Raw genomic sequence first — 54,923 nt, forward strand, 5'->3', positions numbered from 1 at the left:
ACAACCGCGAATGTTACCATTGTTCGGGGTCGCATCCGTCGCTCTGCCGGACCTTCTCGGACAATCCCAAATTCGCCGCCATGTCCGGCCCCGACGAAGCCAGCGCCGAGATCCTGACCCATTGGAAACGCTGCGAGGCCGCAGGCCTGCCGTCACGCTTTACCCATGCGGATGACATGGGCTGGCGGCTGGCGCGGGTGCCTTTGCTGAACAATGCCGAAAGCTATACAATGTCCACCAAGGCCGCCGTGGCAAAACGGATGGGCACGATGCCCTTCAATGATGCGGGCACGCTCTTGTTCTATCACTACCCCAACACATGGAACCACTTTCTGGGCGATCACGCGATCACCTTCCGCGTCCTGCCGATCTCGGCCACCGAAACCGAGGTGACGACGACCTGGCTGGTCCATAAGGATGCGGTCGAGGGCGAGGATTACGATCTGAAAACCCTGACCGAGGTCTGGCTGAACACCAATGACGAGGATCGCCAGGTCGTCGAGGAAAACCAGAAAGGCATCCTGTCCCCGGCCTATGAACCCGGCCCCTATTCGCCGATCCAGGAAGAAGGCGTGATCCAGTTCGTGGATTGGTATGCCGGTCTGATGACCGGGCGGCTGGCCCCGCAGCCTGCAGTGGCGGCAGAATAGATGTCCGCGCCGACACGGATCAGCACCACCGCCGCATGGCGCGATGATGAATGGCTTGAATGCGTCATGGTCATCCCAGAGGCCCCGGATGTGGTCACCTTTGCCTTTCGCGCACCCTCGGGCGCATGGTTCGATTATGAACCGGGCCAGTTTCTGACGCTGGACCTACCGGTGCCGGGGGGCGCGGTGCAGCGGACCTATACGATATCTTCCAGCCCCTCGCGGCCCTTGTCGATCTCGGTCACGGTCAAGGCGCAGCAGGACAGTATCGGCACGCGCTGGATGCTGGACCATCTGCGTCCGGGGATGAAGATCAAGGCTTATGGCCCTGCAGGCATCTTCAGCTTTCACCGGCATCCGGCAGACAAATACCTGTTCATCTCGGCAGGGTCGGGCATCACGCCGATGATGTCGATGACGACCTGGGCCTGGGACAGCGGCGACATGCCCGATATCGTCTTTGTCCATGCCGCGCGCCGCCCGTCCGATATCATCTTTCGCGAAAGGCTGGATCAATTCGCCAACCGCGTGCCGGGGCTGCAATTGCGGTATACAGTCAAGGACCCCGACCCGTTCCGCGTCTGGCACGGCTATCACGGGCGGCTGAACCAAATCATGCTGGGGCTGATGGCGCCGGATTATCTGGACCGCGAGGTGTTCTGCTGCGGGCCCGAGCCTTTCATGCAGGCGGTGCGCGATATGCTGAATGCGCTTGGCTATGACATGGACCGCTATCATCAGGAAAACTTTCAGGCCCCCGTCGCAAAAGCCGCCGATGCGCCCGAGATCAACGATGTCACGCCCGATGCGGACAGCAATGCGCAGATCACCTTTGCCAGCTCCGGCGTGGTGGCAGCCTGCACCGAAACCGATACCGTCCTTGCCGTGGCGCGTGCCAACGGGCTGAACATCCCGTCAGGCTGCACCTTTGGGCTTTGCGGCACCTGCAAGATCCGCAAAACCGCGGGCGAGGTGCATATGGTCCATAACGGCGGCATCTCGGAGGAGGATATCGCCGCGGGCTATATTCTTGCTTGCTGCTCCAACCCGCTGGGCCGGATCGAAGTCGCCATCTGACTTCTTTTTTCCAAAAATACTCCGGGGTGAGGCCCGGATTTATTCCGGGCCGAGGGGCAGCGCCCCTTTTTGCGGCAAAGCCGCAAAGCGCTCCGCGCGGGGATATTTAGGCTCGGAAGATGGGGGCGGTTATTCCGCCGCCAGCGCCGCTTTCGCCTGCGGGACGTAATTCAGCACCGGTCCCAGCCAGCGTTCGACCTCGGCCGCATCCATGCCCTTGCGCGCGGCATAATCCAGCACCTGATCCTGTTCGACCTTGGCCACACCGAAATAATAGGCGTCAGGATGCCCGATATAAAGCCCCGAAACCGATGAACCCGGCCACATCGCCATGCTTTCGGTCAGTTTCACACCCGTGGTGGCCTGTGCATCCAGCAGCCGGAACAGGGTGGTTTTCTCGGTATGATCGGGCTGAGCGGGATAGCCCGGCGCGGGCCGGATGCCGCGATAAGGCTCGCCGATCAGATCGGCGGGTGCCAGATTTTCATCCGGCGCATAGCCCCAGAGCTCGCGGCGCACCACTTCATGCATCCGCTCGGCAAAGGCTTCGGCGAAACGGTCGGCCAAAGCCTTGACCAGAATGGCGTTGAAATCATCGCCCGCTTTCTCGAACCGTTCGGCAATGGCGATTTCCTCGACCCCCGCCGTCACGACAAAGCCGCCGACGTAATCGGGGGTGCCGGCCGGGGCCACGAAATCCGACAGCGCCACATTGGGCCGCCCGTCGCGTTTGCTGACCTGCTGGCGCAGGGTATGCAGCATGGCCAGTTCGGTCTTGCGCCCATCATCGGTGAACAGGCGGATATCATCGCCCAAAGCATTGGCAGGCCAAAAGCCCACCACCGCGCGCGGGCGGAACCATTTTTCATCGATGATCTGCGCCAGCATCTCTTGCGCATCGGCGAACAGCGCGCGCGCCGCCTGCCCTTGTTTTTCGTCTTGCAGGATCTTGGGATAGATCCCTTTCAATTCCCATGTCTGGAAAAACGGCGTCCAGTCGATATAGCGGGCAAGCTCTGCCAGATCCCAATCCTCATAGACTTTCGTGCCAAGGAAAGAGGGTGCCGTCACGCGGTAATCCTGCCAGTCGATCTGCAACGCATTGGCGCGGGCCGCCGCCAGCGGCAGGCGTTTCTTGGCGCGTTCCGACCGCGCGTGCTGTTCCGCGACCTTTTCATATTCGGCGCGGATCGTGTCGACATAGCCCGCCTTTTGATCCGGCGACAAAAGCGCCGAGACGACACCCACCGCACGGCTGGCATCGGTCACATAGACCGTCTGGCCTGCCGCATAATTGGGGTGAATTTTCACCGCCGTATGCACGCGGCTGGTGGTCGCGCCGCCGATCAGCAGCGGGATATCCAACCCTGCGCGTTCCATCTCAGCCGCCATATGGACCATTTCATCCAGCGAGGGCGTGATCAGGCCCGACAGGCCGATGATATCGACCTTTTCAGCAATGGCCGTTTCAATGATCTTGGCCGCAGGCACCATCACGCCCAGATCAATGATGTCGTAATTGTTGCAGGCCAGCACGACGCCCACGATATTCTTGCCGATATCATGCACATCGCCTTTGACCGTGGCCATCAGCACCTTGCCCGCAGATTCGCGCCCCGTGCCACCGTTCAGGCGCTTTTCTTCTTCCATATAGGGCAGCAGCACGGCGACCGCCTGTTTCATCACGCGGGCGGATTTGACGACCTGCGGCAGGAACATCTTGCCCGCGCCGAACAGATCGCCCACGACATTCATCCCCGCCATCAGCGGGCCTTCGATCACATGCAGCGGGCGGTCGGCTTGCAAACGGGCCTCTTCGGTATCGGCGTCGATGAATTCGGTGATGCCGTTGACCAGCGCATGTTCCAGCCGTTTTTCGACCGACCAGTCGCGCCATTTCAGATCGCGTTCCTTCGCCTCGCGCGCGCCGGTGGATTTGAAACGTTCGGCGATGACCAGCATGTTTTCGGTCGCATCCGGCGTGCGGTTCAGCACCACATCTTCGCAGGCCGCGCGCAGATCAGGGTCGATACTGTCATAAACCGCCAACTGCCCTGCGTTGACGATCCCCATATCCATGCCGACCTGAATCGCATGATAAAGGAACACCGCATGCATCGCCTCGCGCACAGGATCGTTGCCACGGAAGCTGAAGGACAGGTTCGACACACCGCCCGAGACATGCACATGCGGCAGATCGGCGATGATCCGGCGGGTGGCGTTGATGAAATCGACGCCGTAATTGTCGTGTTCCTCGATCCCTGTCGCCACGGCAAAGACATTGGGGTCAAAGATGATATCCTCGGGCGGGAAACCCACCTTTTCGGTCAGCAGGCGATAGGCGCGGGTGCAAATCTCGACCTTGCGATCTTCGGTATCGGCTTGGCCCGCCTCGTCAAAGGCCATGACAACCACCGCAGCCCCGTAAGCACGGCAGAGCCGCGCCTGATGCAGAAACGCCTCTTCGCCTTCTTTCATGCTGATCGAATTGACGATGGCTTTGCCTTGCACGCATTGCAGGCCCGCCTCGATCACCTCCCATTTAGAGCTGTCGATCATCACCGGCACGCGGGCGATATCGGGTTCGGCGGCGATCAGGTTCAGGAATTCGATCATCGCCTGTTTGCTGTCGATCAACCCCTCGTCCATGTTCACATCAATGATCTGCGCGCCGTTTTCGACCTGATCACGGGCGACATCGACGGCCGCCGCATAATCGCGGTTGGTAATCAGCTTGCGGAATTTGGCCGATCCGGTGACATTCGTCCGCTCGCCCACGTTCACAAAGGGAATGTCGGGTGTCAGGGTGAACGGCTCCAGCCCCGACAGGCGCATCAGCGGCGTCTGCGCCGGGATCGCGCGGGGTTTATGGCCCGCCACGGCCGCGGCAATGGCGCGGATATGATCAGGCGTTGATCCGCAGCAACCGCCGACGATATTGACAAGACCGTCCTTGGCAAAGTCAGCGATCTGGCTGGCCATGAATGCGGGGCTTTCGTCATATTCCCCGAATTCATTGGGCAGTCCCGCATTGGGATAGGCGCAGATCAGCCTATCGGCCACGCCGGATAATTCCGCCAGATGGGCGCGCATTTCCGCCGCCCCCAGCGCGCAGTTCAGCCCGATGGTCAAAGGATCGGCATGGCGCACCGCATGCCAGAACGCGGTGGGTGTCTGGCCAGACAGGGTGCGGCCAGAACGGTCTGTGATTGTGCCGGAAATCATCACCGGCAGGCGCAGGCCATTGGCGGCAAAGATTTCTTCGCAAGCGAAAATCGCGGCCTTGGCGTTGAGCGTGTCGAAGATCGTCTCGATCAGGATCAGATCGGCCCCGCCGTCGATCAGCCCGCGCAATTGTTCGGCATAGGCCGCGCGCAGCTGATCAAAGGTCACGGCGCGGTAGCCCGGATTATTCACATCGGGCGACATCGACGCCGTGCGATTGGTCGGCCCCAGCGCACCCGCGACGAACCGCATCCGGCCGTCCTGCGCCGTGGCACGGTCCAGCGCCTGCCGGACCAGCCGCGCGCCGTGAAAGTTCAGATCATAGACCAGATGTTCCAGCCCATAATCGGCCTGCGCGATGGAGGTCGACGAAAACGTGTTCGTCTCGACGATATCCGCGCCGGCCATCGCATAGGCGTAATGGATATCCTCGATCGCCTGCGGCTGGGTCAGGATCAGCAGATCGTTATTGCCTTGCTGCGGCAGCGGCTTGTCGCCGAAAATCTGCGGATGACAGGCACAGCCCGCGCCATGGGCGGTGAAATCCCCCTCGCCAAAGCCCAGCGCCTGAATCTGCGTCCCCATCGCCCCGTCAAGGATCAGGATACGCTCTGCCGCCGCAGCGGCAATCCGGTCAAAGGCAGGGGATTTGGGCAAGATATGGGTCATAGTGCTCCGATCAAACGACAAAAGGCACCTGACGTGCCTGCCTTTCAGATAGGCTGCTGCGGTTGTGAAAACAAATTCATGTTGGGCAAGACGATTATGAGCTTCATTCATGTTCGGACCTATGCGCCCAGCGCGTCCGGCGCGCGGCGGTCGAATCGCTTTACTTACCCGATTATTTCTGTCAGGAATAAATCACCCAGTCGGAGACGCCAGTTGCCCCCCAGCTGCACCATGATCCGGCAAGGCATATGCCCTTTGGACAGGAATTGCCGATGCCCGATGCCCCCTATGATTTCCTGATCGACCTGATCGCGGCCCAAGATGATTGCGGCACCGATGGGATCGGGATGGAACCACAGCTGGTCGAGTTGCTGCTTGACCGCCAAGCCCAGTCAGTTGCCCAGTCAGCCGCCCAGTCTGCCGCCCAGCAAAGCACCGCCCATGCACGGGGCTGATCCGCGTCGCCCGTTTCGCCCGGTCTATGACCCGCAAGCCGATCACGGCCCCAAACGGGACCCGCGCCCCGGCGAGGTTGCCTTGCAGGACATCGGCCTTGATCCTTTCGCGCGGCTGACGCTGGTCCTGCTGCGGTCGCATTTCCAGACCTTTGCCGTTCCCGAAAGCCAGGGCTGGTTGATCGCGCTGCGCTGTGCCACGGCGCAGGTCGGTCCCGATGCCGCCGGTGCCTTATGCTATGATCTGCTGGGCGTGGTGCAGACCCTGCGGTCCAGCCGGACCACGCCAATCGCGTTCAATGCCGAAAGCTGCCCCTGCTGCCGCGACTGGCTGACGCCTGCGGAACGCCAGATCATGCAGATGATCGCGGCGCTGCGGCATAATCACCAAGGCCGCGCGCGGACCTTGGCGCAATTGCTTTGCGACGGGGCACCGGACAGCCAATTGCTGGCGGTGACGGAAACCTATCTGCGCCGCAACGCCCCGGATTTCGCGCATGGGGCGGCCTATTCACCCGCCTAAGAGCGGTGCCAGATCAATCTCGGTGATCGCCGCCAGCGGACGGTGGACCAGGATGCTCCGCCGGATCAGATCAAATCCGGTGACGCCGATCTGTGTCGCAGGTCCGGGGCAATCAGGGTCCGCACAGGTAATTTCGGTCACATGCACCAGACATTGCCCGCCGCAACGCGCCCGCACCAGCCGCTTGACCCGTTGCAGATGCCACAGCATCACGGCCTTGTCGCGCAAGGCATCGGCAGGGGTGGGCAAAGCTGCAGCGCGGGCAGGCAGGGGCATCTGATCTTGCATCCAGTTTTGTTATAACATAACAATCATAAGATCGCCCCATCCACAAGCCGGACCGCAAGATGACGATGAAAATCCCCGTGACCCTGCTGACCGGTTTTCTGGGTGCTGGCAAAACCACCCTGCTGAACCGTCTGCTGCATGATCCTGCCGCCGGGCGCATCGCCGTGGTGGTCAATGAATTCGGTGCCGCAGGGCTGGACCATGACCTGATCGAATCTGCCGCAGAAGATGTCGTGTTGATGCCCGCTGGCTGCATCTGCTGCACGATCCGGGGCGATTTGTCGAAAACGCTGGCGCGGTTGCTGGTGCGCCGGGCGATGGGCGAATTGCGCTTTGACCGCCTTGTCATCGAAACGACCGGCCTGGCCGATCCCGCCCCGATCCATCACACCTTGCTGGTCGATCCGGTGCTGGCGGCGGATTATCAGCTCGATGGCACCGTGACCGTGGTAGATACTTTGCTGGGCCTGTCCACGCTGGACCGCCACGCCGAGGCGCAGGCGCAGGTCGCCATGGCCGACCGGATCGTGCTGAGCAAAGGCGACCTAGCCGAACCGGCCATGGTCGCGGCCTTGCAAACCCGGCTGGATAGGCTGAACCCCGGCGCAAAGCGGATCATCGCCGACAAAGGTGCGGTCCCCAGCGGGATGCTGTTCGGGCTATGCGCCATGCGCCGCGCGATCACGCAGGATCAGGCGCTGGACTGGCTTGCCGCCCCTGCCCCCGATCCTCTGGCCGGGCTATCGGGGATGGCTTTGCCAACAGCCGCCAAGATTGATCTGGCCGCGCCGTCGCATCATGCCCGCGACGACAGGATCACGACCGCCGCGATCACGCTGGACGCGCCCATCGCGCCGGATTTATTCGACCTCTGGCTTGATACGCTGATCGCGCTGCGCGGCCCCGATATTCTGCGGATGAAGGGGATCGTGCATATTCAGGGCTTGCCCACCCCCTTTGTGTTCCACGGCGTCCAGCATATCTTCGAGCCGCCCGTCGCGCTGGATCACTGGCCTGCGGGTGACCAGACCAGCCGGATCGTCGTGATCGCCCGCGATATCGCGCAGCAGGATCTTGCGGCAAGCCTTGCCATGCTGAACGGCGCGGATGAACGGCAAGACGTCGACGCCAGAGACATTGACGCCAAAGACATTGACGCCTGAGCCATTGACAGGCTGACGGGGCAATCGTATGAAAAAAACTTCTCTTTTTCATACTATGAAGGATCGTCCATGTCTCTGCATTGCGCCCATCTCTGCACGCTTGCTGCTGCCCTGAGCATCGGCACAGCCGCCGCCGCCGAAGCCCCGCTTCAGATTTTCGCCAATGGCGAGGCGCTGGCCCGCGACGGATTTCTGGCGCCAGAGCTGACCCGTGACGGCTGGGAATTGCGGTTCGATCATGTCTTTGTCACGCTCTCGGGCGTCTCTGCGCTGCAAACCGACAGGCCCTATGACGCCCATGCCGGCGGCAAGCCCAGCGCCACCCAGACCGTCATCTTCGATGCGATCGAGCAGATGACAATCGACCTGACCGACACCGATGCAGAGGGCCGCGTGCCGCTGGCGACCACAGCCGCGCCCGAGGGCCATTATACCGCACTGGTCTGGTCCGTGGTGCCCGCCGCATCGGGGGATTGGGCCGGAAAATCCATGGTGCTGATCGGCACGGCGACGCGCGATGGCCAAAGCGTCGATTTCACCCTGACCAGCGATGCCACGCATGATTACATCTGCGGCGAATATGTGGGGGATACGCGCAAGGGATTTGTCACCGCTGGCGGTGATGCAGACCTTGAACTGACCTTTCATCTGGATCATGTCTTCGGACGATATGACAAAGGAGCAGCCGATCACATGAATGTCCATGCGCTGGGGTTCGATGCTTTCGCCACGGGCGGCACCCATGACATGGCCCTGACCGGCCTGCATATCGGCCATGTCGGCGAGGGACATTGTGCTGTCAGCTATCGTTAAACCGCTGATCGCGGCGCTGCTGCTGGCGGGGCCTGCGGCGGCGCATGGCGCGTTTGTCGAGGCGCGCAATGTCGCGGCCGTGGCCGTCGATGCGCGCTATGACACCGGCGAGGTCATGGCCGGGGCGCAGGTCTCGGTCTTTGCCCCCGACAATCCCGCAGAGCCTTGGCTGACGGGGGTGACGGATGCAGACGGCAGGTTCGTCTTTGCGCCCGATAGCGCGCGGCACGGGCAATGGGCGATCCAGGTGCGACAGGCGGGTCATGGCGCGATGGGCTATGTCACGCTCAGCGCGGATGAAAGCGCCACGATCACCGTCACGCCAGCCAGCGCCGCAGGCCTGTCATGGGCGCAGCGCCTGCTGATGACGGCCTGCGTCATTTGGGGCTGTATCGGCACGGCGCTTTATGCCCGGCGCATCCGCCCCGCGAAAGCCGCCTGATGCATATCCCCGATGGGATCCTGCCCCTTGGGCTGACCTTGGGCGGCTGGGCGGTCGCGGCGGGGCTGACGGCGGTCTGCCTGAACCGGATCGCGGCCCAGCCCGACCCGCGCGCGGGCTTGCCACGCGCCTCGATGATGACAGCAGCCTTTTTCGCTGCCTCGCTGATCCATATCCCGGTGCCGCCCAGCAGCGTGCATCTGATGCTGCCGGGGCTGATGGGGGCGATGCTGGGCTGGTATGCGCTGCCCGCGATCCTGATCGGGCTGACATTTCAGGCGGTGATGTTCGGGCATGGCGGGCTGACCACTTTGGGGGTGAATGCGGTGATCCTGGGGCTGCCTGCGCTGCTGGCCTTTGGGGTGACGCGCTTTCTGGGGCAGCTGAGGCAGCGCGCCGCGGCAGCGGTTCTGGGCTTTGCCACCGGCGCGGGGGCGGTTTTGCTGGCGGTTGCGCTTTTCGCCACGCTCCTGCTGGCGGGATTGCCCGCGCATCTGGATGCGGGTGCCGAACGTGCCGCGATCACGGCGCTGGCGCTGGCGCATCTGCCGCTGGCCTTGGCCGAGGGGATGGTCGTCGCCGCCGTGCTGGGCTTTCTGCGCCGCACCAACCCCGAGATGATCATTGCGCGCTGACCCGATCACCGACCCGCGCCTGCGGATCGCAGCACTGCTGGCGCTGGCCTTCAGCTTTTCCGCGCTGCATGGACCCCTTGCGCTGGGGCTGATGGTTGCGGCCACGATGGGCCTTGTCTGGCTGTCCGGCACGCCCGCCCGCCGCTTGCTACGGGCCTTGCGGCTGCCGGGTATTGTGGTGGCGGGGCTGGTCGTGGTCTTGCCCTTTACCAGCGGAGATCAAGTGATCGCGGCCTTTGGCCCTTTTGCGCTGCGCGCCGAGGGATTGGCCGCCGCCACCGGGATCGCGCTGCGCTTTGTGGCCATCTTTACATTGATCGTGGTGTTTGTGGGCGCGCTGCCTTTGGCGCATCTGATCGGGGCGCTGCGCGGTCTGGGGCTGCCCGCTCTCTTGGTGGATATGGCGCTGCTGACCCTGCGCCACATCGAGGATCTGCGCCATGATCTGGCGCGCATGCAGACCGCGATGCGCCTGCGCGGCGGGCATCAATGGATGGGGCGGTTCCGCGCGACAGGCTGGCTGCTGGCAAGCCTTCTGCTGCGCAGCCATGCGCGGTCGGAACGGGTCTATCACGCGATGATCCTGCGCGGCCATGGGGCCAAGGGCGCTGCCCCCTCGGCTGCGGCCCAAGTGGCGCGCAGCGATAAATGGGCGCTGTCGGTCGTCTTTGGCCTTGCGGCCTGCCTGCTTGTGGTGGACCATCTGGCATGACGCTGCCCTTGCTCCAGACCCAAGCGCTCTGCCTGACCCGCCCCAGCGGCGAAAAGGTCTTGCAAGAGGTGTCATTGCAAATCGCCCAAGGCGAACGGATCGGGCTGATCGGCCCGAACGGGGCGGGCAAGACCACGCTGATGCTCTGCCTGACTGGCGTGATCCGCGCCTCTGCGGGCGAGGTCCGGATGGACGGCACCCCCGTCGCGCCCGGCGGGTTTCACCCCGAGATGGGTTTCGTGTTCCAACAGGCCGAGGACCAATTATTCAGCCCCAGCGTCGCCGAGGATGTGGCCTTTGGCGCGCGCAATCTGGGGCTGTCGGGGGCGGCGCTGGACAAGACCGTGGCCGCGGCCCTGACCCGTGTGGGGATCACCGCATTGGCAGACCGGCCGGTGCATCACCTATCGGGCGGCGAAAAGCGGCTGGCCTGTCTGGCGGGGGTGCTGGCCATGTCACCACGGCTGTTGCTGCTGGACGAGCCTTCGGCCGCATTGGACCTGCGCAACCGCAGGCGGTTGATCGAGCTGCTGGGCGGCATGGATCAGGCGATGCTGATCGCCAGCCATGATCTGGAACTGGTGCTGGAATTATGCCCCCGCGTGATCCTGATCGACGATGGCCAGATCATGGCCGATGGGGCGGCGCGCAGCGTGCTTGGCGATGCGGCGCTGATGGCGCGCCACGGCCAAGAGGTGCCACATTCACTGATCCATCACGCGCGGGTCGATCACGCCCACCAAAGGCACGTCGTAGAGATCAAAGCGGATCAACGGACCGGCGCTGATCGTCGCTAGGGCCTGCGCCTGCAACACCGCGCGTTGCGCATCGGACAGCCGCTTTTGCGGCGCGATCAGGCTGCGCACATCATGGCGGCGCGCCAGCGCGACCCGCTCGCTGGCTGCAAGATCGGCCGCGAACAGCGCCTTGGTCACGGCCTGCCGCGCGGCCAGATCGGTGATCAGTGGTTCCGGCCATGGCACCGACAAGACCTTCTGCCCCGTCGCGACAACAGGCCAGGCGCTGGTCAGAAAGGCTGCCACCGGCTGATCATCCGCGATATCGGCGGTCAGCGTCTCGGCGGCCTGATAGAACGTCACCGCGCCCGGCTTTGTGGCCGGTGCCGTGATCCCGATGATATGGGCCACCAGCCCTAGCGTCGTCACATTGGCCGCCGCAATCAAACCAAGCAGCAGCAAACGCCTGCGGTCCGCCCCGATATCGGTCAGGATATAGAATGCCAGACCGATATGCAGCACCAAGACCAAGGGCATCAGGAACCGGCCCGCCAGTTGGAACCCGCCCAGCCCGACCAAATAGATGCAAAAGAAAACGCCAGCCATCAGCAACAAGGCGCGGCTTTCGGGCCTGCGCATCCCCGCCAGCCCAAGGATCGAGGGGACAAATGCCGCAATCAGATAGATCGGGGCATAAAACGCTGGCCCACCTTCCCAGCTGGCATTGCCGGGGCGCAGGATAATCGCGATCGCGTTGAAATGCGGCCAAAGCGCGGACAGGGCAACCGCCAGCAGCAGCGCCGACAGCACGCGCATCCGCGCAGCGACCCGGCCATGCGGCCAGCAAAGCGCAAAGCTGCCCGCCCCGATGAACCCGATCACGGCGCCAAGCTGATGGGTCGTGAACATGAAAGCCGCCAGCACAAACAGCGCGACCACAAAGACAGGCTGCACAAGGCTGCGCACCACCAGCGCCCATAACAAAAAGCTGCACCCAATCATATATGTCGCCGGATAGGCCGCGGCATAGTATAAGGTGAACGGCGAATGAAAGCCGGTGTGCTGGATCGGCAGCACCCATCCCAGCATAAGACACAACAACAGCACCAGCGGCGCCCAAGGCGCAGGATGCAAGGCGCGCGCAAAGACATAGACCCCGATGCCAAACAGCGCCATCGCGCCATATCCCGCCAAAGCCAGCACCTGCCAGACATCCAGCGCCCCGACCCGCGCAAGGCCCGCCCAGGCGACCCAAAGCGGCTGGAAATGACGCGACCCGACCTCAGAGACGATAAACGGATTGCCCGGCGCATCCGGATTGTCGATCAAGGCCTGCAAGGCCGCGGCATGTTGCCAGATGTCACTGCCGGGATGTTCGGCCAACATGCCCCGCGCCGAGAGCCAGGCGCAAAGCCCCAGACCCGCTGTCGCAACAAGCGCATAAACCAGATCGGGGCGTCCGATGCTTTTGGCGTGCTGCGGCTTGGCACGGCGACCACCCAAGGGACCCTGATCAACGGTTGACACAATAACATATCCAACTGGTTACCCCAGTTGCATAGCGGAACCGGACAGCGCGCGAAAAGCGAAATCAACGCGATGGGCAAAATCCATGCGGCGCTGCGCAAAACGGCACCAGCGCCGCAGATGACCGGCCCGCCCCGCGCCCCTGCGCTGCGGCTTTGATCTGGCGCAGCAGGGCGGCGCGGTGGTAAGGCTGACCCGCATAATCGGCAGCGGAACGCGCATCATGATCATCCTGACAATCTGGCCGCTCTTCGCGCTGATCTGCCTTGGCTTTGCGATGGCGCGCGCGGGCTTTCCCGAACCGGGGTTCTGGCCTGCGGCGGAGCGGGTCAATTATTACATCCTGTTTCCCGCCCTGCTGGTCGGCAGCCTGGGCACAGCGCCTTTGGGCGATCCCGCGATCTGGCGGCTGGGCGGGGCCGCTTTTGCGGCAATCGGGCTGGCGGCGCTGGGGCTATACGTCTGGCGGTGGCGGTATCCTTCGCCTGCCGCGCGTTTCGGCCCGAGCTTGCAGGGGGTCGTGCGGATCAACACCTATCTGGGGCTGGCGATCACGGCGAGCCTGGCCGGCGCAGCTGGCATCGAACGCGCGGCCATCGTGCTGGCGGTGATCGTGCCGCTGGTCAATATGCTGTCGATCATGGCGCTGGCCGAACAAAGCGAATCCCGCCAAGTGCTGGCGATCCTGCGCATGATGGCGCGCAACCCGCTGATCCTGGCCTGCGCGCTGGGGATCACATTGGCGCTCAGCGGGATCGGCCTGCCCTTTGGCACCGGGGCGTTCTTTGCGCTGATCGGACAGGGCAGCCTGCCGCTGGGGCTGTTATGCGTCGGGGCGGCGCTGCGTCCGGGGGCGCTGCGGTCGGATATCACCGCCATCGGCGTCAACAGCGCGCTGCGCCTGTTCGCCATGCCGCTTTTGGCGATCGGGATGGCGCAGATCTTTGGGCTGGACGGGATCGAGGCGCTTGTGCTGGTGATCTTTTTCGCCATCCCGACCGCGCCGACATCTTATGTGCTGACCCGGCAATTCGGCGGCGATGCGACCTATATGGCCGGCCTCGTGACAGCGCAGACGCTGGTCTCGGTGCTCAGCATCCCGCTTGTGCTGCTGATCTTCGGGGCAAGCTGACGATTTTGCGCCCGCACGGAACCTAAGCCCCGAACCCGCGTTCTTGTGTCGTATGTTTTGACGCGACAAAGGAGACCATGATGAATTGGGATACAGTCAAAGGCAAATGGAAGCAGATGGGCGGCAGCGCCAAGGAAAAATGGGGCGAGCTGACCGATGATGACCTGCAACAAATCGACGGCCAGCGCGAGCAGCTGGTCGGCAAGCTGCAGGAAAAATACGGCCTGGCCAAGGACGAAGCCGAACGCCAGGTCGATGATTGGGCCAGCAAGACCTGATCTTTGACACAGGCCTTAGATCAGCGGTCGCCATCGGCGGCCGCTTTTCATTTGGCCATAGTGCCAGAGATAAGTGGTGCCCGCGGCCGGACTCGAACCGGCACGGCCTTGCGGCCAAGAGATTTTAAGTCTCCGATGTCTACCATTCCACCACGCGGGCGCGCAGAGCGCATATCGCTTTCCTAAGCAAGCCCGCACCCGGCGGCAAGGCGGATCACAATTCCACCCCCGGCGGTGTCACCAAAAGTGCACGTTCTTCCAGCCAGGGGTTCAACGCCAGCGCCGCGCGCAGCACTGTCTGCGCCTCGGCATCGCGGCCCAGCCCCATCAGCGTCAACGCCTTGCCCGACAAGGCCGCAACATGGCGCGGATTGATCGCAAGGGCCGCATCCAGATCGACCAATGCGGCGGCGAAGTCGCGTTGCAGATAGAAGGCAAAGGCACGCTGGTTATAGCCTTCGGCATAATCGGGGCAATAAGCAACCAGCGCATCAAACCGCGCCACGGCAATCGCGGGCCTGCCGCCCTGCAACAGCGCCATGCCTGCATCCAGCATCGCCTTTGCCGTGGCATCGGGCGCATCGGTCCACAAACGCCACAGGCCTTGCGTCAGTATCGCCGCCTCTGTCGCGGTGCGGGCTGTGCCCAGATCGGCAATGATCCGGCCTTGGGCTGCCGCATGATCAGGGGCCGCAGGGCAAATCTCGGCCACCGCAGGCGTCGCCAGCATGAAAATCAAGGACATCATCCGCATGCATCATGATCTGCACCGGATGCGCGCGAGGTCAAGTCCGCTTAAGCCTCGGGGCCGGGGGCAACGGGGGACAGGCCTTCTTCCTTGACCGTCTGCATCGCCACATAGGTCGAGGTATTGGACACATATGGCAGGGTCGAGATCTTCTCGGCCAGAACAACGCGGTAGCCGGTCATCCCCGCCGTGCGGACCTTCAACAAGTAATCAAAAGCGCCCGCGATCAGGTGGCATTGTTCGACCTCGGGGATGCGCAGCACGGCGGCATTAAAGGCAGCCAGGGATTTTTCGCGGGTGTCGCTCAGGCGGACCTCGACGAATGCCACATGGTCGCGGTCCAGCCGGATCGGATCATAAAGCGCGCGATAGCCGCGGATCACGCCGGTTTCCTCCAGCCGGCGCAGCCGCGCCTGGGTGGGCGATTTCGACAGGCCGATCCGGCGCGCAAGATCGGTGATGCTGATGCGGCCCTCGACGGCCAGCACGTCAAGGATCTTTCGGTCGAATTTATCCAGTTCGCTGTTCTTTTCGGTCATGATAACCCTAACTTTTCATCACTCTGTCCTGCAAAAATCGCATTAGCAGGCAAAACGTCTTTTCACAATCGGCTATGATGGATCATCTGGATAAGGATTCCACCATGCCCCGTGACACTGCCCTGACTTTGCGTGATGCCATTGATGCCGCGATCTACAGCGACGAATCCGCTGCGGTGGCAGGCTTGGTGAAAACCGCCGCCCTCTCTGACAGCGACCGCGCCCGGATCTGCGACCGCGCGGCGGGTCTTGTCACCCAGATCCGCAACAGTGCCGACCCGGGATTGATGGAAGTCTTCCTTGCCGAATATGGCCTGTCCACCGATGAAGGCATCGCGCTGATGTGCCTGGCCGAGGCTTTGCTGCGCGTCCCCGATGCCGACACGATGGATGATCTGATCGAGGACAAGATCGCGCCATCCGATTGGGGCAAGCATCTGGGGCATTCGGCCTCCTCGCTGGTCAATGCCTCGACCTGGGCGCTGATGCTGACAGGCCGCGTGCTGGATGATGAAAAGCCGGGGATCACGCGGCACCTGCGCTCGGCGGTCAAACGGCTGGGCGAGCCGGTGATCCGCACCGCCGTGGCGCGTGCGATGCGCGAAATGGGGCGGCAATTCGTGCTGGGCGAGACGATTCAAAAGGCGATGAAACGGGCCGATGGGATGCAGGCCAAAGGCTTTACCTATAGCTATGACATGCTGGGCGAGGCCGCGCGCACCGAAGCCGACGCCAAACATTACCACCTGGCCTATTCGCGGGCGATTTCGGCGATTGCCGATCATTGCATGCATGGCTCGGTCGCAGAAAACCCCGGCATTTCGGTCAAACTCTCGGCGCTGCACCCACGCTATGAGGTCGCCCAACAAGCGCGGGTGATGGACGAGCTGGTGCCGCGCGTACGCGCCTTGGCACTGCTCGCGAAATCCGCAGGCATGGGGTTCAACATCGACGCAGAAGAAGCCGACAGGCTGGCGCTGTCACTCGACGTGATCCATGCGGTGCTGGCCGATCCGGCGCTGGCCAAATGGGACGGGTTCGGCGTGGTCGTGCAGGCCTATGGGCAACGCGCGCCTTTGGTGATCGACCAGCTCTACCAGATGGCCAATGACCTTGACCGCAAGATCATGGTGCGTCTGGTCAAAGGCGCCTATTGGGACGCGGAAATCAAACGCGCGCAGGTGCAGGGGATCGACGGCTTTCCCGTCTTCACCGCCAAACAACATACCGACATCAGCTATATCGCGAATGCGCGCAAATTGCTGGGCCTGACCGACCGGATCTATCCGCAATTCGCCACCCATAACGCGCATACCGTGGCGGCCGTGCTGGATATGGCGGCCCAGATGGGGCGCGGCAAAGACACATTCGAATTCCAGCGCCTGCATGGCATGGGCGAAACCCTGCATAAAATCGTTCTGGACGCCGAAAAGACGCGCTGCCGGATCTACGCCCCTGTGGGCGCACATGAAGACTTGCTGGCCTATCTTGTCCGGCGGCTGCTGGAAAACGGGGCCAATTCCAGCTTCGTCAACCAGATCGTGGACGAATCCGTGCCCGCCAGCGTCGTCGCCGCCTGCCCTTTCGATGCCGCAGGCCCGCGCCACGACCTGCCGACAGGCCCCGCGCTTTTCGGACCCGCGCGGATCAATTCCAAAGGCTGGGACCTGACACATCAACCCACGCTGGATGCCATCGACAAGGCCCGCGCGCCCCTACGCGACGCCACCTATCTCGCAGGCCCCCTGACATCTTCCGAGCCCAAATATCCCCGCCGGAGGCATGAAAGTTCATCTCCCGTCCTCAACCCGGCACAGCCCGACGATATCGTGGGGCAAGTGACACCCGCCACCCCCGACGACGTGGCCGATGCCTTGGCCGGTGCCGCGGTCTGGACCGCCGACCACAGCACCCGCGCCGATGTGCTGCGCAAAGCCGCCGATGCGCTCGAAGCCGATGCCGATACGCTTTTCGCGATCCTCGCGCGCGAGGCGGGCAAGACCCTGCCCGACGCCGTGGCCGAACTGCGCGAGGCGGTGGATTTCCTGCGCTATTACGCCAATGAGGCCAACGCCCAGCGGCAGGGACGCGGCATCTGGACCTGCATCAGCCCGTGGAACTTTCCGCTGGCGATCTTTCTGGGGCAGATCTCGGCCGCGCTGGCCGCAGGCAATGCGGTCATCGCCAAACCAGCCGAACAAACGCCGCTGGTGGCCTTCCGCGCGGTGCAGATCCTGCATGACGCGGGCGTGCCTGTCAGCGCGCTGCAATTCCTGCCCGGCGGCGGCGCAATCGGCGCAGCCCTGACCGCAGATGCGCGCATCAACGGCGTGGCCTTCACCGGATCGACGGCAACAGCGCTGAAAATCCGCGCCAGCATGGCGCAACATTGCGCGCCCGGCACGCCGCTGATCGCCGAAACCGGCGGGCTGAATGCGATGATCGTGGACAGCACCGCGCTGCCCGAACATGCCGTGCGCGATATCGTGAATGGCGCGTTCCGCTCTGCCGGGCAGCGCTGTTCGGCCCTGCGCTGCCTTTATGTGCAAAGCGATATCGCCGACAAGCTTCTGACCATGCTCAAAGGCGCGATGGAGGAACTGTCGGTCGGCAACCCGTGGCATCTGTCCACCGATCTGGGGCCGGTCATCGATGCCGCCGCCCATAAGACCATCGCCGATCACATCAGCCAGGCCGCCAGCGACGGGCGGATCCTGCACCAGATCAATGCCCCCGCGCAGGGGCATTTCATCGCCCCCACGATGATCCGCGTGCAAGGCATCGCCGAGATGACGCGCGAGATTTTCGGCCCGGTCCTGCATGTGGCCACTTTCGCCGCGCGCGATCTTGACCGGGTGATCGCGGATATCAACGCCACGGGCTATGGGCTGACTTTCGGGCTGCACACACGGATCGACGACCGGGTGCAAACCATCGTCGAACGGATCGAGGCGGGCAATATCTATGTCAACCGCGACCAGATCGGCGCGGTCGTGGGCAGCCAGCCTTTTGGCGGCGAGGGGCTGTCCGGCACCGGGCCAAAGGCCGGCGGGCCGCATTACCTGCCCCGTTTCGCGGCAGCAGACCCCGCGCAAGCGACAGGCAGCTGGGACCATGCGGCCGATCTGGACGCCTTGCAAAAGCGGCTGGCGACAGCCCCCCTGCCCGCAAGCCCCCCAGCCAGCGATCTGCCAGGACCGACCGGCGAATCAAACCGCCACGGGCTGCACCCGCGCGGCGCGATCCTGTGCATGGGCCCGGGACCAGAGGCGGCAGGCGCGCAGGTCGCGGCCATCGCCGCCTTGGGCGGTGTCGGGATCAGCGCGGACGGCGATCTCCCGCCCAAAGCGCTGACCACGCTGGCTCCCTTGTCAGGCGTCATCTGGTGGGGCGATGCCGAGACCGGGCGCGCGCTGGAAACGGCACTTGCGGCACGCGAGGGCAAGATCATCGCCCTGATCACCGGCCAGCCCGACAGCGCCCATGCCTGCCACGAACGGCATGTCTGTATCGATACGACGGCGGCGGGCGGGAATGCCGCATTGCTGGCCGAGGTGGGCGGCCCCGCCCAGACTTGACCCCGGCTGCAAAGGCGGAAAGGGTCGCGGGATGATGTTGCCCATCCGCGACCACAACCCGTCCGAGGCCCGGCCCTACGTCACATTGACCCTGATCGGGGTCAATGTGCTGGTCTATCTATGGGGGCTGGTCATGCTGCAGACCAATCTGCAGCTCGGGCAATTCTATTTCGACTATGCGCTGATCCCGGTGCTGTTATCCGAAGGGCAGAACGGCTCGGCGCTTGTGACCTCGCTCTTCCTGCATGGCGGCTTGATGCATCTTGCAGGCAATATGCTGTTTCTGTGGATCTTCGGCGATAACCTGGAAGAGGAAATGGGCCATCTGCCCTTTCTCGCCTTCTATCTTGTCTGTGGCATCGGCGCGAGCCTTGCGCAATTCATCGGCGATCCTTACTCGCAGGTCCCGATGGTGGGCGCCTCGGGCGCCATCGCGGGGGTGATGGGCGGCTATCTGCTGCTTTTCCCCAAGGCGCGGGTCGATATCTTCATCTTTTTCGTGGTGTTTTTCCGCATTCTGCCGATCCCTGCTTGGATCATGCTGGGCTTGTGGTTCGGCTTGCAAATCTTCGGCGGGCTGGCGGTCGACACCTCAGCGGGCGGTGTCGCCTATTGGGCGCATGCGGGCGGTTTTGCGCTGGGGCTTGCCCTGACCGTACCGGTCTGGCTGCGGCGCGGCGCGCGCGCTTACTGGCGGCGCACCCAAGGCCACCCACCCCATCCCGAGGCGCAATATCGCCGCAGCAGCGTGCCGGTCGTGCGCCGCTAACATCTTCTTTTTTCCAAAAATACTCATCTTATCCCGGATGAAATCCGGGAAGGGGGGCTTTGCCCCCGCGCCCCGGACCAAGTCCGGGGCACTCCCCCAGGATATTTGGGCTCGAAAGATGAGCGGGCTTACGCCTTGCGGATCACCTTGGCGAAAGTCTCAAAGATCGCCTCATTGCCGCAGATCACCTGCCCACTGCCGATGATATCGGCCTCGGCCTGCAAAGGTTCCACGATCCCGCCCGCTTCGCGCACGATCACCAGACCGGCGGCCATGTCCCACGCCTTCAGCCCGCGTTCCCAGAACCCGTCATAGCGCCCCGCCGCCACATAGGCGAGATCAAGCGCTGCCGCCCCAAACCGGCGCACACCGGCGCAGGCGGGCAACAGGCGCGCCAGATCCTGCAGGGTTTCGGGCAGATCGGCACGGCCCGCAAAGGGCAGGCCGGTGGCGAAAATGCTTTCGATCAGCTTGTGACGGCCCGAGACACGCAAGCGGCTTTCGTTCAGCCAGGCGCCGCCGCCTTTTTCGGCATAGAACATCTCGTCCTTGACCGGGTCATAGATCACGCCCGCGACGATCTGGCCTTTGTGTTCCAGCGCGATGCTGACCGCCCAATGCGGCAGGCCGTGCAGGAAATTCGTGGTGCCGTCCAGCGGGTCCACGATCCAGCGGCGGGTCGGGTCCTCGCCTTCGATCTCGCGGCCTTCCTCGCCCAGAAAGCCGTAGGACGGGCGGGCATGCAGCAGGTCTTCGCGGATCATCTGTTCTGCAGCCTTATCGGCGCGGGTGACGAAATCGCCGGGGCCTTTGGTGCTGACCTGCAATTGCTCGACCTCGCCAAAGTCTTTCAGCAAGGCGCGCCCCGCCTTGCGGGCGGTTTTCATCATCACGTTGAGATTTGCGCTGCCAGCCATCTGTCTTGCCTTTGGTTCGGGATCAAGGGCTGCCTATAGGCGGCAATGCGCATGAGGGCAAGGCGTCAGCCGCGTTGCAATTTCACCGCTTCCTGCCGCGCCAGCCGGATCAGATGCGCCATATAAGGACGGCTGGTATCATCGCTGCGGGTCGCGGCATAAAGCCTGCGCGTGATGCCCGCCTTTGTCAGCGGCCGCGTGACGTAATCGGAATTGTAGCGCACCTGCCGGACCACCCAATCGGGCAGCACAGCTACCCCGCGATTGGACGCGACAAGCAGCAGGATCACGGCGGTCAGTTCCACCTGACGCACTGCGGCCGGTTCCACCTTGGCCGGTGTCAGCAGCTGCGAAAAGATATCCAGCCGCGCGCGGTCCACCGGATAGGTGATCAAAATCTGGCCGCGAAAATCCTCGGCCTCGATCACGTCTTTGGCGGCAAGCGGGTGTTGGGCTGCGGCCACGAAGACCGGTTCATAATCGAACAGCGGGGTGAAATCGGTTTCGGGCAAATCCTCGGGGTCGGAAGAGACGACCAGATCGACATCCTCGCGGCGCAGCGCGGGCAGCGCATCGAACGCCAGACCGGGGCGGATATCAACATCGACCTCGGGCCAGGCCTTGCGGAATTGTTCCAGCACCGGAAACAGCCATTCAAAACAGGCATGACATTCGATCGCGATATGCAGCCGGCCGGCCTTGCCAGAGACCAGACCGGAAAATTCCGCCTCCAGGGCGGCGACCTGGGGCAGGATCGCCTCGGCGGCGGCCAGCATCTTCATACCTGCCGCCGACAGGCGCAAAGGCTTGGACCGGCGCACGAATAATTCCACGCCCGCCTGATCCTCGATCCCCTTGATCTGATGCGACAGGGCCGATTGCGTCATGTTCAACTGATCCGCCGCCCGCGCCAGCCCACCGGTGTCATGGATCGCCTTGATCGTGCGCAGATGGCGGAATTCGATGTGCATGTGAATGTCCTTCATGAAGTTAGTGAAGGTTATGAATTTGTCTCAACTTCATAAACGTGACAAAATCGCGAGGCAAGCAAGAGGTAATGTCATGTCCAGCCCGTCCGTTTCTTTTGAATTCTTTCCGCCCAAATCGCTCGAAGGGTCGTTCCGGCTGTGGGATTGCGTCAATGTCTTGGCGCCGCTGGACCCGACCTTTGTGTCGGTGACCTATGGGGCGGGCGGCACGACACGCCAGCTGACCCATGAGGCGGTCAGCACGATCCACCGCACCAGCGGGCTGAATGTTGCCGCACATCTGACCTGTGTCGATGCGACCCGCGCTGAAACGCTTGAAATCGCGCAGAATTATGCCGCAGCGGGCGTGCGCGAAATCGTCGCCCTGCGCGGTGATGCCCCCAAGGGGCAGGCGACATTCACCGCCCATGACGACGGTTTTGCCAGTTCGGTCGAGCTGATCGCCGCCCTTGCCGAGACCGGACAATTCACGATCCGCGTCGGCGCCTATCCTGAAAAGCACCCCGAAGCCGCCGATCAGGCCGCCGATATCGCCTTTCTCAAGCGCAAGATCGATGCCGGTGCGACATCTGCGATCACGCAGTTCTTTTTCGAGGCCGATACTTTTTTCCGGTTCCGCGATGCCTGTGTCAAAGCGGGAATCACCGCACCGATCATTCCGGGCATTCTGCCGATTGAAAACTGGACCGGGACGCAGAAATTCGCAGCGCAATGCGGGACGCATATTCCGCAGGTGATCCGCGATGCGTTCACCAACGCCACCCGCGACGGCACGACCGACCTGCTGGCCACGGCGCTGGCGACCGAGCTTTGCGACGATCTGGTGCGCGGCGGGGTGGATGATCTGCATTTCTATACGCTCAACCGGCCCGAACTGACGCGCGATGTCTGCCATGCGCTGGGGGTCACGCCCAAAGCACGGTTGCAAAACGTCGCCTGACACGGCAGCCTGCGCCGACACTCAAAGGCGCGCCGATGTTCATTGCGAAAACCCCAGCCGATCTGCCCGATCTGGACAGCACCCTGTCCATGTCGGGCCTTGATTTCATGCTTGCCATGCAGCGCGGAGAGATCAGCCGCCCCCCGATTTCGGGCTTGATGAATTACCACCTCCAAGAGGTTGCGGCGGGCCGTGTCACCTTTCGCGGCACGCCGGAATTCCAGCATGCCAATCCGATGGGCGGGGTGCATGGCGGCTGGTATGGCACATTGCTGGATAGTTGCATGGCCTGTGCCGTGATGACGCGGCTGCCCAAAGGGTCGCTTTATACCACGCTGGAATATAAGGTGAACCTGACTCGTGCGATCCCGATCGGGACCGAGATTCTGGCCTCTGGCATCAGCGATCACGCCGGTCGCAGCACCGGGGTGGCGCATGGCGAAATCCGCGGGGCTGCCGATGGCAGGCTTTATGCTACCGGATCAACCACCTGCCTGATCATGCGCCCGTCGCAGGAATGACCGCCGCGGCAGCCGCTGCGCGATACTGTCATGCAACCGTTCCGAAGGGTCGCGCCCGATCACCCGCCTGCGCCGCGCAATGAACAGCCGCGCCCAGCCATGCCAGTTGCCGATGGACGGTGCATCCACATCCTGCGCGAACCTGTCGCGCCAGCCTGCGGGCAAAGGCACGGCGCAAGCCTCTAGCCGGTCGAGCATCCAGACCAGCGGGATATTGGCCAGCGGGCGGGCGGGCGGATAGCCGCGCACCTGACCACCGACATCGGCGTGATTGCCCTTGAACCAGACCTGTTCGACATGCCCCTGCCATCCCGGCGCGCAGGACCACAGGACCGGCGTATAGGCCCGCCGCCGTTCATCGCGGGCCAGCGCATGAAAGCCATGGCGCACATGCGGCGCCAGTTCGGCATTGTGGAAATTGTGGTGTTGCGCCCCCCAGCGCCAGATGACAGGCAGCCGCAGGCCCAGCGCCTTGACCGTGTCCCAGACGGCGACCGCCTCGATCTCGATCTCGGGGTGGCAATGCAGCCGGTGGAATGCCGTGGCATATTGGCTGCGCCCGCCGGTGCGGTAATGGCGGAACGCCTGCGTGACATTGCGCTGGGTCGCGCAATCGGCGCGCAGCAGCCCGACCATCCCGATCACCCCCGCAAGCGAGCGCACAGCAAAAGCGCCGCGCGAATAGCCGATCAGCACGATCCTGTCGCCCGGCCGATAGCGCGATGCGACAACGCCGTAGGCGCGCTGGATCGTGCGGTTGATCCCGCGCCCGGTGATGACATCCCAGGTATTGGACCAATCCCGCCATTGGATTCCCGCCTCGTAATAGACGGTCATATTGGCGCGCTGACTGCCCTCGCGCAGCAGTTTGAAGGCCAGCCCGGCATTGGTTTCCGCCCCCGGTTCCAGCGAAGACATCGTCCCGTCCATGATGATGACATGGATCGCCGGGCCGCGCTGGCGGATCGCGGCCTCTTCGGTGCGCGGCTTGCGCCCGAAAAGGCCAAAGACCCAGTCACGCAGCCGCATCGGCACCCTGTGCTGCACTGATCGCCTGCCAGACGCGATGCGGGGTAAAGGGCATGTCGATCTCGGTCACGCCGACATCCTGCAAGGCGTCGATCACCGCATTGCTGATCGCGGCCAAAGCGCCGACTGTCCCCGCCTCGCCACAGCCTTTCATGCCCATCGGGTTGTAGAGCGAAGGCGTGCATTCCGTGGCAAAGCCGATCATCGGCAGATCATCGGCGCGCGGCATCGCGTAATCCATGAAACTGGCAGATAACAGCTGCCCATCGGCATCGAATACCGCGCGTTCGGTCAAGGCCTGCCCGATCCCCTGGGCGACACCGCCATGGACCTGCCCCTCGGCCAGCATCGGGTTGATCAGATTGCCGAAATCATCGACGACCGTATAGCGGTCGATCGTGACAACCCCGGTGGCGGGGTCGATTTCCACCTCGGCCACATGCGCGCCATTGGGGAAACTGCGGTTGTCCAGCGTGATGGTGGCAGAATGGCGCAACAGATCGTGGCGCCCTGCGGCCCGGGCCATATCTGCGACGTCAAGCATGCTCGGCGTCAGGTTTGACCCATTGATGCGAAATCGTTCATCGTCAAAGCTGATCTGGGCGGCGTCCACCCCCTCGTGATCCGCCAGAAACGCGGTAAAGGCGTCGCGGATCACATCCACCGCCGCCAAAGTCGCGCTGTTCTGCACCGTCACCGACCGCGATCCACCGGTGCCGCCGCCTGTGGCAATACGGTCGCTGTCGCCTTGCACCACGGTGATCCGGTCGGCAGGGATACCGGTCTGATCGGCCAGAAACTGCGCATAGACGGTTTCATGCCCCTGCCCGTTCGACTGCGTGCCGACATAGATCAGCGCGCCATCCGGCGTGAATTCCACGGCGGTGGTTTCATCGGGATCGCCAAGGATGCTTTCGATGTAATAGCACAGCCCCTGCCCGCGCAATTTGCCCTGCGCGGCTGACGCGGCCTTGCGCGCGGCAAAACCGTCACGGTCGGCGTTGCGCCCGGCGGTGTTCAAAACCTGCATGAAATCCCCCACGTCATAGGTCATCCCTGTGACGGTGGTATAGGGAAATTGTTCAGGTTTGATGAAGTTGCGCGCCCGCAAGTCCCAAGGATCAACAGCCAGTTGGCGGGCGGCGGCATCCATGCTGCGTTCCAGCACGAAAATCGCCTCTGGCCGCCCTGCGCCGCGATAGGCATCAACGGGGGTGGTATTGGTATAGATGCCGCGCGTGCGCATAAAGGCCGTTTGCACATCATAGGTGCCCATCAGCACTTTGGCGAAAAGCTCGGTCTGGATCGCTTGGGCGAATTGCGAATTATAGGCACCCATATTGGCGATCGTATCCAGCTGATAGGCGGTGATCCGATAGTCAGCATCAAAGGCAAGTGTCGCCGTCGTCGTCAGATCACGGCCGGCGTTATCGGTCAGCATTGCCTCGGTGCGTTCGGACATCCAGCGCACGGGGCGGCCCAGCACGCGCGCGGCATGGGCGACGCAGAAAGGTTCAGGATAGCGCATCCCCTTCATCCCGAACCCGCCGCCGACATCGGGGGTGGTGACGCGGACATCAGTGTCTTTCAGGCCGAAATGATGGATCAGGTCGCGTTTGGTGGCCCAGACGCCCTGCCCGTTCACGGCGACATGCAACCGGCCATCCGTGACCTCGGCAAAACAGCCGCGCGGTTCCATCGCATTCACGATCACGCGGTTGTCAAAGACCTGCGCGGTGACGACATGGGCGGCCTGAGCAATCGCCGCCTCGGTCGCGGCGGCATCGCCCAGCGCCCAGTCAAAGGCCAGATTGTCGCGGGCCTCTGGATGGATCGCCGCGCCGCCGATCTCCAGTGCCACATGGACCGGCAGATCGTCGATTTCGAGCAGGATCGCCTCGGCCGCATCGCGCGCGGCCTGCAGCGTTTGCGCGACAATCATCGCAATCGGCTCGCCGACATGACGCACGCGACCCTGCGCCAGAATGGGGCGGACAGGGGCCGCCGCCCGCGTGCCGTCGCTGTTGCGCAAGACCTTGCCTGCAAGCCCCATCCGGACCCCCGCCGCCACCAGATCATCCGCCGTCACGACCAAGGCCACCCCCGGCATGGCGCGCGCATCCGCCAGATCCAACGCGGTGATCCTGCCATGCGCCACAGCGGCGCGCAGGAAAAACGCATGCAGGGCATCATCCGGGGCCACATCATCCACATAGCGCCCCGCACCGGTCAGAAAGCGCAGATCCTCGACGCGTGTGACAGACTGGCTCTTGCCGAATTTTTCCATGCTGATCCCCTTGGCTGACCTGCCCAGACCCTAGCGGGCCAGCCCCCCAAGTCCAGCCCGAACAAACCCTTTCCCTCATGCCGCACGCTTGGTATCTGGCGACAAGCCGAAAAAGGACAGCATGCGATGCCGATGGAAAAGACCTTCAACGCCGCCGAGGCCGAAGCCCGCCTTTACAAGATGTGGGAAGAGGCTGGCGCCTTCAAAGCCGGGGCCAATGCCAGCCGGGATGACACCTTTTGCATCATGCTGCCGCCGCCCAATGTGACAGGGCATCTGCATGTGGGTCACGCCTTTAACCACACGCTGATGGATATCCTGACGCGCTGGAAACGGATGCAGGGGTTCGACACGCTGTGGCAGCCCGGGCTGGACCATGCGGGCATCGCCACGCAGTTGATGGTGGAAAAGGAACTGGCCGCCACAGGCCAGCCCAAGCGGGTCGAGATGGGCCGCGAGGCGTTTTTGCAAAAGGTCTGGGAGTGGAAAGGCGACAAAGGCGGCGTCATCGAACAACAAGCACGGCGCTTGGGCGACAGCATGGATTGGTCACGCTCGGCCTTTACCATGTCAGGCGCGGAATCAGCGCCTGCCAGCGAACCTGCGGGCAATTTCCACGATGCCGTGATCCGCGTTTTTGTGGATATGTACAACAAGGGCCTGATCTATCGCGGCAAACGTCTGGTGAACTGGGACCCGCATTTCGAAACCGCGATTTCCGACCTCGAGGTCGAGAATATCGAGGTCGACGGCCATATGTGGCATTTCAAATACCCGCTGGCCGGTGGCGAGACCTATGAATATGTCGAGAAAGACGAGGACGGCAACGTCACTCTGCGCGAAATCCGCGATTACATTTCCATCGCCACGACGCGGCCCGAAACCATGCTGGGCGATGGCGCGGTCGCCGTCCACAAGGATGATCCCCGCTATGCGCCCATCGTGGGCAAGCTGTGCGAAATCCCCGTGGGGCCGAAAGAACACCGCCGGTTGATCCCAATCATCACCGATCCTTATCCTGATCCGACTTTTGGCTCTGGCGCGGTCAAGATCACCGGCGCGCATGATTTCAACGATTACGAGGTCGCCAAGCGCAACAATATCCCGATGTATGCGCTGATGGACACGCGCGGCGCGATGCGCGCCGACGGGCGGCCCTATGCCGAAGAAGCGGCGATTGCGCAGGCCATCGCCAATGGTGAACAGGATTTCGACGAGGCGATGATCGCCGCAATGAACCTTGTCCCCGACGCCTATCGCGGGCTGGACCGGTTCGAGGCCCGCGCGCGCGTGGTGGCGGATGTCACGGCAGAGGGGTTGGCCGTCATGATCCCCGCCCCGGCCCCCGAGCCGGGGCCTCAGCCCGAGGCAGACGCAGAGGTCCCGGATCAAGTCCGGGACACGCCCGACATGATCCCCTTGGTCGAAGCCAAAAAGATCATGCAGCCATTCGGCGACCGGTCAAAAGTTGTGATCGAACCGATGCTGACCGACCAATGGTTCGTGGACACCGCCAAAATCGTCGGCCCCGCGCTGGATGCGGTCAAGCAGGGCCGCACGAAAATCATCCCTGAATCGGGCGAAAAGGTCTATTACCACTGGCTGGAAAACATCGAGCCTTGGTGCATCTCGCGCCAGCTCTGGTGGGGGCATCAAATCCCGGTCTGGTATGGCCTTGATCTGGGTGTCGATAACGAAAGCAACCCGTCCGGCACGCTTGATGAAACCGAACTTCTCGGGCTCCTGCTCGACGGCATGGTCCACCGCGGCACCGTCATGCATTGCGGCACCGATCTGGATGCGGTGAAAGACGCTTTCACCTTCGACAATGCCGATCTGCCCAGCCCGTTGAGCCATGCAACACTCGTCGAAGTCGCGGATAAAGCCGAAGCCATCGACCGTTTCGCCGCAGGGCTTGCCGATTACAACGTCACGCAAGACCCGACCAAACTGGTCTTCCCCGTCTGGCGCGACCCCGATGTGCTCGACACCTGGTTCTCCTCGGGGCTCTGGCCTTTCGGCACGCTGGGCTGGCCCAATGACGATCCCGCGATGAAATATTTCCCCGGTGACGTGCTGATCACGGGCCAAGACATCCTGTTCTTCTGGGTCGCGCGGATGATGATGATGTCACAGGCCGTGCTGGACCAGGACCCGTTCCACACGATCTACCTGCACCAGCTTGTCCGCGACGCCAAAGGCGAAAAGATGTCCAAGACCAAGGGCAATGTCATCGACCCGCTCGACATGATCGACCAATATGGCGCCGATGCGCTGCGGTTCTCCAATGCGCAGATGGCGGCCATCGGCGGCGTGCTGAAAATCTCTGAAGACCGGATCAAGGGCTACCGGAACTTCGGCACCAAGCTCTGGAACGCCTTCAGCTTTGCCGATCATTACGCCATCCCCTATCCGGGCGATCCGGCACGGCCCACCGCCACCCTGACGCTGAACAAATGGATCATCGGCGAAACAGGGCGCCTGCGCGAAACCGTGGATGCCGCCCTGCAGGCCTATCGGTTCAACGATGCGGCGGATGCGCTTTATGCCTTCACCTGGGGCAAGGTCTGCGACTGGTATCTGGAATTCTCCAAACCGATCCTGCAGGGCGAGGATGCCGCCGCAAAACTGGAAACCGAACAGACCCTGCGCTGGGTGCTGGACCAATGCCTGATCCTGCTGCACCCGATCATGCCCTTCATCACCGAAGAACTTTGGGGTCTGGCCGACAATCGCGCCAAGATGCTCTGCCACGCCGACTGGCCGACCTATGGCAGCGAATTGGTGGACACCGACGCCGACCGCGAAATGAACTGGGTGATCGGGCTGATCGACAACACCCGTTCGGCGCGCGCGCAGGTCCATGTGCCCGCAGGCGCGCAGGTGCCGCTGCTGGTCACGGGGCTGGATGCCAAAGGGCAATCCGCCTGGGACAATAACGCCGCGCTGATCCAACGCCTTGCACGGATCGACAGCCTGACCCATGTGGATGCTTTCCCCAAAGGCTGCGTCACCATCCCGATGGAAGGCGGCACTTTCGGGCTACCCCTCGCAGGGCTGATCGACGTGGCCGCCGAAATCGCGCGGCTGGAAAAGACATCCCAGAAACTCGCCAAGGAACTGGGCGGCCTGCGCGGACGGCTGAACAACCCCGCCTTCGTGGCCTCCGCCCCCGATGACGTGGTGGCCGAGGCCCGCGCCAATCTCGCCCTGCGCGAAAACGAAGACAGCCAGATCAAGGCCGCCATCGCGCGACTACAGGAACTTGGCTAAATCAACGGGGGGCCATCCGCTTGGCCCCCACTTCTTTTTTCCAAAAATACTCCCCGCGCGGAGCGCATAAAAGTTGTCGCAATGACCCATCCCCGCCTGACCCCGCTTGCCGCCACCCTGCCCGCCACGGTCCCCTTCGTCGGGCCAGAGGCGCAGGAACGCGCGCGCGGGCAGGTCTTCACCGCGCGGCTCGGGGCCAATGAAAGCGCCTTTGGCCCCTCGCCCCGCGCCATTGCCGCCATGCAACAGGCCGCGACCGAGGTCTGGATGTATGGCGATCCCGAAAGCCATGACCTGCGCACAGCCCTTGCCGCCCATCACGGCGTCAGCCTCGCCAATATCATGGTGGGCGAAGGGATCGACGGGCTTTTGGGCCTGCTGGTGCGGCTTTACATCGGTGCAGGTGACGGGGCGGTCACCTCGGACGGGGCCTATCCGACCTTCAATTACCATGTCGCGGGCTTCGGCGGTGTGCTGCATAAACTGCCCTACAAGGGCGACCACGAAGACCCCGCAGCCCTGGTCGCCAAGGCGCATGAAACAGGCGCGAAACTGGTCTATATCGCGAACCCCGACAATCCGATGGGCAGCTGGCACGCCGGGCCTGTCATCGCAGATATGGCAGCAAACCTGCCCGCCGATTGCCTGCTGCTTTTGGACGAGGCCTATATCGACCTTGCCCCCGAGGGCACCGCCCCCGATATCGCGGTGGACACGCCCAACGTGATCCGCCTGCGCACCTTTTCCAAAGGGCACGGGATGGCAGGGGCGCGGGTCGGCTATGCGATCGGCGCGGCAGAGATGATCGCAGGCTTCAACAAGGTGCGCAACCATTTCGGCATGTGCCGGATATCCCAGGCAGGCGCGCTGGCGGCCCTGCAGGACAAGGCCTGGATCGACCATATCCGCGCATCCACCGCCGCATCGCGCGCCGAGATCGGGCGCATCGCCGCAGCGCATGGGCTAAGCGCCCTGCCCTCGGCCACCAATTTCGTCACCATCGACTGCGGCGGCGACGGTGCCTTTGCGCGCGCGGTGCTGACAGCGCTGGTCGCAGAGGGGATTTTCGTGCGGATGCCCTTTGTCGCGCCGCAAGACCGCTGCATCCGGGTCAGCTGCGGCACGCCGGATCAGATCGCCGCTTTCGCACAAAGCCTGCCCCGCGCCCTGCAACAGGCGAAAGCAGGCTAAACCGCCCCCTTGGCCGGGGCGGGGCGATCTGCCGCAACGGGTCAGGCGGTGGCAATCACGCTGGATGCAGCCTCCAATGCGCCGCGCCCATGCGGGATATCCAGCGCCTTCAGCCCCGCATCAATCGTGCCCAGCGCGCCCATGATCATATGGGCGTTCACATGCCCCATGTGACCGATGCGGAAATAGCCATCCGCAGGCACGCGCCCCAGCCCGATCCCCAGCGTCAACCCGCAACGATGCTCGCACCAATGGCGCAGCTTATCACCCCAAGGCGACCCGATCCCCGCCGATGTCACCGCATGCGAGCGATGCGCAGGCTGCGCGACATTCATCTGCAGCGGGCCATCCGCCGCCCAGTGATCACACGCGGCCCAGATGGTGCGGGCCAGCGTGGCATGGCGCGCAAAGACATTGTCCAGCCCTTCGGCCAAGATGATATCAAGCGCTGCGCGCAGACCATAAAGATGATGCGTCGGTGCCGTGCCATTGAAATATTGGTGAAAGAGCTCTGGCGCAGCGCGCGGGCGCCAATCCCAATACCGGGTCACACAATCGCCGCGCGCGGCATCGGCCTTGGCGTTGAACCAGACAAAACTGATGCCCGCAGGCGTCATCAACCCTTTTTGGCAACCCGCAACCATGACATCGACGCCCCAGGCATCCATCTCGAACCGGTCACAGCCCAGCGAGGCGATGCAATCGGCAAAAAGCAACGCGGGATGGCCCGCCGCATCCATGGCCGCGCGCAAGGCGGCGATGTCATTCTTGACGCTGGTCGATGTATCGACATGCACGGCCAGCACCGCCTTGATGCGATGGCCGGTATCGGCGGCCAGATGCGCGCTGACACGGGCCGGATCGACAGGCGCGTTGATGCCGAAATCCAGCGTCTCGACATGCACGCCCATCTGTGCGGCCACCTCGCCCCAGCCGATGCAGAACGGGCCGGTGGCCAGCACCAGCACTGTGTCACCGCGCGACACTGTATTGGCCAATGCGGCCTCCCAAGCGGCATGACCATTGCCGATATAGATCGCGACCTTGGCCGTCTGGGTCATCGCCACGGCCTGCAGATCGGGGATCAGACTGCGCGTCAGATCATGCAATTCGCCTTCATAGATATTGGGCGAGGCACGATGCATCGCGCGCAAAACCGCGTCGGGCATGACAGAGGGACCGGGGATAGCCAGATAGGCCCGACCATTGGAGAGTGACATGAATACGCTTTCTGAAAAGTTGTCCGGCGAACACTAACGCCGCGCCCTGCGGCGTCAACCAGCACCACCTTGCCCTGCGCCCCCGTTTGCGACTAGACCCAGATAGAGAGCCATCAGCACGGCCATCGCCACAGCCAATTGCCCAGAATTTTCGCAACAAAAGGAAAGTCCCATGTCTGACCGCATTGTCCTGTCGATCACCGGGGCGGACCGGGTGGCGTTCCTGCAAGGTCTGGTGACCAATGACGTGACCCGCGCCGCAGGCAGCATCATCTATACCGCCCTGCTGACGCCGCAAGGCAAATTCATCGCCGATTTCTTCGTGCTGGGGCAGGACGACCGGCTTTTGGTGGATGTGGCGCAAAGCCATGGCGCAACCTTGCTGCAACGCCTGAGCATGTACCGGCTGCGTGCGGCCGTGCAGATCGCGCAGACAGATCTGGTGGTATCGCGTGGAACCGGTTCCACGCCACCGGGCGCTTTGCCCGACCCGCGGCATGCGGCGCTGGGCTGGCGGTTCTATGGCGATAGCGACATCAGCGACCAGACCGATTGGGATGCGATCCGCGTCGCCCATCTGATCCCCGAAACCGGGATCGAGCTGACAGCCGAAACCTATGTTCTGGAAACCGGGTTCGAGGCGCTGCATGGCGTCGATTTCAAAAAGGGCTGTTATGTCGGGCAGGAAATCGTCGCGCGGATGAAACACAAGACCGAATTGCGCAAAGGTCTGGCGCGGGTGCGCATCGACGGGACAGCCCGGCCCGGCGATCCGATCACGGCAGATGGCAAGGATACCGGCGTTTTACACACGATCAGCGGGGATCACGCCATCGCCTATCTGCGGTTCGACCGCGCCACCGGCCCGATGCAGGCCGGCAGCGCAACGATCACCCTCGCATAGAAACATCCGGCATCTTCCGAGCCTAAATATCCCTGCCAGAGGCCCAAGGCGCGCAGCGCCGCAGGCAGATATCAGGCGCGTTCGACGTATTCGAACAATTCGGTATTGACGACGATATCCTCGTCCTGCCCCACGAAAGGCGGGATCATGACGCGCACACCATTATCCAATATCGCAGGCTTAAAGCTGTTGGCCGCGGTCTGGCCTTTGACGACAGGTTCGGTTTCGGCGACCTTGCAGACGACCTTTTGCGGCAGGGTGACGTTCAACGCCTCTTCGCCGTAATATTCGATATGCACGACCATGCCGTCTTGCAGGAAAGGCCGGCGGTCGCCCAGAATATCGACCGGCAATGCGATCTGCTCATAGGTCTCGCTATCCATGAAGGTCAGCATGCCGTCGGTTTCAAACAGGAATTGCTGGTCCTTTTGGTCCAGACGCACGCGCTCGACCTTGTCGGCCGACCGGAAACGTTCATTCAGCTTGCGCCCGTCACGCAGGTTTTTCAGCTCGACCTGCGCGAATGCGCCGCCCTTGCCGGGCTTGACGTGATCGACTTTCACAGCGCCCCACAAGGAACCTTCATGTTCCAGCACATTGCCGGGGCGGATTTCGTTACCGTTGATTTTGGGCATGGGTCACTTCATGACAGAATGGGGGCCAAGGCTTGTCTGGCGATCGCCGTCGCCTATATAGAGCCGCAGGCATGCTGGCAAGGTCAGTCAAACGCCGGAACGTCATCGGCCAGATATGCGTCAGACGCATGGCTGTTATGCAAAAACAAGCCCCCCGAATCGCAACTGACAGTGCATAAGGGCGAGCACGCGGAACCACAAGAGCAAAAAAGGAAGCAAAATGAGAGATTTCGTCGACGGAACAGCGTTCAACAACGAACAGGGCAACCGTGCCCGCAAGCTTTTTGCTGCCGTCGTACTCGCTGCGCTGGATGACGCGATCGCTGATGACAAGAAATACGGCAATGGCCCCGAACAGATCGCCCGCTGGGCCCGTTCGCGCGATGGCCGTGAAGTCTTGTCCTGTGCAGGCATCGACCCCAATGAACGTGTGGTCAACGGCCTGATGGAATTCGTGGGCAAGGGCATCCGCACATCGGTCGCCCTGTCGCGCGAGGAAAGCGAACGTCGCAACGCAGCCGAACAGGAAGCCCGCGCCGCCTGACAGCAGCGCCATTCCAGGACGGTTTGAAAAGCGCGATCCCACGGGGTCGCGTTTTTCGTTTGCGGCGGCGCGTCCCATGCGTATCAAGCCGTAACGAAAGGGCGCGCGATGACCAAGGCGATCATGATACAAGGGGCAGGGTCCAATGTGGGGAAATCCATGTTGGTGGCAGGGATCGCGCGGGCCTGTCTGCGCCGCGGCCTGTCGGTCGCGCCATTCAAGCCACAGAACATGTCCAACAATGCCGCCGTCACCGCCGATGGCGGCGAGATCGGCCGCGCGCAGGCGCTCCAGGCGCTGGCCTGTGGGCTGGCCCCGGTCATCGACATGAACCCCGTCTTGCTGAAACCCGAAACCGATATCGGCGCGCAGGTGATCGTGCAGGGCCAGCGTGTCGGAACCCTGAAGGCCCGCGATTACGGCAAGCACAAGGCGACGCTGCTGCCCGCCGTGCTGGACAGTTTTCACCGGCTGGCGCAGGGCCGCGACCTGATCATCGTCGAAGGTGCGGGCAGCCCGGCCGAGGTCAATCTGCGCGCCGGTGATATCGCCAATATGGGCTTTGCCGCGGCGGCGGGCGTGCCTGTCGTGCTGATCGGCGATATCGACCGGGGCGGTGTCATTGCGCAGATGGTGGGCACCCATGCGGTGCTGCCCGGGGATGATCTGGCGCTGATCAAAGGCTATGCGATCAACAAGTTTCGCGGCGATCCGACCCTGTTCGCCGACGGGATGGACATCATCACCGCCCGCACCGGCTGGACCCCGCTGGGGATCATCCCCTGGTTCGCAGAGGCTTGGAAATTGCCGGCCGAGGATGTGATGGACATCAAATCGCGCAAGGGCGGCGCGATCCGCATTGCCGTGCCGCGCCTGAACCGGATTGCCAATTTCGACGATCTGGACCCTTTGTCCGGCACCCCCGGCGTCAGCGTCGAGATTATCGAGGCGGGCCGCCCCCTGCCCGCCGATGCCGATCTGGTGATCCTGCCGGGGTCGAAATCGACCATCGCGGATCTGGCGCATTTCCGCGCCCAAGGCTGGGATATCGACCTTGCCGCCCATATCCGACGCGGCGGGCATGTGCTGGGGATTTGCGGCGGCTATCAGATGCTGGGCCAGACCATCGCTGACCCCGATGGCATCGAAGGCCCCGCGCGCAGCGTCGCGGGGTTGGGCCATCTGGATGTGGCCACGGTGATGCAGCCGCAAAAGCGGCTGGCGCTGTCGCAGGCGATCTATCGCGCGACGGGCGACAAAGTCAGCGGCTATGAAATCCACATGGGCGACACCACGGGCCCCGATTGCGCGCGCGCCTGGCTGTCGCTGGACGGGCGCGGCGAAGGGGCGGCCTCAGCCGATGGGCGGGTCATGGGCTGTTACCTGCACGGGCTGTTCAGCGCCGATGCATTCCGCACGGCCTTTTTTGATCAGCTTGGCAAACCGGTCGCGGCCTATGGCTATGAGGCGCAGGTCGCGGCCACGCTGGACGCGCTGGCCGATCATCTCGAACAGCATATGGATCTTGACGCGCTGCTGGCGCTGGCCGGACCTGTGGTCAGTCCAGATCGCGCATCACCAGCACCCGGTTGATTTCAAGGCGGACCAGTTTGCGCACATTATGCGTGATCCGTTCGCCCATTTCGCCGGCCAGTTCCTCGCGCAGGATACGCTGGACAGCGCTGCGCAGGGCCGGTTCGTCCAGGGCCAGGGCGGGGGATTGCGCGGCAATATCCGCAGCGATGCGTGTCTCGATCCCCGATTCCGCGATCTGTGACAGCGTATCATCCTGCGGCAGATCAAATGCGCTGGCCGCCCAAGCGGCCTGATCCATGGTTTCACCACCATCGGGTTCCCAGTCTTCGGCACGGGCCGTGACCGCAACCTCCAGCTCTGCAACCCTGTCGCCCAGGCTGGGGCTGCCCGGTGTCACCGCGTTCCTGAGCACCAGAACATCGGCAGATGCCGCTGGCGGCTGATGATCCGGTGGCGCGGGCTGCGCTGCGTCGATCCGCAAGGCAGGCGTCAGGATCAGCCGGCCCTGCGGTGGCATTTTGCGTGCAGGATCGCCGTCCTTGTACGAAACAAGGTTGCGCACCGACGAGACAAGCTCGTCAATCTCGTCAGATCGCGCCATATCCGCCATCCTTATTCCGCGTTTTTCGCAAGTTCACAGCAGTCTAGTCGAAGGGTCTTTGCAAAACAACCGCGGCTCAATCGCGGCTCAGGGCTTCAAGCACGCGGTCCAAGGCCTCGCCCTGCGGCGAGCCTGTCAGCGGGCTGTTGTTGACAAGGTTATAATAGGCGCTGACGTCATATTGCTGCACGGGCAATTGCAGATGCTCGGCGGTCAGCAACCCCATCGCGGCCAGAACGCTGTAAGAGGCGATCACCTCATCGACATCGGCGGCGATCCGGTTGGCCTGCGCATCCAGCAATTCCTGTTCCGCATTCAGCACATCCAGGGTGGTGCGCGACCCAAGCGCGGCTTCTTCGCGCACACCTTCAAAGGCGATCCGGGCGGCATCGATCTGTTGGTCGGATGCCTGCGCCGAGGCCCGCGCGACCTGCAGGGCGGCATAGGCATTGCCGACCTGCTGTTCGACCCCAATCATCGCCACATGCAGACCGGCACGGCTGGCGTCGCGGTTCGCCTGCAACTGGCGGATCTGGCTGGAAATGGCGCCGCCGCTGTAAATCGGGCCGCCCAGCGACAGGCCGATCTGCGCGGTTTCATTCCATTCATCATCCAGCGCCACGAAACTGTCCATCGACAGGGTCGGCCGCAAAGCCGCCTCGCCACGCCGGACGGCCAGTTCGGCTGCGGCGACGGAATGCTGCACCTCTTGCACGGCAGGATGGTTGCGCAGGGCAAATGCCTTGGCTTCTTGCACCGATTGCAGCACGGGGGCGGGTGATGCCGCGCCCGATCCGCTGGGCGCACGGCCCACGGCGGCGCGGAATTCCTCGATCGATTGGGCCAGACTGCCCTGCGCCGCCGCCAGCTGGCTTTGCGATCCGGCCAGCCGGGCCTGCGCCAGCGACACGTCAGTGCGCGTCACCTCGCCCACTTCGAAACGGTCGCGCGCGGCCTGCAATTCCTGGGTGATCAAGCGCTGGTTATTCTGGCGCAGTTCCACGAATTCGCGTTCGCGGCGCACGTTCATATAGGCCTGCACCGCGCGCAAAAGCACATCCTGTTCAATCCCGCGCAAGGATTGGCGGGTGCTCAGCACGATTTCTTTCTGGGACTCGACCGCCAACCGGTTCGCCCCGCCATCATAGAGCGTCAACGACCCCGAGATCCGCGCTGTCGTCGCTGTCGTGGTCTGCGTCACGGCGGCGGAATTATATGTCCGGCTGGTCGACATCGCCCAGTTGATCACCGGCAATGTCGCAGCCACGGATTGCGCGACATTTTCATCGGCGGCCCGCAACAGGGCGCGGTTTTGATCCAGCAGCCCCGAATTGGCATAGGCCGCGGCCAGCGTATCGGCCAGCGTCTCTGCGCGCAGGGCGGGTGCCGCGAACAGGGTCATCATTATCGCCACACCGGCAATTGCACTGCGTTTGATCATCTTCGTCCCTATCGTGTCACCAATTATCCGCCCCGTTCGGGGCCCATCGTTACTGTCAAAGCGCAAAAGCAGCGGCCCGCCGGAACCCGTCCAGCACAGGTGCGCCGGCGTTAAAGCCGAATCGCCAATTGACCGTGCCATCCATCTTATGGCCAACGCGCACGACGCCCAGCGCCGCCTCGGCGAACAGACAGACGATGCGCCCGCCTTCGCGCAATTGCGCCAACAGATCCTCGGGCAGATGTTCAACCGCACCCTGCACCATGATCAGATCAAAAGGCCCCGATTTCGCCGATCCCGCCGCCAGCCGGCCTGTCATCACCGCCGCATTGTCGATCCCATGCCCCGATAGCAGGCTCTGCGCCTCTTCGGCGCGAGCGGCATCATCTTCGATGGCGACAACGAAATCACACAGGCTGGCAAGGATCGCCGTGGAATACCCAAGCCCGCAGCCGATATCGAGCGCCACATGCCCCGGCTGCACATCGGCCAGTTCCAGCATCTTGGCCAAGGTGCGCGGTTCCAGCATGATCCGGCCATTGCCGATATCGAGGTTTTCACCGACATAGGCCGCTTCGCGCAACGTGTCGGGGACGAAATCTTCGCGCGGGATGCTCAGCATCGCATCGATGATCGGGAAGCGGGTGACATCGGACGGGCGAACCTGCGTATCGACCATCATGGTGCGGCGTGTGGTGTAATCGGTCAAAATCTAAACTCTTTCGTTTAGTTGCTTTTTCGTTTCATGCCATATTCAACGTCATGCGGCAACGGTTGATCGCAGTTTCGCGCCAGTTGTGACACCCCGAGTCGTCAATGCCTTATGTATCGTCGTGATCGCTATCGCGAGGTTAACAAAAAGGTGATCTTGAAACCAAATATCGGGCCTGTCCGGCCATGATCCACCTTGTACTGACCAAGGCGGGCATGACAGGACAAGACCCGATCACCGCCAACATATTGTTTCATCGTCGAAAGCATCCCATGACCAAATTCGCCCTGACCGTCACTTGCGACAGTGCCCGTGGAATCGTTGCCGCCATCGCCGGGTTTCTGGCCGAGCACGGCTGCAACATCACCGACAGTTCGCAATTCGACGACACTGAAACCGGCAGGTTTTTCATGCGCGTCAGCTTTACCAGCGAAAAAGGCGCGACGCTGGACAAGATGAGCGATGATTTCAGCGCCATCAGCAGCGGGTTCGGGATGGATTTCGCCTTTCACGACGAAGCTGTGCGCATGAAGGTCATCATCATGGTGTCGCGCTTTGGCCATTGCCTGAATGATTTGCTGTATCGCTGGCGGATCGGGGCGCTGCCCATCGACATCGTCGCCGTAATCTCGAATCACATGGATTACCAAAAGGTCGTGGTGAACCACGATATCCCGTTCCATTGCATCCCCGTCACCAAGGCAAACAAGCCCGATGCCGAGGCCCGCATCATGGAAGTCGTCGATGCGACGGGGGCCGATCTGATCGTGCTGGCGCGCTATATGCAGGTCCTGTCCGACCGGATGTGCCAGCAGATGTCGGGCAAGATCATCAATATCCACCATTCCTTCCTGCCCAGCTTCAAAGGGGCGAACCCTTATAAACAGGCCTATGAACGCGGCGTGAAACTGATCGGGGCGACATCGCATTATGTCACCGCCGATCTGGATGAAGGGCCGATCATCGAACAGGACATCGCGCGCGTCACCCATGCGCAATCGCCTGCCGATTACGTCAGCCTTGGGCGCGATGTCGAAAGCCAGGTGCTGGCCCGCGCGATCCATGCCCATATCCACCGCCGCGTCATGCTGAACGGCAACAAGACCATCGTGTTCCCGGCCTCGCCGGGGTCCTATGCCTCGGAACGCATGGGCTAGCGCATGCGTCACGCAATGACAGCAGGCCAAGCGCGGCCTGCTGCCCGACTGGCGTCACTCGTAGCGCCGGTCAAATGTGATCACCGTGCCATCCGCGCGGGTCAGGCTGCGGGCATAGATCTCGCGCGGGGGGATCAGATCGTCATCGACAAAGCCGCTGACCACGACATTTTCGCCAACTTCGGCAGGCACCCAATTGGGGCCGACATAGATGCGGATACTGCCGCTGGCATCGGTCAGGCGGAATTCATCCTCGTCAGTGATCCGCGCGACGGTGCCTGCGACATTCACCATCGTGCCGCGCTGCACATCGGCGATGGGTGTGGTCGGGGTGTCGGCAAAAGCGGCGGGGGCGGTCAGGGCGGCGCAAAACGCGGCGATTACAAGAAACTTCATGATTGGTCCTTTCGATAGGTCCCTTGGGGTCAGTCCAGCGCCACGATCAGCAGCACGACAAAAGCGGCTGCGCCAGCGACCAGCCAGCCACGCGGCAGGCGGATGTCGATCTCGCCGGCCAGCCATGCGCGCAGGCGGCGCAGGTCGAACTTATGGGCTGCGCCCTCGCTTTGCGGCGTGGGGGCGTCAGTGGGAATCTGCGTGTCGGTCATGGGTCACTCCTGTTTTGGGGATCGTCTGTCGATCCAATAAGAGCGGGATAGCCAGCCGGTCTGACGCCTGCCTGACAGGATAAAGATTAGGCCGATTGATAGCTCAGCACGATTTGGCAGCCACCGTCTGCGGCATTCTGCGCGGAGACTTCGCCCGATTGCGCCTGTTGCAGCCGTTCCACGATGGCCAGACCCAGCCCCGTGCCCCCCGGCACCGCCGCAGGGCCGCGCCAGAACGCCTTGAACAGCTGTGATCCCGCAGCCGCAGGCAGGCCCGGCCCGTGATCGCGTACCGTGATGGTAAGCGCGGGTCCGACGCTGATCTCGACCAGACCGGGGCCGCCGTGCAGGACCGCATTCTCGATCAAGTTCGACAGGGCAAGCTCTACCCCTTCGCGGTTGGCACGGGCCAGCACGGGGGCGTCGGGCAAGGACAGCGCCAATTCCACCCCCTTTTCATAGGCAAAAGGCGCAAGGGCAGCGGTGACGGCCTGTGCCGCATCACGCAAATCAAGCGCCATTTTATCAGGCACCGCCAGCACATCGGTGCGCGAGGCCGCCAGCACCTGCTGCACCGTGCGCGCCAGGGCGGCCAGATCGGCGCGCAGCCGGTCGGTCGTCTCGCCCTGCGGCAAGGCGTCCAGCCGCGCGACCAGCACCGCGACGGGCGTGCGCAGCGCATGGGCGGCTTCGGCGGCGTGGCGCGTTTCGGCGGCCAAGGCAGTGGCAAGGCGGTTCAGCGCGCGGTCGGTCGCCTCGATCAGATCGGCGACTTCGGCGGGCAGGTCACCATCCGGCGGCGGGGTCACAGCACCGGGCCGGATCGCGCGCGCCCAAGCCGCGGCCCGCGCCACAGGGGCCAATTCACGCCGGATCAGCAGGACGCTGGCCACGATCAACACGATGGCCATCGGCAGGACAGGCGCCCAGACATGCTGGCGCAATTCGCTGAAATAGGCGCGGCGCAACAGCCCTGCCGGATCGGCATTCATCACGAAGATCACGCGCAGACCATCGGTCCGGTCCGCGAATTCATGACCCGCGATCACCCGGCGCATCTGGGGCAGATCAATCCGCGTGATCCAATCATCGGCATAAAGGTCCGCCGCCGAGGGCGGGATCAGATCGGCGTTCATCGCGCCGATCACCACGCCCGTCCGGTCAACCAGCGCATAGGCATAGGCGTCGGGATGATCGGCAAAGATGGCACGCACCGGCGCATTGCCGGGCAGGATCACCCCCTCCAGCGCCGCACCCAGACGGTCGGTCATATCCGCCACCGCCTCGGCCTCGAGCGCGGGGCGGTCGCTGCCGTAATAAGCGCCGACAACCACGACATTCAGCGCGACAACGCCCAGCGCGATCAGCGTCAGACGCTGCGTCAGGGTCCGCGCCAGCGGGCGGCGCGCGGCGGTCATGCCGTCCCCGCGCGCGGCAGCATCCAGCCCACACCGCGGATCGTGACGACAGGCACGGGACAATCCGCGGCTTCCAGCGCGCGGCGCAGGCGTGATACGGCGGCTTCCAGCGCATTGGGGCCGACCTCGTCGTCGAAACCATAGATCGACTCTTCAAGCATCTGGCGCGACACGACCCGACCGGCCGCACGCATCAGCTGTTCCAGAACGCCGGTTTCGCGGCGGCCAAGGATCAGGGGCGCATCATGCAGGCTGACGCTGCGGGCAAGCGTATCCAACGCCAAAGGCCCCAGGGTCAAGGTGCTGCCCGACCTGTCACCGGGGCGGCGCAGGATTGCGCGGCAGCGGGCGACGAGTTCGGGCATCTCGACCGGTTTGACGACATAATCATCGGCCCCGCCATCCAGCCCCGCGATCCTGTCGGCCAGCTGGTCCCGCGCGGTCAGCACGATGACCGGCACCCGCCCGCCACCCCGCAGCACCGGCAAAAGCGTGGTGCCATCGCCATCCGGCAGGCCAAGGTCCAAAAGAATCAGCCCGTAATTGGCCAGCGCCGCCATTTCGCGCGCATCGGCGGCTGTGCCTGCGTGATCGACGGCGAAACCGGCACGGCGCAGCGCGTCGCAGACAGCCTCGGCCAGCGGGGGGTGGTCTTCGACAAGCAGGACGCGCATCAGGGGCAGGCTTTCTTTCAGGATCGGGCCGGACAGCGGATAGATTGCCGTGGATCACAGCATCGGTCGAGCCTCTTTCGCCGCCAAAGCTGACCGCAACCTGACGGGCTGGCACCTTAGCGCGACACCCTGCCGCCCGCCAGATCGTGATCGTCAGGGCCAGCGCGCCCAGCGATCACGTCAGACATCCTACACGCGGTCCGCCCAGAGTTCCGGCGCGTCCTCTGCATCGCCTGCCCGCCAGCGCGCCAGCACGGCCGCCTGCAACAGCATCACCGGCGCGGGGGTCAGGTCTTGGGGTATGCGGAATAGCCGCGTCATGGCGGGCCGCGATGTCCATGCGATGATGACGGGCGCAAAGACCATCGGCAATGTCACCGGCAAGAACCACACCAACAGGCCCGGCGACAGCACCAGGGCCAGCGCCAGTCCGATCACGCCGCAGGCCATGATCCAATGGCTGGCGGCAAAGGCTTGGGCCAAGCGCAAGTATCCCGCGCTGCGGTCATGCGCGGGCCAGCCGCCATCCCGCCCCGCCAGCACCTGAAACACCGACCGCGCCTGATACATCATCAAGATCGGCGCGATGACCGATGACAACAGCACGTCGGACAGGGTTGATGCGGTTGCAGGCCAGCCACCGCCAAAAGCGCGCGCCCGTCCGCGCCGCAGCGCATCCGCAAGGATCAGCAGCTTGGGCAGGATCAGCAGCCCGAAAATGCCGCTGACCAGCGCAAGCGCCAGCACCGTCTGGTCGGGCGGTGTCACCGGCAAGGGCCAGTATTGGGTCGGGAAAGCCGCGACAGGCGGGCCAAAGACCGGGGCGGCCAGGCTGGCCAGCAGAAAGGCCAGCCAGACCACAGAGGCCAGATAGGCAAGGATGCCCTGCACAAAGACAAACCTGTTCCAGCCGCGCAGGCCGGGGGCGAACAACAGCCGCGCATGTTGCAGGTTGCCCTGGCACCAGCGCCGGTCGCGTTTGGCATGATCGACGATGTTTTCCGGCGCCTCCTCATAGCTGCCGCACAGATCGTCATCCAGCCGGACAATCCAGCCTGCGCGCGCCAGCAGCGCCGCCTCGACGTAATCATGGCTCAGGATATGGCCGCCGAACGGGGGCTTGCCCGCCAGTTCCGGCAAGCCGCAGCTTTGCGCAAAGGCGCGGATGCGGATGATCGCATTATGCCCCCAGAACGGGCCGCTGCGCCCCTGCATCATCGCAAGGCCGCGCGCGAAAACGGGCGCATTGAAGGCCGCCGAAAACTGCATCGCGCGGCCAAAGCGCGACCGCGCCCCGATAATGCGCGGCAAGGTCTGCAACAGCCCCAGATCGGGGTCGGCCTGCATCCGGCGGGCCATCTCGACCATGGTATCGCCTTCGATCAGGCTGTCGGCATCAAGGATGATCGCGTAATCATATGCCGCCCCCGAGCTGCGGATGAAATCTGCGATATTGCCCGCTTTCTTGCCACGGTTGCTGGCGCGGCGGCGATAGAAAATCCGCGACGGCCCATGACGCGCGCGCAGCAGATGCAGATACCAAAGCCTTTCACGGGCCGCGACCACAGCGTCGCTTGTATCCGACAGGATCGCCATATCAAAGCACGCGCCATGGCCGGTCGCGGCCAGCGACATATCCATCGCGGCGATCCGCGCGAACGTGGTCAGCGGGTCTTCTTCGTAGATCGGGACCAGCACGACGATGCGCGCGGCAAGCGGCGCGCTACGGTCGATCTGCGGCGCAAGCGCAGGGGTGCTTAGGCCGATAAAAGCCTGCATCGCGCCCCATGACAGCCAGAAGGTCGCGACAAGCAACAGCAGGCTGCGCAGCACATCGATCAGATCCAGCCCGTCAGCGATCCCGATGCGCAGGAAAAAGACAAAGGCCAGCGCCCCCGCTGTCACGCTGGCCGCCAGCGCCAGAATGCGGATCGCGGTCACATCGCGGCAGGCCCGCCGGGCATCCTGCATGATCTAGGGACCAGCCTTTGGCATGAACACGCCGATCAGGCGGGGGAACAGGCCGGGCTGGGGCTGCGCGCGGGGCTGTTCCAGATCCTGCCGCGGCATGGCCAAAGGGGCATCGGGCGGCGCGCCGATCGCGGCGATGATCCGTTCGATATCATTCTGCTGATCACGCATGCGGTCTGATCCATTGGTAAAGCCATGTTTCCGTCAATTTGCGTCCATATCCCGCAATATGCACCGAAAGTTCGACAAGCGCGCTGTCAGATTGCACATCCAGCACCACCCGCCACAGATCGCTGCCATCAACACGGGCCAGCGTGACGGCGACAAGATCGCCCCCCGAGGCGGCGACAACCGGGGTCAGCGCATCGGCCTGCGTCAGGCGGGACAAAAAGCCCCCTTTGAAATCAATCACGAATTTGCGCTTGTTCGCGGGGTTGATCACGCCAGACACACCGCCCGCGCCCGCCCGCGTTTCGACGACATGCGCCCGGTCCGCGCCATCGCTTTGCGGCAGATCGCCCCAGCGCAGACGATAGGCGAATGTGCGCGTCTCGCCGGCTGCTACCCGGCCTTCGGGGATGAAATAGGCGACGATATTATCCTCGACCTCCAGCGCGGTCGGGATCTCGACCAGCCGGACATGGCCTGCGCCCCAATCGCCCAGCGGCACGACCTCGAGCGAGGGGCGCATTTCGTAACGCGCGCCCGCATCAAGATATTTGGTGAAATCGCGTTCGCGCTGATGCAGCGCAAAGCTGACCGGATTGGCCTGCGCGAAATAGGACCCGGCAAGACGCGGCGGGTTGTTCAGCGGCCGCCAGATCACGTCACCGCCCTGCTGCACGATCCGCAACCCGTCGCTGTCATGCACGCGCGGGCGGTAATCGTCGAACCCGGCGCGGTTCACGCCGTTGAACAGGAACATCGAGGTCAATGGCGCGATCCCCAGCTCGGCCACCTCGGCGCGAAAGAACAGGCGCGCGGTGACATCTATCTCGGTCGTATCACCCGGGCGGATCACAAAGCGGTAAGCTCCGCTGACGCTGGGGCTATCAAGCAGGGCATAGACAGAGGTCTCGGCCGCATCCGGCGCAGGGCGTTCCAGATAGAACCGCGTGAAGCGGGGGAATTCCTCGGGCTGGGGGCCTGCGGTGTTCAGCGCCAGCCCCCGCGCGCTGATCCCGTAACGGTTGCCGCGGCCAAGGGCGCGGAAATAGCTGGCACCCAGAAAGGCCACCAATTCGTCATGGCGGTCGGGATGGTTCAGCGGCGTATTCAGCCGGAACCCCGCAACACCCGGCCATTGCGCATCCGCAGGCAGGCGGTCGGCCAGATCATCAAGATAATCGAAATCGGCAGTCGAAAACAGCATTGGCGCGGCGATCAAGCCTTGCGCATCGCGCGTGACCTCGAACAGTTGGACCGGATCACCGAACAGCCAGCCGGTGTGGAATGCATGGACATGCACCGGGGCCGCAATCTCTGCCCAGCGCGCGCGATCGGGACGAAAGCGGATCCGCCGGTAATCATCGTAATCCAGCGCGCCCAGAAACCCTGCGGGGCGGGTCGCCGCGACAAAGGGGGCAGCCGCCTGCGCGCGCGCGATCTGGGTCAGGATATCAAAGGAAAACGGCACCGGACCGGCCCCGTCCTGCGCCTTTACGCCCGAGGCCATCAGCCCGGCGGCGGTCGCAGCACCGGATTTCAACAGCTGGCGTCTGGTCATGGAGGTCGCAAAGGCCATTGTGGTCCCCAGATCATCCGATTGCAAAGCGGGCATCGCCGCGCGCGGGCAATGTTGCGCAAGCAAATGGGGCTTTTAGTGCGGCCGTCCAGCTTGGCGCAAGCTCGCAACAGGCAAGGCCTTGTCAATAGGCATGGTTCCGCCGGTTTTCATCCGTGGGACGGATTCCCATGCCTGCATGCGGCACGGTGATCGTGCAAAAACATGATCCGCCGGGACCATGCGGTCACGGCGGATCACCCGGCTTGGGCGGCCTGTCAGTTTTGCAAAGCGCGGGGGCGCATCATGCGCCGGTGCGTTCCTCGAAATAATCAAGCGGCAGTTTCAGATAGCTGCGCCCGTTGCTTTCGGCCTGCGGTGCGCGCCCGCCGCGGATATTGACCTGCAAGGCGGCCAGCATCAGCTTGGGCAGCGGCAAGGTGGCGTCACGCGCATCGCGCCGGGCCTGAAAGGCTGCCTTGTCGGGGGCGTCGGCCAGATGGATATTCTGCGCACGATGCGCGGCGACAGTCGCCATACAGGCCGCCTCACGGTCGGGCGCGTAATCATGGCCAACATAAAGCCGCGTGTCATCCGGCAGCGCCATGATCTGCGCAATGCTGTCATAAAGCGCCGCCGACGATCCGCCCGGAAAATCCGCACGGCTGGTGCCGCTGTCCGGCATCATCAGCGTGTCATGCACAAAGGCCGCATCGCCCACGACATAGGTGACCGAGGCCATCGTATGACCGGGCGAGAACATGACCTGCACTTCCAGATTGCCGATCATGAATCTGTCGCCATCCGCGAACAGATGGTCCCATTGGCTGCCATCGGTCGCAAAATCATCGCCGAGGTTGTAGATATCTTTCCACAGCGCCTGCACCTTGACGACATGTTCACCGATGCCGGTCTTGGCCCCCAAGTGCTGTTTCAGCCAGACGCCAGCGGAAAAATGGTCAGCATGCGGATGGGTATCAAGCACCCATTCCACCTCGATCCCGGTCTCGCGGATGTAATCCAGCAGCTTTTGCGCATCGCGCGTGGCCGTGGCCCCGGACAGAGGATCAAAGTTCCAGACCGGATCGACAATCGCGCCTTTCATCGTGGCGGGATCGTGGAAAACATATTGCCAGCTTCCGGTCGGTGCATCCCAGAAGGCGGCGACTTTTGGTGACTGTGTCATGGCGTGTCCTTTCATCTGGCGCACCCGGGCTAGCCGGGCGCGCTGTCTTGGTCTTGGCGTTAAAGTGTCTTGGTGCTGAAATACCAATCCACGGTATCCAGCCCTTCGGTCATCCGGGCATCGGCGGCTTGGGTGGTCTGCGGGGTCGGCACGATCACCGGCTGGCCCGGCACCCAGTTTTCAGGTGTGGCGATCTTATGCTCGGCCGAGGTTTGCAGCGCGACGATCAAGCGGTAGAATTCGTCAATCGAGCGGCCATTGGTCATCGGGTAATAGACCATGGCGCGCAGATTGCCCTCGGGGTCGATCACGAAAGTCGCGCGCACCGCCTGGGTGTCGGATGCACCGGGCTGGATCATGCCATAGGCTTGGGCCACTTTCATATCCAGATCGGCGATGATCGGGAAATCGATCTTGACGCCAAAGCTCTGCTCGATGGACCGGACCCAGGCGATATGCGCGTAATGGCTGTCGATCGACAGGCCCAGCAGTTCAGTGTTCAGCGCGGCAAAATCACCGGCGCGGCGGGCGAAAGCCATGAATTCCGTGGTGCAGACCGGCGTAAAATCGGCCGGATGCGAAAACAGGATCAGCCATTTGCCTTTGTAATCGGCCAAAGATTTCATGCCATGCGTGGTCAGCGCGGTGAAATCGGGGGCGGGTTCGTTCATCCGTGGCAGGCCGGCGGGGGTATGTGCGGTATCAAGCATGATGTCCTCTTGGGGTTCTGATTGCGATGCACGAGCAATAGCGGCCGGAATATCATTGAGGAAATTGATTGTTTGATTTATTGTTATCGACAAAATCTATCATAAGGCTCACCATGACCACCCTGCGCCAATTGCGTTTTCTTGTTGCCCTGTCCGACACGCTGAATTTTTCGCGCGCGGCAGAGATATGCCATGTCACCCAACCCACCCTGTCCAGCGGCATCAAAGAGCTGGAGGATCAGCTGGGCGTTCCCCTGGCCGAACGGTCCAAACAGGCGGTGATGATGACCCCCTTGGGCGTTGAAATCACGCGCCGTGCCCGTGTCGTGCTGAATGATGTGGCCGATATCGCGGCGCTGGCCCAGGAACATGCAGGACAGGTGCGCGCCGATCTGCGGCTGGGGGCGATCCCGACCATCGGGCCGTTTCTGGTGCCGCGCGCCTTGCCCCTGCTGCGCCAGCGCTGGCCGGACCAGCATATCTTTCTGCGCGAGGAATTGACCGAGACATTGGTCGAGGGGCTGATCGCGGGCCGGCTGGATCTGATCCTGATCGCGCTGCCGCATCCGACAGGTGCCATCGCAACCGAGATGTTGTTCGAGGACGGCTATCAGCTGGCAACGCCGCTGGGCCATGTGCTGGCCGAAGATCCGGCCGTCACCGGGGCCAAATTGGCGCAGGCCAAGCTTTTGTTGCTGGAAAAGGGTCATTGTCTGCAACGCCATGCCTTGCAGGCCTATCGCGACATGGCGGCACCTGCCGGTGACGCTTTTGCCGCAACCAGCCTGCCCACGCTGATGTCCATGGTCGAGGAAGGGTTGGGCATCACGCTTTTGCCGCAGCTTGCGGTCGATGCGGGGATCGCGCGGGGCCATGATCTGGCGCTGACGCCCATGCCCGGCGCCTGCCCGCGCCGCGTGGTGCTGGCCTGGCGTGCGACATCGCCCCATGCCGACAGGTTCCGCCAGATTGCCGCGATCTTTCGCCAGGCGCGGGCCAGCCTGGCTGCAGGATAAATGCCCATCAGGTCAGACAGGCCTGCGGTCCTCGCGTGCAATGATATAGATCGCATGGACGATGCCCGGAATATAGCCCAGCAGGGTCAGCAAGATGTTGATCCAGAAATGCTTGCCCAGCCCTTCTTGCAAAAAGACACCGGCGGGCGGCAGCAGGATGGCGATGATGATGCGTAAGATATCCATGCGGTTTCTCCTGTGGTTCGGGGGATAACGCCGCGCGCTGCCGCTTCGTTCCGCCGCTGCGACGGGCTTGCAGCACCCCGCCGCGCTGCTTACGATACCGCGTGACGGACCCGCAGGGGGCCGTCGGCATAAAGAGAGGTCACGGCAATTCCCCGATTTCGCGCAAACAGGCCGCTATGGTGACGGCCCCCACCGGGCTGGACGCGCTTGGCTGGCAGGCGTTCCAGCAAAGCCAGCTGGGCCCCGATGATGCCGCATTGACGCCGGCGCGCATCGCCAATGTGCATCGCGACCGCGTGGTGGCCTTGACCGGTTCGGACACGCTAGAGCTGACACTTGATCCCGGCCTGACCACGGCGGCGGTCGCGGTGGGTGATTTCGTGCTCTGCGCCCCGGCGCAATACCGGCTGATCCGGGTGCTGGACCGGCAGACCGAATTGTCGCGTGGCACCGAATATCACACCGGCGACAAGCAGCTGATTGCGGCCAATCTGGACAGCCTGTTCATCACCACATCCTGCAACGCCGATTTCAACCCTGCCCGGCTGGAACGCTATCTGGCGCTGGCCCATGATGCAGGCGTGCGCCCGGTGATCGTGCTGACCAAGGCGGATCTGGCGGATGATGCCGCCAGCTTTGCCGATCAGGCGCGCGCTTTGGGCCGCGATCTTGCGGTGCTGGCTGTCAATGCCAAGGGCAGCGATCTGGTGCAGCATTTCGCCCCCTATTGCGGACCGGGACAGACCGTGGCGCTGGCAGGCACATCCGGTGTCGGCAAGACGACGATTGCCAATGCGCTGACCGGCGGCAATGCCGCCACCCGCGACATCCGCGATGATGATGCGCGCGGGCGGCATACCACGACCGGCCGGTCACTGCACCCTATGCTGGCGGGGGGCTGGCTGATCGACACGCCCGGCATGCGCGGGCTGGGGCTGGCCGAGGTCGGTTTCGGCATCGACGCGACCTTTCCCGAAATCTCGGAACTGGCCGCAGCATGCAAATTCCGCGATTGCGCCCATGATGCAGAGCCGGGCTGCGCCGTGCAGGCCGCTGTCAAGGCTGGCCTGATCACCCCCGACCGGCTGGCGCGGTTCAAGAAGCTCAAGAGCGAGAACACGCAGGCCACCGAGGCCATCGCGCTGGCGCGCGACAAGCAGCGCAAACAGGGCCGCACCGCCAAAGGTGGCAAAAAGCCACGTCAGAAGTCCTGACGCAGGGCAGGTCAAAACTTTTGGGCCTCCGGCGGGGATATTTGGGCTCGGAAGATGATGGTGATTAGGGCGGCTAACCTTTGGCCCAGACCAGTTGCGCATCGGTTTCCACCGCACAGGGACGCCGCGCGCGCAGCCGGCCCAGCGCGCCATCTGCATCCTCGCCCGCTGCGATCATCAGGCGCAGCGCCATCATCCCTGACCGCCCGCAGCCACCCCGGCAATGCGTCAGCACCTTGCCGCCTGCGCGCAGCACCGCAAGTGCGGCGCTTTCGATCTGGGTGATATCATCTGTTGCGGGCGTGCCGTAATCCACCACCGGCAGATGCTGCCAATCGACCCCCGCTGCGCGCAGGACCGCCCCCAGCTGGCCCGCGCCGAGCCTGTCCATCTCGTCCTGCCCGGTCATCGAGACGACCAGATCGGGCTGCCAATCCAGCAGATCCTGCAGGCCCCGCCCCAGCGGCAAGGCCGAGAGCGCCAATGTCCCGCCTGCGACCGGCAGGGTGAAAATCTCGAAATCCGGCATTGGCGCGTCCTTCTTTGTCCGCAGCTTGCCTGATGGCGGATCGCGCGGCAATAGCTTGGTGGACCTCTGGGGCGCATGGCCCTAGGCTGAGGCATCCGCCGAATCCTGCCAAAGGCCGCCATGACAGACCAACCCCGTTACCAAGTGCTGGCCCGCAAATACCGGCCCGAGACCTTTGCCGATCTGGTGGGTCAGGATGCGATGGTGCGCACCCTGCGCAATGCCTTTGCCGCCGACCGGATCGCGCAGGCTTTCATGATGACCGGCATCAGGGGCACAGGCAAAACCACCACCGCCCGGATCATCGCCAAGGGGATGAATTGCATCGGCCCTGATGGCACCGGCGGGCCGACCACCGACCCTTGCGGGATCTGCGAACATTGCGTGGCGATCATGGAAGGCCGCCATGTCGATGTGATGGAAATGGATGCCGCGTCCCGCACCGGCGTTGGCGATATCCGCGAGATCATCGATTCCGTGCATTACCGCGCGGCCTCGGCCCGCTACAAGATCTACATCATCGACGAAGTGCACATGCTGTCGAAGAATGCCTTCAACGCGCTCTTGAAGACGCTGGAGGAACCGCCTGCCCATGTGAAATTCATCTTTGCCACCACCGAGATCCGCCAAGTGCCGGTCACGGTCCTGTCGCGCTGCCAGCGCTTCGATCTGCGCCGGATCGAGCCGGAAACCCAGATCGCCCTGCTGCGCAAGATTGCCGATGCCGAAGGTGCCGCGATCAGCGATGACGCGCTGGCGCTGATCACCCGTGCCGCCGAAGGGTCCGCGCGCGATGCGCAATCGCTGCTTGATCAGGCGATCAGCCATGGCGCGGGCGAAACCAGCGCCGCACAGGTCCGCGCCATGCTGGGGCTGGCCGATCGTGGCCGCGTGCTGGACCTCTTCGACATGATCCTGCATGGCCGCGCCGGTGATGCGCTGACGGAATTATCGGGCCAATATGCCGATGGTGCCGATCCGATGGCCGTGCTGCGCGATCTGGCCGAGGTCTGCCATTGGGTCAGCGTGGTCAAGATCACGCCCGAGGCTGCCAATGACCCCACTATCGGCCCCGATGAACGCGCCCGCGGTCAGGCCATGGCCGAGGGCCTGCCGATGCGGGTCTTGTCGCGGATGTGGCAGATGCTGTTGAAAGCGCTTGAAGAGGTCGCAATGGCCCCCAATGCGATGATGGCCGCCGAAATGGCGGTGATCCGGCTGACGCATGTGGCCGATCTGCCCAGCCCCGACGATCTGGTGCGCAAGCTCAAGGACGCAACCCCGCCGCCATCCAGCCCCGCGCGCGTGCCGCCTGCCCCGCCATCGGGGGGCGGCCCCGTCGCGCACAGCACCGCTGTCACTCATGGCAGCGCACAAACCGCCCCGGCGCTGGCCCCCGATGGCCTGCAGCATTACGCGCGGTTCGAGGATGTGGTCGAGCTGATCCGCCGCCACCGCGACGTCAAACTGCTGGTCGAGGTCGAAACCGGCCTGCAATTGGTGTCCTATCAGCCCGGCCGGATCACCGTGCAACCCACCGCCGATGCCGCCGCCGATCTGGTGGGACGGCTTGGCGCGCGGCTTCAGCTGTGGACCGGCAACCGCTGGGCGATTTCCGTGGTCAGCGAAGGCGGCGCGCCCACCATCGCCGCCTGCCGTGATGCGGCCGAAACCGACCTGCGCGCGCAGGCCAATGCGCATCCGCTGGTGCAGGCCGTGATCGCAGCCTTCCCCAAGGCGCGCATCACCGATATCCGCACCGCCGCCACCAAAGCCCAAGAGGCCGAAGCCGAGGCGCTGCCCGAGGTCGAGGATGAATGGGACCCGTTCGAGCAGGATTGACCCGCTTGCGGGCGCGCGCCCAAAGACCTATCTCAAACATAGACCATGAGGGAGACATCCGATGCTCAAAGGATTAGGCGGCCTTGGCGATATGGCCAAGATGATGAAACAGGCCCAGGACATGCAGGGCAAGATGGCCCAGATGCAAGACGACCTTGACCAGATCATGGTCGAAGGCATCAGCGGCGCGGGGCTGGTCAAGGCCAGGGCAACCGCCAAGGGCGAATTGAAAAGCCTCGATATCGACCCGTCAATCTTCAACGGCGACGACAAGGAAGTGGTCGAGGATCTGATCCTTGCCGCGATCAAGGATGCGCAATCCAAGGCAGCCGAACGCGCCCAGCAGGAAATGGGCAAGATGGCCGAGGCGATGGGCCTGCCCGCGGGCATGAAACTGCCCTTCTGACCCCATCTTCCGAGCCTAAATATCCCCGCCGGAGGCCGCAAAGTTTTTGGCCCAGCACGCAAAGGCCCCCATGGCAAACGGCACCGAAGATCTAGAGCATTTGATCGCGATGATGGCGAAATTGCCGGGGCTCGGGCCACGCTCGGCGCGGCGTGCCGTGCTGCATATGATCAAGAAACGCAGCCTGGTGCTGCTGCCCTTGGCCGATACCATGCAAAAGGTCGGCGCAACGGTGCGCGAATGCCTCAATTGCGGGAATATCTGCACCGCTGATCTATGCGACATCTGCCTGTCGGACAAACGCGCCACAGGCCAGATCGCCGTGGTCGAGGATGTAGCCGATCTGTGGGCGATGGAACGTTCGGGCGTGTTCAAGGGGCGCTATCATGTGCTGGGCGGGACGCTGTCAGCGCTTGATGCCATCGGCCCCGACGAATTGCGCATCCCCAAGCTGATCGACCGGATCGCCGCCGAGAACGTGACCGAAGTCATCATCGCGCTGGGAGCCACGATCGACGGGCTGACCACCGCGCATTACATCGCCGATCAATTACCCGGTGTGACGGTCACCTCGCTGGCGCAGGGTGTGCCTGTGGGGGGGGAACTCGACTATCTTGACGATGGCACGATCACCGCCGCCTTGAACGCGCGCAAGGCCTTGTGACGCCGATCCCTGTCTCAGCCGCAAAGAAACGCAAAACGCGCGACCCCGGGGCCGCGCGTTTTTCAGCTGTCAGGTGCCAGATCAGCGCCAAATCAGCGCCAGATCAACGGCCGTCGTCATCATCCTCGTCATCATCATCGGGCAGGTTGAAAAAGCTGTCCGCATCCTTGACATCGCGGGTGTCTTCTTGCTCCTCGGCGTCATCGCGCGGATCGCTCAGGCTAAAGGTCTCAAGCCCGGCCATCGCGGATGGCATCTTGGGTTCAGGCGCCATGCCCAGCGATGTTTCGGTGCTGACCAGCTTGCGGCGTTCATCATCGGTCATGGCACCCCCTTCGCGGGCCTTCTTGGCATTTGCCTTTTGCACGGCAGCATCCAGTTCCGATTGCTTGCACAGGCCCAGCGCCACCGGATCGATCGGATCGAGGTTATTGATGTTCCAATGCGTGCGCTCGCGGATGGCAAGAATAGTGGGCTTGGTGGTGCCGACCAGCTTTGCCACCTGTGCATCCGACAATTCAGGATGGAATTTCACCAGCCAATAGATAGAGGCCGGACGGTCCTGCCGCTTGGACAAGGGCGTGTAACGCGGACCACGGCGCTTTTCCTCGCCCGAGGCGGCGGCATAGAATTTCAGCTTCAGCTTATAGGACGGATCAGCCTCACCCTTGGTGATCTCCTCTTGGGTCAACTGGTTATTGGCCACAGGGTCAAAACCCTTGACGCCCACGGCCACATCGCCATCGGCGATGCCCTGCACCTCAAGCTCGTGAAATCCGCAGAATTCCGCAATCTGCTTGAAGGTCAGCGTGGTATTGTCGCATAGCCAGACGGCGGTTGCCTTGGCCATGATTGGTTTATCAGACATCTTTGGTCTCCTGATCTGACGGACAAGCCTTACCCGGGCCCTGGAAGGGGC

At 63.3% G+C, this 54,923-nt stretch carries 54 protein-coding genes and 1 tRNA gene (2 of these 55 running past the window's edge); 27 read left to right on the forward strand and 28 right to left on the reverse strand.

Features of this window, described 5'->3' with window-relative positions:
• Positions 1–650: the 3' portion of an aromatic ring-hydroxylating oxygenase subunit alpha gene (locus LOKVESSMR4R_RS13030; RefSeq protein WP_087209060.1), read on the forward strand. The gene continues 589 nt to the left of window position 1, outside the view; the window shows 650 of its 1,239 coding nt (coding positions 590–1,239); its start codon lies beyond the left edge, outside the window; its stop codon occupies positions 648–650.
• Positions 651–1,727: a hybrid-cluster NAD(P)-dependent oxidoreductase gene (locus LOKVESSMR4R_RS13035; protein ID WP_087209063.1), complete on the forward strand. Its 1,077-nt coding sequence runs from the start codon at positions 651–653 to the stop codon at positions 1,725–1,727.
• Between the two features lie 129 nt (positions 1,728–1,856).
• On the opposite strand, the gene metH is transcribed toward LOKVESSMR4R_RS13035, so the two are convergent.
• A complete protein-coding gene (metH, locus tag LOKVESSMR4R_RS13040) occupies positions 1,857–5,621 on the reverse strand; it encodes a methionine synthase (protein ID WP_087209067.1) in 3,765 nt (1,254 codons plus the stop codon).
• Between the two features lie 272 nt (positions 5,622–5,893).
• Here metH and LOKVESSMR4R_RS13045 point away from each other — a divergent pair, with 272 nt between their 5' ends.
• The gene (locus tag LOKVESSMR4R_RS13045; RefSeq protein WP_157898224.1) at positions 5,894–6,076 is read left to right on the forward strand and encodes a hypothetical protein; all 183 of its coding nucleotides are present in this window, start codon (positions 5,894–5,896) and stop codon (positions 6,074–6,076) included.
• Positions 6,063–6,599 (forward strand): hypothetical protein, encoded by a 537-nt coding sequence (locus LOKVESSMR4R_RS13050; protein WP_087209072.1) that lies wholly within the window; start codon positions 6,063–6,065, stop codon positions 6,597–6,599. The genes LOKVESSMR4R_RS13045 and LOKVESSMR4R_RS13050 overlap by 14 nt, the downstream gene beginning before the upstream one ends.
• Here the strand turns inward: LOKVESSMR4R_RS13050 and LOKVESSMR4R_RS13055 are convergent.
• Positions 6,588–6,875: a hypothetical protein gene (locus tag LOKVESSMR4R_RS13055; protein ID WP_157898225.1), complete on the reverse strand. Its 288-nt coding sequence runs from the start codon at positions 6,873–6,875 to the stop codon at positions 6,588–6,590. The two genes, LOKVESSMR4R_RS13050 and LOKVESSMR4R_RS13055, sit on opposite strands and share 12 nt — an antisense overlap.
• A gap of 71 nt (positions 6,876–6,946) precedes the next feature.
• On the opposite strand from LOKVESSMR4R_RS13055, the gene LOKVESSMR4R_RS13060 reads away from it, so the two are divergent.
• The 6 genes from LOKVESSMR4R_RS13060 to LOKVESSMR4R_RS13085 all read left to right on the forward strand — a co-directional run bounded on the left by LOKVESSMR4R_RS13060 (position 6,947) and on the right by LOKVESSMR4R_RS13085 (position 11,449).
• The gene (locus LOKVESSMR4R_RS13060; RefSeq protein WP_087209079.1) at positions 6,947–8,050 is read left to right on the forward strand and encodes a CobW family GTP-binding protein; all 1,104 of its coding nucleotides are present in this window, start codon (positions 6,947–6,949) and stop codon (positions 8,048–8,050) included.
• A 69-nt stretch (positions 8,051–8,119) separates the two neighbouring features.
• Positions 8,120–8,863, forward strand: coding sequence for a hypothetical protein (locus LOKVESSMR4R_RS13065; protein WP_087209082.1), 744 nt, complete (start codon positions 8,120–8,122; stop codon positions 8,861–8,863).
• Positions 8,844–9,305 (forward strand): carboxypeptidase-like regulatory domain-containing protein, encoded by a 462-nt coding sequence (locus LOKVESSMR4R_RS13070; protein WP_087209085.1) that lies wholly within the window; start codon positions 8,844–8,846, stop codon positions 9,303–9,305. Before LOKVESSMR4R_RS13065 ends, LOKVESSMR4R_RS13070 begins: the two co-directional genes overlap by 20 nt.
• Entirely contained in the window at positions 9,305–9,940 is a 636-nt protein-coding gene (gene cbiM, locus LOKVESSMR4R_RS13075; protein ID WP_087209089.1) for a cobalt transporter CbiM, read from the forward strand. The genes LOKVESSMR4R_RS13070 and cbiM overlap by 1 nt, the downstream gene beginning before the upstream one ends.
• On the forward strand, positions 9,930–10,652 hold the full coding sequence (gene cbiQ / locus LOKVESSMR4R_RS13080; RefSeq protein ID WP_087209091.1) for a cobalt ECF transporter T component CbiQ: 723 nt from the start codon (positions 9,930–9,932) through the stop codon (positions 10,650–10,652). Before cbiM ends, cbiQ begins: the two co-directional genes overlap by 11 nt.
• Positions 10,649–11,449: an energy-coupling factor ABC transporter ATP-binding protein gene (locus LOKVESSMR4R_RS13085; RefSeq protein ID WP_087209093.1), complete on the forward strand. Its 801-nt coding sequence runs from the start codon at positions 10,649–10,651 to the stop codon at positions 11,447–11,449. Before cbiQ ends, LOKVESSMR4R_RS13085 begins: the two co-directional genes overlap by 4 nt.
• Here LOKVESSMR4R_RS13085 and LOKVESSMR4R_RS13090 read toward each other — a convergent pair.
• On the reverse strand, positions 11,357–12,916 hold the full coding sequence (locus LOKVESSMR4R_RS13090; RefSeq protein ID WP_157898226.1) for a hypothetical protein: 1,560 nt from the start codon (positions 12,914–12,916) through the stop codon (positions 11,357–11,359). The genes LOKVESSMR4R_RS13085 and LOKVESSMR4R_RS13090 overlap by 93 nt on opposite strands.
• Before the next feature lie 223 nt (positions 12,917–13,139).
• On the opposite strand from LOKVESSMR4R_RS13090, the gene LOKVESSMR4R_RS13095 reads away from it, so the two are divergent.
• On the forward strand, positions 13,140–14,048 hold the full coding sequence (locus tag LOKVESSMR4R_RS13095) for an AEC family transporter (RefSeq protein ID WP_087209101.1): 909 nt from the start codon (positions 13,140–13,142) through the stop codon (positions 14,046–14,048).
• Between the two features lie 80 nt (positions 14,049–14,128).
• Entirely contained in the window at positions 14,129–14,326 is a 198-nt protein-coding gene (locus LOKVESSMR4R_RS13100; protein ID WP_087213196.1) for a CsbD family protein, read from the forward strand.
• A 74-nt stretch (positions 14,327–14,400) separates the two neighbouring features.
• Here the strand turns inward: LOKVESSMR4R_RS13100 and LOKVESSMR4R_RS13105 are convergent.
• The 3 genes from LOKVESSMR4R_RS13105 to LOKVESSMR4R_RS13115 all read right to left on the reverse strand — a co-directional run bounded on the left by LOKVESSMR4R_RS13105 (position 14,401) and on the right by LOKVESSMR4R_RS13115 (position 15,613).
• Positions 14,401–14,486, reverse strand: a tRNA-Leu gene (locus tag LOKVESSMR4R_RS13105).
• Positions 14,487–14,540: 54 nt separating this feature from the next.
• Positions 14,541–15,074 (reverse strand): tetratricopeptide repeat protein, encoded by a 534-nt coding sequence (locus tag LOKVESSMR4R_RS13110; protein ID WP_335673965.1) that lies wholly within the window; start codon positions 15,072–15,074, stop codon positions 14,541–14,543.
• Between the two features lie 47 nt (positions 15,075–15,121).
• Positions 15,122–15,613, reverse strand: a complete 492-nt coding sequence (locus LOKVESSMR4R_RS13115; RefSeq protein ID WP_087209107.1) for an Lrp/AsnC family transcriptional regulator — start codon at positions 15,611–15,613, stop codon at positions 15,122–15,124.
• Positions 15,614–15,717: 104 nt separating this feature from the next.
• On the opposite strand from LOKVESSMR4R_RS13115, the gene putA reads away from it, so the two are divergent.
• The gene (gene putA / locus LOKVESSMR4R_RS13120) at positions 15,718–19,191 is read left to right on the forward strand and encodes a bifunctional proline dehydrogenase/L-glutamate gamma-semialdehyde dehydrogenase PutA (protein WP_204248674.1); all 3,474 of its coding nucleotides are present in this window, start codon (positions 15,718–15,720) and stop codon (positions 19,189–19,191) included.
• A gap of 34 nt (positions 19,192–19,225) precedes the next feature.
• On the forward strand, positions 19,226–19,960 hold the full coding sequence (locus LOKVESSMR4R_RS13125) for a rhomboid family intramembrane serine protease (RefSeq protein WP_204248781.1): 735 nt from the start codon (positions 19,226–19,228) through the stop codon (positions 19,958–19,960).
• Positions 19,961–20,088: 128 nt separating this feature from the next.
• Here the strand turns inward: LOKVESSMR4R_RS13125 and LOKVESSMR4R_RS13130 are convergent, their stop codons facing one another.
• Both LOKVESSMR4R_RS13130 and LOKVESSMR4R_RS13135 read right to left on the reverse strand, forming a co-directional pair.
• Complete coding sequence (locus LOKVESSMR4R_RS13130; protein ID WP_087209116.1) at positions 20,089–20,877, reverse strand: inositol monophosphatase family protein; 789 nt, start codon at positions 20,875–20,877, stop codon at positions 20,089–20,091.
• A gap of 65 nt (positions 20,878–20,942) precedes the next feature.
• Complete coding sequence (locus LOKVESSMR4R_RS13135) at positions 20,943–21,848, reverse strand: LysR family transcriptional regulator (RefSeq protein ID WP_087209119.1); 906 nt, start codon at positions 21,846–21,848, stop codon at positions 20,943–20,945.
• A 91-nt stretch (positions 21,849–21,939) separates the two neighbouring features.
• On the opposite strand from LOKVESSMR4R_RS13135, the gene metF reads away from it, so the two are divergent.
• Both metF and LOKVESSMR4R_RS13145 read left to right on the forward strand, forming a co-directional pair.
• Entirely contained in the window at positions 21,940–22,806 is an 867-nt protein-coding gene (gene metF, locus LOKVESSMR4R_RS13140; protein ID WP_087209122.1) for a methylenetetrahydrofolate reductase [NAD(P)H], read from the forward strand.
• 35 nt (positions 22,807–22,841) lie between these two features.
• Positions 22,842–23,327 carry a PaaI family thioesterase gene (locus tag LOKVESSMR4R_RS13145; RefSeq protein WP_087209125.1) on the forward strand — a complete coding sequence of 162 codons (486 nt, stop codon included), beginning with the start codon at positions 22,842–22,844 and terminating at the stop codon, positions 23,325–23,327.
• Here the strand turns inward: LOKVESSMR4R_RS13145 and LOKVESSMR4R_RS13150 are convergent.
• On the reverse strand, positions 23,289–24,356 hold the full coding sequence (locus tag LOKVESSMR4R_RS13150) for a DUF2235 domain-containing protein (protein ID WP_087209128.1): 1,068 nt from the start codon (positions 24,354–24,356) through the stop codon (positions 23,289–23,291). The two genes, LOKVESSMR4R_RS13145 and LOKVESSMR4R_RS13150, sit on opposite strands and share 39 nt — an antisense overlap.
• On the reverse strand, positions 24,343–26,643 hold the full coding sequence (locus tag LOKVESSMR4R_RS13155; protein ID WP_087209131.1) for a xanthine dehydrogenase family protein molybdopterin-binding subunit: 2,301 nt from the start codon (positions 26,641–26,643) through the stop codon (positions 24,343–24,345). The genes LOKVESSMR4R_RS13150 and LOKVESSMR4R_RS13155 overlap by 14 nt, the downstream gene beginning before the upstream one ends.
• 126 nt (positions 26,644–26,769) lie before the next feature.
• Here LOKVESSMR4R_RS13155 and LOKVESSMR4R_RS13160 point away from each other — a divergent pair, with 126 nt between their 5' ends.
• Together LOKVESSMR4R_RS13160 and LOKVESSMR4R_RS13165 are read left to right on the forward strand one after the other, a co-directional pair.
• Entirely contained in the window at positions 26,770–29,916 is a 3,147-nt protein-coding gene (locus LOKVESSMR4R_RS13160) for a valine--tRNA ligase (protein WP_087209134.1), read from the forward strand.
• An 81-nt stretch (positions 29,917–29,997) separates the two neighbouring features.
• Entirely contained in the window at positions 29,998–31,107 is a 1,110-nt protein-coding gene (locus LOKVESSMR4R_RS13165; protein WP_087209137.1) for a pyridoxal phosphate-dependent aminotransferase, read from the forward strand.
• A gap of 41 nt (positions 31,108–31,148) precedes the next feature.
• On the opposite strand, the gene LOKVESSMR4R_RS13170 is transcribed toward LOKVESSMR4R_RS13165, so the two are convergent.
• A complete protein-coding gene (locus tag LOKVESSMR4R_RS13170; RefSeq protein WP_087209140.1) occupies positions 31,149–32,327 on the reverse strand; it encodes a pyridoxal-phosphate-dependent aminotransferase family protein in 1,179 nt (392 codons plus the stop codon).
• A gap of 172 nt (positions 32,328–32,499) precedes the next feature.
• Between LOKVESSMR4R_RS13170 and LOKVESSMR4R_RS13175 the strand changes: the two genes are divergently transcribed.
• Positions 32,500–33,231: a YgfZ/GcvT domain-containing protein gene (locus LOKVESSMR4R_RS13175; RefSeq protein ID WP_087209143.1), complete on the forward strand. Its 732-nt coding sequence runs from the start codon at positions 32,500–32,502 to the stop codon at positions 33,229–33,231.
• Positions 33,232–33,302: 71 nt separating this feature from the next.
• Here the strand turns inward: LOKVESSMR4R_RS13175 and efp are convergent, their stop codons facing one another.
• Positions 33,303–33,866, reverse strand: coding sequence for an elongation factor P (efp, locus tag LOKVESSMR4R_RS13180; RefSeq protein ID WP_087209147.1), 564 nt, complete (start codon positions 33,864–33,866; stop codon positions 33,303–33,305).
• Between the two features lie 220 nt (positions 33,867–34,086).
• On the opposite strand from efp, the gene LOKVESSMR4R_RS13185 reads away from it, so the two are divergent.
• Positions 34,087–34,410: a DUF6280 family protein gene (locus tag LOKVESSMR4R_RS13185; RefSeq protein WP_019954464.1), complete on the forward strand. Its 324-nt coding sequence runs from the start codon at positions 34,087–34,089 to the stop codon at positions 34,408–34,410.
• Between the two features lie 108 nt (positions 34,411–34,518).
• A complete protein-coding gene (locus LOKVESSMR4R_RS13190; RefSeq protein ID WP_087209150.1) occupies positions 34,519–36,003 on the forward strand; it encodes a cobyric acid synthase in 1,485 nt (494 codons plus the stop codon).
• Here the strand turns inward: LOKVESSMR4R_RS13190 and LOKVESSMR4R_RS13195 are convergent.
• The 3 genes from LOKVESSMR4R_RS13195 to LOKVESSMR4R_RS13205 form a co-directional block, all read right to left on the reverse strand.
• Entirely contained in the window at positions 35,969–36,547 is a 579-nt protein-coding gene (locus LOKVESSMR4R_RS13195) for a hypothetical protein (protein WP_237331787.1), read from the reverse strand. The genes LOKVESSMR4R_RS13190 and LOKVESSMR4R_RS13195 overlap by 35 nt on opposite strands.
• A 76-nt stretch (positions 36,548–36,623) precedes the next feature.
• On the reverse strand, positions 36,624–37,988 hold the full coding sequence (locus tag LOKVESSMR4R_RS13200; protein ID WP_087209159.1) for a TolC family outer membrane protein: 1,365 nt from the start codon (positions 37,986–37,988) through the stop codon (positions 36,624–36,626).
• A gap of 55 nt (positions 37,989–38,043) precedes the next feature.
• Positions 38,044–38,670 carry a protein-L-isoaspartate O-methyltransferase family protein gene (locus tag LOKVESSMR4R_RS13205; protein WP_087209163.1) on the reverse strand — a complete coding sequence of 209 codons (627 nt, stop codon included), beginning with the start codon at positions 38,668–38,670 and terminating at the stop codon, positions 38,044–38,046.
• Between the two features lie 302 nt (positions 38,671–38,972).
• On the opposite strand from LOKVESSMR4R_RS13205, the gene purU reads away from it, so the two are divergent.
• Positions 38,973–39,857 carry a formyltetrahydrofolate deformylase gene (gene purU, locus LOKVESSMR4R_RS13210; RefSeq protein WP_087213199.1) on the forward strand — a complete coding sequence of 295 codons (885 nt, stop codon included), beginning with the start codon at positions 38,973–38,975 and terminating at the stop codon, positions 39,855–39,857.
• Between the two features lie 54 nt (positions 39,858–39,911).
• Here the strand turns inward: purU and LOKVESSMR4R_RS13215 are convergent, their stop codons facing one another.
• From LOKVESSMR4R_RS13215 to LOKVESSMR4R_RS13250, 9 genes are all read right to left on the reverse strand, one after another.
• Positions 39,912–40,253: a hypothetical protein gene (locus LOKVESSMR4R_RS13215; protein WP_087209166.1), complete on the reverse strand. Its 342-nt coding sequence runs from the start codon at positions 40,251–40,253 to the stop codon at positions 39,912–39,914.
• Between the two features lie 29 nt (positions 40,254–40,282).
• On the reverse strand, positions 40,283–40,465 hold the full coding sequence (locus LOKVESSMR4R_RS13220) for a hypothetical protein (RefSeq protein WP_087209169.1): 183 nt from the start codon (positions 40,463–40,465) through the stop codon (positions 40,283–40,285).
• A gap of 86 nt (positions 40,466–40,551) precedes the next feature.
• Positions 40,552–41,883, reverse strand: coding sequence for a sensor histidine kinase (locus tag LOKVESSMR4R_RS13225; RefSeq protein WP_087209172.1), 1,332 nt, complete (start codon positions 41,881–41,883; stop codon positions 40,552–40,554).
• Positions 41,880–42,557 (reverse strand): response regulator transcription factor, encoded by a 678-nt coding sequence (locus LOKVESSMR4R_RS13230; protein ID WP_087209176.1) that lies wholly within the window; start codon positions 42,555–42,557, stop codon positions 41,880–41,882. The genes LOKVESSMR4R_RS13225 and LOKVESSMR4R_RS13230 overlap by 4 nt, the downstream gene beginning before the upstream one ends.
• Positions 42,558–42,746: 189 nt before the next feature.
• The gene (gene mdoH, locus LOKVESSMR4R_RS13235) at positions 42,747–44,528 is read right to left on the reverse strand and encodes a glucans biosynthesis glucosyltransferase MdoH (RefSeq protein ID WP_087209178.1); all 1,782 of its coding nucleotides are present in this window, start codon (positions 44,526–44,528) and stop codon (positions 42,747–42,749) included.
• 3 nt (positions 44,529–44,531) lie between these two features.
• On the reverse strand, positions 44,532–44,699 hold the full coding sequence (locus tag LOKVESSMR4R_RS20470; RefSeq protein WP_204248675.1) for a tripartite tricarboxylate transporter TctB family protein: 168 nt from the start codon (positions 44,697–44,699) through the stop codon (positions 44,532–44,534).
• Positions 44,692–46,254, reverse strand: a complete 1,563-nt coding sequence (locus tag LOKVESSMR4R_RS13240) for a glucan biosynthesis protein (protein WP_162290732.1) — start codon at positions 46,252–46,254, stop codon at positions 44,692–44,694. The genes LOKVESSMR4R_RS20470 and LOKVESSMR4R_RS13240 overlap by 8 nt, the downstream gene beginning before the upstream one ends.
• A 301-nt stretch (positions 46,255–46,555) precedes the next feature.
• Positions 46,556–47,437, reverse strand: coding sequence for an MBL fold metallo-hydrolase (locus tag LOKVESSMR4R_RS13245; RefSeq protein WP_087209180.1), 882 nt, complete (start codon positions 47,435–47,437; stop codon positions 46,556–46,558).
• A gap of 59 nt (positions 47,438–47,496) precedes the next feature.
• On the reverse strand, positions 47,497–48,147 hold the full coding sequence (locus LOKVESSMR4R_RS13250) for a peroxiredoxin (protein ID WP_087209183.1): 651 nt from the start codon (positions 48,145–48,147) through the stop codon (positions 47,497–47,499).
• A gap of 113 nt (positions 48,148–48,260) precedes the next feature.
• On the opposite strand from LOKVESSMR4R_RS13250, the gene LOKVESSMR4R_RS13255 reads away from it, so the two are divergent.
• Positions 48,261–49,163, forward strand: coding sequence for a hydrogen peroxide-inducible genes activator (locus LOKVESSMR4R_RS13255; protein WP_087209186.1), 903 nt, complete (start codon positions 48,261–48,263; stop codon positions 49,161–49,163).
• Positions 49,164–49,175: 12 nt separating this feature from the next.
• Here the strand turns inward: LOKVESSMR4R_RS13255 and LOKVESSMR4R_RS13260 are convergent, their stop codons facing one another.
• On the reverse strand, positions 49,176–49,349 hold the full coding sequence (locus tag LOKVESSMR4R_RS13260; protein ID WP_087209189.1) for a YqaE/Pmp3 family membrane protein: 174 nt from the start codon (positions 49,347–49,349) through the stop codon (positions 49,176–49,178).
• A 176-nt stretch (positions 49,350–49,525) separates the two neighbouring features.
• On the opposite strand from LOKVESSMR4R_RS13260, the gene rsgA reads away from it, so the two are divergent.
• Positions 49,526–50,563: a ribosome small subunit-dependent GTPase A gene (rsgA, locus tag LOKVESSMR4R_RS13265; protein WP_087209192.1), complete on the forward strand. Its 1,038-nt coding sequence runs from the start codon at positions 49,526–49,528 to the stop codon at positions 50,561–50,563.
• A gap of 73 nt (positions 50,564–50,636) precedes the next feature.
• Here rsgA and LOKVESSMR4R_RS13270 read toward each other — a convergent pair whose 3' ends face one another.
• On the reverse strand, positions 50,637–51,092 hold the full coding sequence (locus tag LOKVESSMR4R_RS13270) for a protein-tyrosine phosphatase family protein (RefSeq protein WP_087213205.1): 456 nt from the start codon (positions 51,090–51,092) through the stop codon (positions 50,637–50,639).
• A gap of 120 nt (positions 51,093–51,212) precedes the next feature.
• Between LOKVESSMR4R_RS13270 and LOKVESSMR4R_RS13275 the strand changes: the two genes are divergently transcribed.
• From LOKVESSMR4R_RS13275 to recR, 3 genes are all read left to right on the forward strand, one after another.
• Complete coding sequence (locus LOKVESSMR4R_RS13275) at positions 51,213–52,934, forward strand: DNA polymerase III subunit gamma/tau (RefSeq protein ID WP_087209195.1); 1,722 nt, start codon at positions 51,213–51,215, stop codon at positions 52,932–52,934.
• Between the two features lie 61 nt (positions 52,935–52,995).
• Positions 52,996–53,340 (forward strand): YbaB/EbfC family nucleoid-associated protein, encoded by a 345-nt coding sequence (locus LOKVESSMR4R_RS13280; RefSeq protein ID WP_087209198.1) that lies wholly within the window; start codon positions 52,996–52,998, stop codon positions 53,338–53,340.
• Positions 53,341–53,410: 70 nt separating this feature from the next.
• The gene (recR, locus tag LOKVESSMR4R_RS13285; RefSeq protein ID WP_087209202.1) at positions 53,411–54,004 is read left to right on the forward strand and encodes a recombination mediator RecR; all 594 of its coding nucleotides are present in this window, start codon (positions 53,411–53,413) and stop codon (positions 54,002–54,004) included.
• A 103-nt stretch (positions 54,005–54,107) separates the two neighbouring features.
• On the opposite strand, the gene LOKVESSMR4R_RS13290 is transcribed toward recR, so the two are convergent.
• Positions 54,108–54,872, reverse strand: coding sequence for a DUF1013 domain-containing protein (locus LOKVESSMR4R_RS13290; RefSeq protein ID WP_087209205.1), 765 nt, complete (start codon positions 54,870–54,872; stop codon positions 54,108–54,110).
• Positions 54,865–54,923, reverse strand: partial view of a hypothetical protein gene (locus LOKVESSMR4R_RS13295; RefSeq protein ID WP_157898227.1) — the 3' portion only. It continues 205 nt past the right edge of the window; only the last 59 of its 264 coding nucleotides appear in the window; its start codon lies off the right edge, out of view; its stop codon occupies positions 54,865–54,867. Before LOKVESSMR4R_RS13295 ends, LOKVESSMR4R_RS13290 begins: the two co-directional genes overlap by 8 nt.

The organism is Yoonia vestfoldensis, assembly GCF_002158905.1.
In the GTDB taxonomy this organism is placed as follows: domain Bacteria; phylum Pseudomonadota; class Alphaproteobacteria; order Rhodobacterales; family Rhodobacteraceae; genus Yoonia; species Yoonia vestfoldensis_B.

Coding starts and splice junctions, on each gene's coding strand:
- LOKVESSMR4R_RS13170 (WP_087209140.1), bottom strand. CDS start 32,327: ATGTCACTCTCCAATGGTCGGGCCTATCTGGCTATCCCCGGTCCCTCT.
- LOKVESSMR4R_RS13100 (WP_087213196.1), top strand. CDS start 14,129: ATGAATTGGGATACAGTCAAAGGCAAATGGAAGCAGATGGGCGGCAGC.
- LOKVESSMR4R_RS13280 (WP_087209198.1), top strand. CDS start 52,996: ATGCTCAAAGGATTAGGCGGCCTTGGCGATATGGCCAAGATGATGAAA.
- LOKVESSMR4R_RS13150 (WP_087209128.1), bottom strand. CDS start 24,356: ATGCGGCTGCGTGACTGGGTCTTTGGCCTTTTCGGGCGCAAGCCGCGC.
- LOKVESSMR4R_RS13160 (WP_087209134.1), top strand. CDS start 26,770: ATGCCGATGGAAAAGACCTTCAACGCCGCCGAGGCCGAAGCCCGCCTT.
- LOKVESSMR4R_RS13220 (WP_087209169.1), bottom strand. CDS start 40,465: ATGACCGACACGCAGATTCCCACTGACGCCCCCACGCCGCAAAGCGAG.
- LOKVESSMR4R_RS13205 (WP_087209163.1), bottom strand. CDS start 38,670: ATGATGGTCGATACGCAGGTTCGCCCGTCCGATGTCACCCGCTTCCCG.
- LOKVESSMR4R_RS13240 (WP_162290732.1), bottom strand. CDS start 46,254: ATGACCAGACGCCAGCTGTTGAAATCCGGTGCTGCGACCGCCGCCGGG.
- LOKVESSMR4R_RS13045 (WP_157898224.1), top strand. CDS start 5,894: ATGCCCGATGCCCCCTATGATTTCCTGATCGACCTGATCGCGGCCCAA.
- LOKVESSMR4R_RS13060 (WP_087209079.1), top strand. CDS start 6,947: ATGACGATGAAAATCCCCGTGACCCTGCTGACCGGTTTTCTGGGTGCT.
- LOKVESSMR4R_RS13290 (WP_087209205.1), bottom strand. CDS start 54,872: ATGTCTGATAAACCAATCATGGCCAAGGCAACCGCCGTCTGGCTATGC.
- LOKVESSMR4R_RS13085 (WP_087209093.1), top strand. CDS start 10,649: ATGACGCTGCCCTTGCTCCAGACCCAAGCGCTCTGCCTGACCCGCCCC.
- metF (WP_087209122.1), top strand. CDS start 21,940: ATGTCCAGCCCGTCCGTTTCTTTTGAATTCTTTCCGCCCAAATCGCTC.
- LOKVESSMR4R_RS13245 (WP_087209180.1), bottom strand. CDS start 47,437: ATGACACAGTCACCAAAAGTCGCCGCCTTCTGGGATGCACCGACCGGA.
- LOKVESSMR4R_RS20470 (WP_204248675.1), bottom strand. CDS start 44,699: ATGCGTGATCAGCAGAATGATATCGAACGGATCATCGCCGCGATCGGC.
- LOKVESSMR4R_RS13155 (WP_087209131.1), bottom strand. CDS start 26,643: ATGGAAAAATTCGGCAAGAGCCAGTCTGTCACACGCGTCGAGGATCTG.
- LOKVESSMR4R_RS13130 (WP_087209116.1), bottom strand. CDS start 20,877: ATGGCTGGCAGCGCAAATCTCAACGTGATGATGAAAACCGCCCGCAAG.
- LOKVESSMR4R_RS13275 (WP_087209195.1), top strand. CDS start 51,213: ATGACAGACCAACCCCGTTACCAAGTGCTGGCCCGCAAATACCGGCCC.
- LOKVESSMR4R_RS13165 (WP_087209137.1), top strand. CDS start 29,998: ATGACCCATCCCCGCCTGACCCCGCTTGCCGCCACCCTGCCCGCCACG.
- LOKVESSMR4R_RS13190 (WP_087209150.1), top strand. CDS start 34,519: ATGACCAAGGCGATCATGATACAAGGGGCAGGGTCCAATGTGGGGAAA.
- purU (WP_087213199.1), top strand. CDS start 38,973: ATGACCAAATTCGCCCTGACCGTCACTTGCGACAGTGCCCGTGGAATC.
- efp (WP_087209147.1), bottom strand. CDS start 33,866: ATGCCCAAAATCAACGGTAACGAAATCCGCCCCGGCAATGTGCTGGAA.
- LOKVESSMR4R_RS13260 (WP_087209189.1), bottom strand. CDS start 49,349: ATGGATATCTTACGCATCATCATCGCCATCCTGCTGCCGCCCGCCGGT.
- LOKVESSMR4R_RS13175 (WP_087209143.1), top strand. CDS start 32,500: ATGTCTGACCGCATTGTCCTGTCGATCACCGGGGCGGACCGGGTGGCG.
- LOKVESSMR4R_RS13185 (WP_019954464.1), top strand. CDS start 34,087: ATGAGAGATTTCGTCGACGGAACAGCGTTCAACAACGAACAGGGCAAC.
- LOKVESSMR4R_RS13125 (WP_204248781.1), top strand. CDS start 19,226: ATGTTGCCCATCCGCGACCACAACCCGTCCGAGGCCCGGCCCTACGTC.
- LOKVESSMR4R_RS13050 (WP_087209072.1), top strand. CDS start 6,063: ATGCACGGGGCTGATCCGCGTCGCCCGTTTCGCCCGGTCTATGACCCG.
- LOKVESSMR4R_RS13110 (WP_335673965.1), bottom strand. CDS start 15,074: ATGATGTCCTTGATTTTCATGCTGGCGACGCCTGCGGTGGCCGAGATT.
- LOKVESSMR4R_RS13270 (WP_087213205.1), bottom strand. CDS start 51,092: ATGCCGGATTTCGAGATTTTCACCCTGCCGGTCGCAGGCGGGACATTG.
- LOKVESSMR4R_RS13230 (WP_087209176.1), bottom strand. CDS start 42,557: ATGCGCGTCCTGCTTGTCGAAGACCACCCCCCGCTGGCCGAGGCTGTC.
- LOKVESSMR4R_RS13035 (WP_087209063.1), top strand. CDS start 651: ATGTCCGCGCCGACACGGATCAGCACCACCGCCGCATGGCGCGATGAT.
- metH (WP_087209067.1), bottom strand. CDS start 5,621: ATGACCCATATCTTGCCCAAATCCCCTGCCTTTGACCGGATTGCCGCT.
- LOKVESSMR4R_RS13250 (WP_087209183.1), bottom strand. CDS start 48,147: ATGCTTGATACCGCACATACCCCCGCCGGCCTGCCACGGATGAACGAA.
- cbiM (WP_087209089.1), top strand. CDS start 9,305: ATGCATATCCCCGATGGGATCCTGCCCCTTGGGCTGACCTTGGGCGGC.
- putA (WP_204248674.1), top strand. CDS start 15,718: ATGCCCCGTGACACTGCCCTGACTTTGCGTGATGCCATTGATGCCGCG.
- rsgA (WP_087209192.1), top strand. CDS start 49,526: ATGGTGACGGCCCCCACCGGGCTGGACGCGCTTGGCTGGCAGGCGTTC.
- LOKVESSMR4R_RS13135 (WP_087209119.1), bottom strand. CDS start 21,848: ATGCACATCGAATTCCGCCATCTGCGCACGATCAAGGCGATCCATGAC.
- mdoH (WP_087209178.1), bottom strand. CDS start 44,528: ATGCAGGATGCCCGGCGGGCCTGCCGCGATGTGACCGCGATCCGCATT.
- recR (WP_087209202.1), top strand. CDS start 53,411: ATGGCAAACGGCACCGAAGATCTAGAGCATTTGATCGCGATGATGGCG.
- LOKVESSMR4R_RS13145 (WP_087209125.1), top strand. CDS start 22,842: ATGTTCATTGCGAAAACCCCAGCCGATCTGCCCGATCTGGACAGCACC.
- LOKVESSMR4R_RS13115 (WP_087209107.1), bottom strand. CDS start 15,613: ATGACCGAAAAGAACAGCGAACTGGATAAATTCGACCGAAAGATCCTT.
- LOKVESSMR4R_RS13055 (WP_157898225.1), bottom strand. CDS start 6,875: ATGCCCCTGCCTGCCCGCGCTGCAGCTTTGCCCACCCCTGCCGATGCC.
- LOKVESSMR4R_RS13255 (WP_087209186.1), top strand. CDS start 48,261: ATGACCACCCTGCGCCAATTGCGTTTTCTTGTTGCCCTGTCCGACACG.
- LOKVESSMR4R_RS13215 (WP_087209166.1), bottom strand. CDS start 40,253: ATGAAGTTTCTTGTAATCGCCGCGTTTTGCGCCGCCCTGACCGCCCCC.
- LOKVESSMR4R_RS13195 (WP_237331787.1), bottom strand. CDS start 36,547: ATGGCGCGATCTGACGAGATTGACGAGCTTGTCTCGTCGGTGCGCAAC.
- LOKVESSMR4R_RS13065 (WP_087209082.1), top strand. CDS start 8,120: ATGTCTCTGCATTGCGCCCATCTCTGCACGCTTGCTGCTGCCCTGAGC.
- LOKVESSMR4R_RS13200 (WP_087209159.1), bottom strand. CDS start 37,988: ATGATCAAACGCAGTGCAATTGCCGGTGTGGCGATAATGATGACCCTG.
- LOKVESSMR4R_RS13095 (WP_087209101.1), top strand. CDS start 13,140: ATGATCATCCTGACAATCTGGCCGCTCTTCGCGCTGATCTGCCTTGGC.
- LOKVESSMR4R_RS13225 (WP_087209172.1), bottom strand. CDS start 41,883: ATGACCGCCGCGCGCCGCCCGCTGGCGCGGACCCTGACGCAGCGTCTG.